This window comes from Kineobactrum sediminis (genome assembly GCF_002868715.1).
GTDB classification, from domain to species: domain Bacteria; phylum Pseudomonadota; class Gammaproteobacteria; order Pseudomonadales; family Halieaceae; genus Kineobactrum; species Kineobactrum sediminis.
Window position 1 is genome coordinate 1 of record NZ_PKLZ01000011.1, and the last position, 57,671, is coordinate 57,671.

51 protein-coding genes and 1 pseudogene (1 of these 52 running past the window's edge) are annotated in these 57,671 nt (G+C 57.9%); 10 read left to right on the plus strand and 42 right to left on the minus strand.

Annotation, left to right across the window (positions count from 1 at the left end; translation table 11 throughout):
* Nucleotides 1–207: 207 nt before the first annotated feature.
* A complete protein-coding gene (gene pssA / locus CWI75_RS14110; RefSeq protein ID WP_101522169.1) occupies nt 208–1,062 on the minus strand; it encodes a CDP-diacylglycerol--serine O-phosphatidyltransferase in 855 nt (284 codons plus the stop codon).
* 34 nt (nt 1,063–1,096) lie between these two features.
* Entirely contained in the window at nt 1,097–2,020 is a 924-nt protein-coding gene (gene ilvY, locus CWI75_RS14115; protein WP_241521245.1) for an HTH-type transcriptional activator IlvY, read from the minus strand.
* A 93-nt stretch (nt 2,021–2,113) separates the two neighbouring features.
* Here ilvY and ilvC point away from each other — a divergent pair, with 93 nt between their 5' ends.
* Nucleotides 2,114–3,586, plus strand: a complete 1,473-nt coding sequence (gene ilvC / locus CWI75_RS14120) for a ketol-acid reductoisomerase (RefSeq protein WP_101522171.1) — start codon at nt 2,114–2,116, stop codon at nt 3,584–3,586.
* A gap of 109 nt (nt 3,587–3,695) precedes the next feature.
* Here ilvC and ilvN read toward each other — a convergent pair whose 3' ends face one another.
* Both ilvN and CWI75_RS14130 read right to left on the minus strand, forming a co-directional pair.
* Nucleotides 3,696–4,187, minus strand: a complete 492-nt coding sequence (ilvN, locus tag CWI75_RS14125) for an acetolactate synthase small subunit (protein ID WP_101522281.1) — start codon at nt 4,185–4,187, stop codon at nt 3,696–3,698.
* 2 nt (nt 4,188–4,189) lie between these two features.
* Entirely contained in the window at nt 4,190–5,935 is a 1,746-nt protein-coding gene (locus tag CWI75_RS14130) for an acetolactate synthase 3 large subunit (protein ID WP_101522172.1), read from the minus strand.
* A 507-nt stretch (nt 5,936–6,442) separates the two neighbouring features.
* Here CWI75_RS14130 and CWI75_RS14135 point away from each other — a divergent pair.
* Nucleotides 6,443–6,913, plus strand: coding sequence for a DUF4124 domain-containing protein (locus CWI75_RS14135; RefSeq protein ID WP_241521234.1), 471 nt, complete (start codon nt 6,443–6,445; stop codon nt 6,911–6,913).
* A 102-nt stretch (nt 6,914–7,015) separates the two neighbouring features.
* Here the strand turns inward: CWI75_RS14135 and CWI75_RS14140 are convergent, their stop codons facing one another.
* The 11 genes and pseudogenes from CWI75_RS14140 to CWI75_RS19020 form a co-directional block, all read right to left on the minus strand.
* Entirely contained in the window at nt 7,016–10,528 is a 3,513-nt protein-coding gene (locus CWI75_RS14140; RefSeq protein ID WP_101522173.1) for a pilus assembly protein, read from the minus strand.
* Nucleotides 10,529–10,547: 19 nt separating this feature from the next.
* Nucleotides 10,548–11,096 carry a pilus assembly PilX family protein gene (locus tag CWI75_RS14145; protein WP_146003602.1) on the minus strand — a complete coding sequence of 183 codons (549 nt, stop codon included), beginning with the start codon at nt 11,094–11,096 and terminating at the stop codon, nt 10,548–10,550.
* The gene (locus tag CWI75_RS14150) at nt 11,093–12,064 is read right to left on the minus strand and encodes a PilW family protein (protein ID WP_101522175.1); all 972 of its coding nucleotides are present in this window, start codon (nt 12,062–12,064) and stop codon (nt 11,093–11,095) included. Before CWI75_RS14150 ends, CWI75_RS14145 begins: the two co-directional genes overlap by 4 nt.
* Nucleotides 12,065–12,066: 2 nt before the next feature.
* Nucleotides 12,067–12,636 carry a type IV pilus modification protein PilV gene (gene pilV / locus CWI75_RS14155; protein ID WP_101522176.1) on the minus strand — a complete coding sequence of 190 codons (570 nt, stop codon included), beginning with the start codon at nt 12,634–12,636 and terminating at the stop codon, nt 12,067–12,069.
* Complete coding sequence (locus CWI75_RS18445) at nt 12,633–12,938, minus strand: GspH/FimT family protein (RefSeq protein WP_162300094.1); 306 nt, start codon at nt 12,936–12,938, stop codon at nt 12,633–12,635. The genes pilV (CWI75_RS14155) and CWI75_RS18445 overlap by 4 nt, the downstream gene beginning before the upstream one ends.
* Nucleotides 12,939–13,016: 78 nt before the next feature.
* Nucleotides 13,017–13,112, minus strand: a pseudogene (locus CWI75_RS18935) (type IV pilin protein); the annotation flags it as partial.
* The gene (locus CWI75_RS14165) at nt 13,106–13,510 is read right to left on the minus strand and encodes a type IV pilin protein (RefSeq protein WP_277621771.1); all 405 of its coding nucleotides are present in this window, start codon (nt 13,508–13,510) and stop codon (nt 13,106–13,108) included. The pseudogene CWI75_RS18935 and the gene CWI75_RS14165, both read right to left, overlap by 7 nt.
* Nucleotides 13,511–13,634: 124 nt before the next feature.
* On the minus strand, nt 13,635–16,214 hold the full coding sequence (clpB, locus tag CWI75_RS14170) for an ATP-dependent chaperone ClpB (protein ID WP_101522179.1): 2,580 nt from the start codon (nt 16,212–16,214) through the stop codon (nt 13,635–13,637).
* Between the two features lie 92 nt (nt 16,215–16,306).
* Complete coding sequence (gene pgeF / locus CWI75_RS14175; RefSeq protein WP_101522180.1) at nt 16,307–17,065, minus strand: peptidoglycan editing factor PgeF; 759 nt, start codon at nt 17,063–17,065, stop codon at nt 16,307–16,309.
* On the minus strand, nt 17,049–17,594 hold the full coding sequence (locus CWI75_RS19015; protein ID WP_479459233.1) for a pseudouridine synthase: 546 nt from the start codon (nt 17,592–17,594) through the stop codon (nt 17,049–17,051). The genes pgeF and CWI75_RS19015 overlap by 17 nt, the downstream gene beginning before the upstream one ends.
* Complete coding sequence (locus CWI75_RS19020) at nt 17,594–18,025, minus strand: S4 domain-containing protein (RefSeq protein WP_479459234.1); 432 nt, start codon at nt 18,023–18,025, stop codon at nt 17,594–17,596. Before CWI75_RS19020 ends, CWI75_RS19015 begins: the two co-directional genes overlap by 1 nt.
* Before the next feature lie 85 nt (nt 18,026–18,110).
* Here CWI75_RS19020 and CWI75_RS14185 point away from each other — a divergent pair, with 85 nt between their 5' ends.
* On the plus strand, nt 18,111–19,004 hold the full coding sequence (locus CWI75_RS14185) for an outer membrane protein assembly factor BamD (protein WP_241521247.1): 894 nt from the start codon (nt 18,111–18,113) through the stop codon (nt 19,002–19,004).
* A gap of 2 nt (nt 19,005–19,006) precedes the next feature.
* Here the strand turns inward: CWI75_RS14185 and CWI75_RS14190 are convergent, their stop codons facing one another.
* The gene (locus CWI75_RS14190; RefSeq protein WP_101522182.1) at nt 19,007–20,638 is read right to left on the minus strand and encodes an NAD+ synthase; all 1,632 of its coding nucleotides are present in this window, start codon (nt 20,636–20,638) and stop codon (nt 19,007–19,009) included.
* A gap of 160 nt (nt 20,639–20,798) precedes the next feature.
* Here CWI75_RS14190 and CWI75_RS14195 point away from each other — a divergent pair, with 160 nt between their 5' ends.
* Complete coding sequence (locus CWI75_RS14195; protein ID WP_241521235.1) at nt 20,799–22,424, plus strand: sensor histidine kinase; 1,626 nt, start codon at nt 20,799–20,801, stop codon at nt 22,422–22,424.
* Nucleotides 22,425–22,432: 8 nt separating this feature from the next.
* Nucleotides 22,433–23,821: a sigma-54-dependent transcriptional regulator gene (locus CWI75_RS14200; protein ID WP_101522183.1), complete on the plus strand. Its 1,389-nt coding sequence runs from the start codon at nt 22,433–22,435 to the stop codon at nt 23,819–23,821.
* A gap of 12 nt (nt 23,822–23,833) precedes the next feature.
* On the opposite strand, the gene CWI75_RS14205 is transcribed toward CWI75_RS14200, so the two are convergent.
* The 21 genes from CWI75_RS14205 to CWI75_RS14305 all read right to left on the minus strand — a co-directional run bounded on the left by CWI75_RS14205 (nt 23,834) and on the right by CWI75_RS14305 (nt 47,026).
* Nucleotides 23,834–24,301, minus strand: coding sequence for a type IV pilin protein (locus CWI75_RS14205; protein WP_101522184.1), 468 nt, complete (start codon nt 24,299–24,301; stop codon nt 23,834–23,836).
* Entirely contained in the window at nt 24,298–27,501 is a 3,204-nt protein-coding gene (locus CWI75_RS14210) for a pilus assembly protein (RefSeq protein ID WP_101522185.1), read from the minus strand. The genes CWI75_RS14205 and CWI75_RS14210 overlap by 4 nt, the downstream gene beginning before the upstream one ends.
* 38 nt (nt 27,502–27,539) lie before the next feature.
* A complete protein-coding gene (locus CWI75_RS14215) occupies nt 27,540–28,022 on the minus strand; it encodes a PilX N-terminal domain-containing pilus assembly protein (protein ID WP_101522186.1) in 483 nt (160 codons plus the stop codon).
* Between the two features lie 67 nt (nt 28,023–28,089).
* Complete coding sequence (locus tag CWI75_RS14220) at nt 28,090–29,031, minus strand: PilW family protein (RefSeq protein WP_101522187.1); 942 nt, start codon at nt 29,029–29,031, stop codon at nt 28,090–28,092.
* 56 nt (nt 29,032–29,087) lie between these two features.
* Nucleotides 29,088–29,696 carry a type IV pilus modification protein PilV gene (pilV, locus tag CWI75_RS14225; RefSeq protein ID WP_101522188.1) on the minus strand — a complete coding sequence of 203 codons (609 nt, stop codon included), beginning with the start codon at nt 29,694–29,696 and terminating at the stop codon, nt 29,088–29,090.
* Complete coding sequence (locus CWI75_RS14230; RefSeq protein ID WP_101522189.1) at nt 29,696–30,256, minus strand: GspH/FimT family pseudopilin; 561 nt, start codon at nt 30,254–30,256, stop codon at nt 29,696–29,698. Before CWI75_RS14230 ends, pilV (CWI75_RS14225) begins: the two co-directional genes overlap by 1 nt.
* Nucleotides 30,257–30,397: 141 nt before the next feature.
* Nucleotides 30,398–31,348, minus strand: coding sequence for a 4-hydroxy-3-methylbut-2-enyl diphosphate reductase (ispH, locus tag CWI75_RS14235; protein WP_101522190.1), 951 nt, complete (start codon nt 31,346–31,348; stop codon nt 30,398–30,400).
* Nucleotides 31,348–31,803 carry an FKBP-type peptidyl-prolyl cis-trans isomerase gene (locus CWI75_RS14240; protein WP_101522191.1) on the minus strand — a complete coding sequence of 152 codons (456 nt, stop codon included), beginning with the start codon at nt 31,801–31,803 and terminating at the stop codon, nt 31,348–31,350. Before CWI75_RS14240 ends, ispH begins: the two co-directional genes overlap by 1 nt.
* A gap of 20 nt (nt 31,804–31,823) precedes the next feature.
* The gene (gene lspA, locus CWI75_RS14245) at nt 31,824–32,312 is read right to left on the minus strand and encodes a signal peptidase II (RefSeq protein WP_101522192.1); all 489 of its coding nucleotides are present in this window, start codon (nt 32,310–32,312) and stop codon (nt 31,824–31,826) included.
* Between the two features lie 4 nt (nt 32,313–32,316).
* Entirely contained in the window at nt 32,317–35,121 is a 2,805-nt protein-coding gene (gene ileS, locus CWI75_RS14250) for an isoleucine--tRNA ligase (protein WP_101522193.1), read from the minus strand.
* 27 nt (nt 35,122–35,148) lie between these two features.
* Nucleotides 35,149–36,096: a bifunctional riboflavin kinase/FAD synthetase gene (ribF, locus tag CWI75_RS14255; protein ID WP_101522194.1), complete on the minus strand. Its 948-nt coding sequence runs from the start codon at nt 36,094–36,096 to the stop codon at nt 35,149–35,151.
* A 105-nt stretch (nt 36,097–36,201) separates the two neighbouring features.
* Complete coding sequence (gene murJ, locus CWI75_RS14260) at nt 36,202–37,797, minus strand: murein biosynthesis integral membrane protein MurJ (RefSeq protein ID WP_277621772.1); 1,596 nt, start codon at nt 37,795–37,797, stop codon at nt 36,202–36,204.
* A gap of 16 nt (nt 37,798–37,813) precedes the next feature.
* Nucleotides 37,814–38,437 (minus strand): NUDIX domain-containing protein, encoded by a 624-nt coding sequence (locus CWI75_RS14265; RefSeq protein ID WP_101522195.1) that lies wholly within the window; start codon nt 38,435–38,437, stop codon nt 37,814–37,816.
* Nucleotides 38,434–39,450, minus strand: a complete 1,017-nt coding sequence (locus tag CWI75_RS14270) for an aspartate carbamoyltransferase (protein WP_101522196.1) — start codon at nt 39,448–39,450, stop codon at nt 38,434–38,436. Before CWI75_RS14270 ends, CWI75_RS14265 begins: the two co-directional genes overlap by 4 nt.
* 113 nt (nt 39,451–39,563) lie before the next feature.
* Nucleotides 39,564–41,042: an exodeoxyribonuclease I gene (sbcB, locus tag CWI75_RS14275; RefSeq protein ID WP_101522197.1), complete on the minus strand. Its 1,479-nt coding sequence runs from the start codon at nt 41,040–41,042 to the stop codon at nt 39,564–39,566.
* An 18-nt stretch (nt 41,043–41,060) separates the two neighbouring features.
* Nucleotides 41,061–42,584, minus strand: a complete 1,524-nt coding sequence (locus tag CWI75_RS14280; RefSeq protein ID WP_101522198.1) for a fumarate hydratase — start codon at nt 42,582–42,584, stop codon at nt 41,061–41,063.
* 41 nt (nt 42,585–42,625) lie between these two features.
* Nucleotides 42,626–43,393, minus strand: coding sequence for a hypothetical protein (locus CWI75_RS14285; RefSeq protein ID WP_241521236.1), 768 nt, complete (start codon nt 43,391–43,393; stop codon nt 42,626–42,628).
* A gap of 203 nt (nt 43,394–43,596) precedes the next feature.
* A complete protein-coding gene (locus tag CWI75_RS14290; RefSeq protein WP_101522199.1) occupies nt 43,597–44,217 on the minus strand; it encodes a urate hydroxylase PuuD in 621 nt (206 codons plus the stop codon).
* A 152-nt stretch (nt 44,218–44,369) separates the two neighbouring features.
* Nucleotides 44,370–46,034, minus strand: coding sequence for a chaperonin GroEL (gene groL / locus CWI75_RS14295; RefSeq protein WP_101522200.1), 1,665 nt, complete (start codon nt 46,032–46,034; stop codon nt 44,370–44,372).
* Nucleotides 46,035–46,081: 47 nt separating this feature from the next.
* Nucleotides 46,082–46,372 carry a co-chaperone GroES gene (locus CWI75_RS14300; protein ID WP_101522201.1) on the minus strand — a complete coding sequence of 97 codons (291 nt, stop codon included), beginning with the start codon at nt 46,370–46,372 and terminating at the stop codon, nt 46,082–46,084.
* A 225-nt stretch (nt 46,373–46,597) separates the two neighbouring features.
* Nucleotides 46,598–47,026, minus strand: a complete 429-nt coding sequence (locus tag CWI75_RS14305) for an FxsA family protein (protein ID WP_101522202.1) — start codon at nt 47,024–47,026, stop codon at nt 46,598–46,600.
* Between the two features lie 218 nt (nt 47,027–47,244).
* Between CWI75_RS14305 and CWI75_RS14310 the strand changes: the two genes are divergently transcribed.
* From CWI75_RS14310 to CWI75_RS14330, 5 genes are read left to right on the plus strand one after another with little or no spacing between them, the layout of a single operon-like run.
* A complete protein-coding gene (locus CWI75_RS14310) occupies nt 47,245–48,219 on the plus strand; it encodes a phytanoyl-CoA dioxygenase family protein (protein ID WP_162300095.1) in 975 nt (324 codons plus the stop codon).
* A gap of 9 nt (nt 48,220–48,228) precedes the next feature.
* Nucleotides 48,229–48,999, plus strand: a complete 771-nt coding sequence (locus CWI75_RS14315) for a sulfotransferase family protein (protein ID WP_101522204.1) — start codon at nt 48,229–48,231, stop codon at nt 48,997–48,999.
* Nucleotides 49,000–49,026: 27 nt separating this feature from the next.
* A complete protein-coding gene (locus tag CWI75_RS14320) occupies nt 49,027–49,839 on the plus strand; it encodes a sulfotransferase family protein (RefSeq protein ID WP_101522205.1) in 813 nt (270 codons plus the stop codon).
* A complete protein-coding gene (locus CWI75_RS14325) occupies nt 49,840–50,760 on the plus strand; it encodes a hypothetical protein (RefSeq protein ID WP_101522206.1) in 921 nt (306 codons plus the stop codon).
* A complete protein-coding gene (locus CWI75_RS14330; RefSeq protein ID WP_101522207.1) occupies nt 50,761–51,519 on the plus strand; it encodes a CmcI family methyltransferase in 759 nt (252 codons plus the stop codon).
* Between the two features lie 19 nt (nt 51,520–51,538).
* On the opposite strand, the gene CWI75_RS14335 is transcribed toward CWI75_RS14330, so the two are convergent.
* The 5 genes in view from CWI75_RS14335 to CWI75_RS14355 are tightly spaced (at most 2 nt apart) and all read right to left on the minus strand, a layout consistent with a single transcriptional unit that may run on beyond the window.
* Nucleotides 51,539–53,095 carry a glycosyltransferase family 2 protein gene (locus CWI75_RS14335; protein ID WP_101522208.1) on the minus strand — a complete coding sequence of 519 codons (1,557 nt, stop codon included), beginning with the start codon at nt 53,093–53,095 and terminating at the stop codon, nt 51,539–51,541.
* Nucleotides 53,096–53,097: 2 nt separating this feature from the next.
* Nucleotides 53,098–54,003, minus strand: coding sequence for a glycosyltransferase family 2 protein (locus tag CWI75_RS14340; RefSeq protein ID WP_101522209.1), 906 nt, complete (start codon nt 54,001–54,003; stop codon nt 53,098–53,100).
* Nucleotides 54,000–54,899: a glycosyltransferase family 2 protein gene (locus CWI75_RS14345; protein WP_101522210.1), complete on the minus strand. Its 900-nt coding sequence runs from the start codon at nt 54,897–54,899 to the stop codon at nt 54,000–54,002. Before CWI75_RS14345 ends, CWI75_RS14340 begins: the two co-directional genes overlap by 4 nt.
* Complete coding sequence (locus CWI75_RS14350; protein WP_206604742.1) at nt 54,896–55,762, minus strand: class I SAM-dependent methyltransferase; 867 nt, start codon at nt 55,760–55,762, stop codon at nt 54,896–54,898. Before CWI75_RS14350 ends, CWI75_RS14345 begins: the two co-directional genes overlap by 4 nt.
* On the minus strand, nt 55,759–57,671 hold the 3' portion of the coding sequence (locus tag CWI75_RS14355) for a sulfatase-like hydrolase/transferase (protein ID WP_101522211.1). Its footprint extends 58 nt past the window's final position; only the last 1,913 of its 1,971 coding nucleotides appear in the window; its start codon lies off the right edge, out of view; it ends in the stop codon at nt 55,759–55,761. The genes CWI75_RS14350 and CWI75_RS14355 overlap by 4 nt, the downstream gene beginning before the upstream one ends.

Below are 57,671 nucleotides of genomic sequence, written 5' to 3' on the forward strand. Positions count from 1 at the left end.
CATCTGGCCTTTCAACGCTAACTAATTGATAGTTAAGGGTATCAGACCTCTCCACCGCACCTGCTTCTGCCTCTGTGCGCTGGAGGGAGGCGAACTATACGCAGAGGGATCATGGGGCGCAAGCCCCTTGCCGTAAAAAACCTGAACTATCGTTCGCAAGGGCGCCGTGGCGCCCTTGCGACTGCCTGCCGGGACAAGTGCAACACGTCACGCCGCGGGCGTTTTTGCCTTGCGCCAGCGCTGCAACTGCATGATCGGGCCGGACACCGCATAGGCGAGAAACGCCATCAGCAGGATGGTGGGCGGATTCAGGATAACCAGGCTGATGATCAACACCACCAGAATGATAACCACAAAGGGGACCCGACTACGGAAATCGACCCCCTTGAAGCTATAGTAGGGAAAGTTCGCCATCATCAGCAGGCCCAGGACAGCGGTCATAACCGCGACCAGATAGGCGATTTCCGTTGGCAGTTGCTCGCCGACCCAGCCTATATCCCAGCAGACCCACATGGTACTGGCAATCACCGCCGCGGCCGCCGGACTGGGAAGCCCGGTGAAATAATTCTTGTCCGCCGTGTCTATCTGGGTATTGAAACGTGCCAGGCGCAAGGCGGCGCAGGCGACATAAACAAATGCCGCACTCCAGCCGAACTTGCCCAACTCCCCCAACGCCCAACTGAACATGACCAGCGCCGGCGCAACACCAAAGGACACCATGTCGGACAAGCTGTCATATTCAGCACCGAACTTGCTGGAGGTATTGGTCATGCGCGCGATGCGACCGTCGAGGCCATCGAATATCAGCGCGAAGAAAATAGCCACCGCGGCGCTTTCAAAATCGCCCCGCATGGCCGAAACCACCGCATAGAAACCCGCAAATAATGCGCCGGTCGTGAACAGATTGGGCAGGAGGTAAACCCCCTTTCGGCGCACGGTCTGGCCGCCTTCGGACACTTCCTCTTCGTGTTCGTCAACAATCAGGTCCAGGGCCGGGGTCACCGCATGTCGTTGCTGTTCCCGGGCGTCCGCTTGCGGCTCGCTGTCATCTTTATTGGTCATAGTAGTATCCATGTCCGCGTGTCATCAGAGTATATCAAAGAGCTGCGCCATAGGTCTGTTGCGCCACATCCCACAAGGACTTGACCCTGGGGTCTGCCAGCCGGCTGCTCAGGCAGCACAACCCGATATCCAGCGCCGGCAGGGGCTCCCACACTGTTACCGGACTGACCCGCCCGGTAATGCCACTGGCCTGAATTACCAGGTCGGGGGCGATACCGACACCCAGGCCCAGGCCCACCATGGCTACAATGGCCTCATGGCCCGACACCTGCGCGTAAATCCGCGGCTGGCTGCGGCGGCGCTCAAACCAACTGTCCAGCATATCCTTGGTGACTCCCCGCTCCGGCACGATAAAGGGAATGCCGGACCAGTCAAAGTCGGGGGAAGCGGGATCCCCGGAGAGCATGCTGCGCCGCACCGCACAATCACCGGCGGGAATACACACCACCATGGGGGTTTGCAGCAACGACAGAAAACCGAGCTTCGGCGGCAAATATTGCGGGCGGCTGCTCACCGCCACATCATCCTGTCCCGAAAGCACCCGCTCGATACCATCCGCCTGGTCGCCGGTATGCATCATGATCTCCACCCCCGGCTGGCGCACGCGAAAGGCTTCCAGGACAGGTGCAAGAATACTGTAGCTGGCAGTCACCGAACAAAACAGGTTCACTTCGCCCGCGAGCTGGGCGTCGCCCCGCATCTGGCTGCGCACTTCGAGCCAGGCCGCCATGCTGCGCTGGGCATACTCGCGAAAGGTTCGGCCTGCGGGTGTCAGCCGCATACTGCGCTGGTCCCGCTCCAGTAGTACCTGGCCGAGATCCTCTTCGAGGCGCTGGATGGTGCGACTGACAGCGCTGACACTGATATGCAGGCGCAGCGCAGCACGACTAAAATTAAGCGTTTCAGTCACAGCGAGAAAGATCTGCAGGCCACGGATATCCATCCGCCAATATTGCACTTTACGCAAAACAGTTTCAACTATTTAGCGTTTTACGCAACACGCGGATTACCGTACAGTCTCTCCATCCAAGATCATTACCGGAGCTTTACAATGAGCAATAACTACTTCAATACCCTGCCCCTGCGCCTGCAACTGGAACAACTTGGCAAATGCCGCCTGATGAACCAGGCCGAGTTTGCAGATGGTGTGGAAAAATTACGTGGCAAGAAACTCGTTATCGTCGGCTGCGGCGCCCAGGGCCTGAACCAGGGCCTGAACCTGCGCGATAGCGGCCTGGACGTATCCTACACGCTGCGCGAAAGTGCCATCACCGAAAAACGCCAGTCCTGGAACAACGCCAGTGACAATGGCTTCAAGGTGGGCACTTATGAACAGATGATCCCCAAGGCAGACCTGGTGCTCAACCTGACCCCGGACAAGCAGCACACCGCCGTGGTTAATGAGGTCATGCCGTTAATGAAGGAAAACGCCTGCCTGGCCTACTCCCACGGCTTTAACATCGTCGAAGAGGGCATGAAAATCCGCCCGGACATTACGGTGATCATGGTGGCCCCCAAGTGCCCCGGCACCGAGGTACGCGAGGAATACAAGCGCGGCTTCGGCGTACCGACGCTGATCGCCGTACACACCGAAAACGATCCCCATGGCGAAGGCCTGGAACTGGCCAAGGCTTATGCGGCGGGCACCGGTGGCCACCGCGCGGGAGTACTGGAATCCTCCTTCATCGCCGAGGTCAAGTCTGACCTGATGGGTGAACAGACCATCCTCTGCGGCATGTTGCAGACCGGTTCCATCCTCTGCTTTGACAAGATGGTAGAGAAAGGCATTGATTCCGGCTACGCCTCAAAGCTGGTCCAGTATGGCTGGGAAACCATAACCGAGGGCCTCAAGCACGGCGGCATCACCAACATGATGGACCGGCTGTCGAACCCCGCGAAGCTGCGCGCGTTCTACATGGCGGAAGAGCTGAAGGAGATCATGCGACCCCTGTATGAGAAGCATCAGGACGACATCATGTCCGGTGAGTTCTCCAGGACCATGATGGAAGACTGGGCCAACGATGACGCCAATCTGCTCAAATGGCGCGCCGCCACCGCGGAAACCGCGTTTGAGAAAGCGACCGGTACCGATGCCGAGATAAGCGAACAGGCATTTTATGACAACGGTATTTTGATGGTGGCCATGGTCAAGGCCGGAGTTGAACTGGCCTTTGAAACCATGGTGTCCGCCGGCATCATCGATGAATCAGCCTACTATGAGTCACTGCATGAGACGCCGCTGATCGCCAATACCATCGCGCGCAAGAAGCTGTATGAAATGAATGTGGTCATCTCTGATACTGCAGAATACGGGTGCTACCTGTTTGATCACGCCTGCCGTCCGCTGCTGGCGGATTTCATGGCGAACATCACCACCGATGTCATTGGCAAGTCCATCGGCGGCGACAACAGCGTGGATAACCAGGAGCTGATCATTGTCAATGAATCCATCCGCTCGCACCCCGTGGAAACTATTGGCAAGGAACTGCGCGGCTATATGACGGCGATGAAGCGCATCGTCTGAACCCGGCCTGCAGTTAGCCGGCAACCAGCATCAAGGGGCTCTTCGGAGCCCCTTTTTTATGGGTATTAATCAAGAAGAAACGGCAGCGCAACGGCTAACCAGGAACACACTAGAGCTTTAGGACCTTTTCCCCGCGGGAAATACCGGCGATTCCCGAACGCACCACCTCAAGAATATCCGCCTCTCCCATCGCCGCCACAAATGAATCCAGCTTCTCGCCGGTTCCAGTGAGCTGGATGGTGTAGGTGTTGGGGCCCACATCCACAATCTGGCCTCGAAAGATATCAGTAGTGCGCTTGATCTCATCGCGCTGACTACCCGAGGCGCGCACCTTGATCAACAACAGGTCCCGCTCAATGTGGGCGCCCTCGGTAAGGTCCACCAGCTTCACCACATCAACCAGCTTGTTCAGCTGCTTGGTGATCTGCTCCATGGTCTTGTCATCGCCTTCCGTGGTGAGGGTAAGGCGGGACAGCGATGGGTCCTCGGTAGGCGCCACATTCAGTGTCTCGATATTGTAGCCGCGCTGGGAGAACAGGCCGATTACGCGAGACAGGGCGCCGGGTTCGTTTTCAACCAGGATAGAAATAATACGTCGCATCATCAGGTCCTCTCGTTCTTGCTCAGCCACATGTCTTTCATGGCGCCATTGGGGGCAATGTGCATGGGGTACACGTGCTCCATGGGATCGATAAAGATATCGAGGAACACCAGCTTGTCCTTCATGGCAAAGGCTTCATCCATGCGCGCATCCAGCTCATCCAGCCTGGTGACCTGGATACCCACGTGGCCGTAGGATTCCACCAGCTTGACGAAGTCGGGCAAGGAGTCCTCGTAGGTACTCATGGCATGGCGACCTTCGTAATGCATGTCCTGCCACTGCTTGACCATGCCCAGGTAGTTATTGCGCAGGTTGATGATCTTGATCGGCGTCTTGTACTGGGTGCAGGTGGACAGCTCCTGGATATTCATCTGGATACTGCCCTCACCGGTAACACAGGCCACATTCATATCGGGGAAGGCAAGCTGTACACCCATGGCGGCGGGCAAGCCAAAGCCCATGGTCCCCAGGCCACCGGAGTTGATCCAGCGGCGCGGCTGGTCGAACTTGTAGTACTGGGCCGCAAACATCTGGTGCTGGCCGACATCCGAGGTGACATAGGCGTCGCCATTGGTGGCGCGGTACAGGCTTTCAATAACCTGCTGGGGCATGATGCGGTCGCTTTCGCCATAGCGACGACCGGTCCACAGCCCATGCTTGCCGCGCCACTCCTCAATCTGCTGCCACCAGCGCCCAAGGGCGCCGCTATCGGGCAACTCAGGTGTTTTTTCCTGCAGGCCATCGATGATCTCCAGCAGATCCTCAAGCACCGACCTCACCGGCCCGACAATCGGGATATCCGAGGACACCGTTTTGGAAATCGAGGTGGGGTCAATATCGATGTGGATGATCTTGGCGCCGGGGCAGAACTTGCCCACGGTGTTGGTCACGCGGTCATCAAAGCGCGCGCCCACCGCCAGAATCACATCACTGTGGTGCATGGCCATGTTGGCTTCATAGAAGCCGTGCATACCGAGCATACCCAGGAACTGGGGGTCGGTAGCCGGATACGCACCCAGCCCCATCAGGGTGTTGGTGACAGGGTATTTCAGCTTCCGCGCCAGCTGTGTCAGCAGGTCACTGGCTTCACCCAGGATCACGCCACCGCCACTGTAGATAATCGGTCGCTTGGCGCCCAGCAGCATCTTCGCGGCCTTGCGGATCTGGCCGGTATGGCCGCGCTGGGCGGGCGCGTATGAGCGCAACTTGACCGATTCCGGGTAGTGGTACTCGAATTTTTCATCCGGACGGGTACAGTCCTTGGGAATATCAATCACCACCGGGCCAGGGCGGCCGGTCGTGGCGATATGAAACGCCTTCTTGATGATTTCAGGAATGTCTTCCGCATGGCGCACCATGAAGCTGTGCTTCACAATAGGTCGGGAGATACCGACCATGTCGGTTTCCTGGAACGCGTCCTCGCCTATCAGGTGCGTAGCCACCTGGCCGGACAGCACCACCATGGGAATGGAATCCATATACGCCGTGGCGATTCCGGTGATGGCATTGGTGGCCCCGGGGCCGGATGTCACCAGCACCACACCGGGCTTGCCGGTGGCACGGGCGTAGCCGTCGGCGGCATGGGTTGCAGCCTGTTCGTGGCGCACCAGCACGTGGGGCACCTTGTTGGTTTTGAACAGGGCATCGTAAATATGCAGTACGGCACCACCGGGGTAGCCGAATATAAATTCCACGCCTTCGTCTTCGAGGGCACGGGCGATCATCTCACCGCCGGATAACAACTCCACAATCTTTCTCCCAGATAACAAAACGCCCGGCGCGTAACCCTCGCCGAAGCTGTTCCGATAGATGTGTGAGCGTTGCGAAGACAGTACCTGAACCGGTACCGGATTGGCGACGCCACCCCCTTGAGGCGAGATACACTGCTCGAGACCAAGCCCACCGGATATTACCCGGAAGGGCTATCCACGGAGGAAAACGATCACGAACACCCGTGTATCGGTCGCCCTGCGAGGTAGCGCAGTGTCTGGCCCTCAACCCGGCCAATGCGGCACGGGATGAATACGGGACTCAAAACAGCCGGCACGAATAATCACATCGTGCTGGTAGACCATGGGCCGAGGGTACCCGGCAGTAGTCGTTGCCATTAGTGAGACCGGAGTATTGTTGGCGGCAGCGCGCAATTTGTCAACGGCCATAGCCGTTAAAAATCCTCTTTGCGACCAGCTGCCGATTGCACACCCACTCCGGGTGGGGTAATTTACAGGGGTAATGATTCGCAGAGGCGAGGAAAAATGCATATAAAACCAGTGTTCCGCAAAGGCTTGCAAGGCGGCATGATCGTGTTATTGGCCGCAGGCAGTGTGCAGGTGGCTGCTGCGGACGCGTATTATCGCTGGCTGGATGACCGGGGCATCCCGGTGCATAGCGATCGACCGCCGGCAGCAGGGATAGATTATGAGGTCATCTCGAGCCAATCCGGACTGAAACGGGTGGTTCCCGCAGAGCAAGGGGCGGTGCCGAAAGAGGTAGAGCCACGCGTGGGGAATGAGTTCGAGACGGTAGACTCGCGTTCTGCAACCAAAGACACAATGAACGCAGAATACTGCCAGCGCGCCCGCGAGAACCTGGATACTCTGCAAATTAGTAAAGGAGGGCGTATTCGCGTTCGCAATGACCAGGGAGAATTGAGATACCTGGATGAAGAGCAGGTGGCAGGGGAAAAGCGCATCGCCGAAGAGGCCATCAAACTCTATTGTGATTAATTCCGGCTAAGCTTGCCAAACTCCCCCACTTGCTTTTCATCTCACTGAAAATAACGATCGACCCCTCGAGCTCAACTCGAAGAGCCAATAGTTGGACACAAGCTACTGGCGCTCTAAATCCTCAGTGAAGAACACTCGGCGAATCTGCGGATTGATCGCGGGATCGAGCTGTTCGAATGAAAAACCGTCCCAACCGATAATACCGGTCCGGACTTCCCCGCAGGGTGGCGTCTCACACACAGGCTCATAATTCGAGCAATCAGTGGCGGTACAACCTTCGGGTATCCTGACCGTTACCACGATCGGTGGAATCGGGATGCCACCGCCATCAATTTCCTGACCCGTTGGCACTTCTGGATTGAAGAAGTCTACCGCATAGCCCCTGCCTATACCGATCGGTGAACCACAGATGTCTCCTGGGGCACCGCCGGGCTGGAAGGTGTTGAAAAACACCCGTCCGCCACCGACAACTGCCGGGTTGGCCACCTGTTCTCCCTGATTCGGTAAATCCAGCCACCAGCCCTTGAAGTTCTGCAGATTCTCCCCGTCAGGAAAAGGGGTGCCGATCTGATGCATATCCTCGCCCTCAAGATCCACTACCGTCCTCTCCCACGACCCCGTCGTGGAATCTTCCTCCTCCTGCCAATCCAGGTATGGCTCTTCGATCAGCGCGTAGAAGCGGTTCTGGACATCGGCCGTATAGGGATAGTTGCTTTCCAGAGGCCGCTCACGATCACCCGTCCCGATTGCGACCGCGATCTGACCATTGGTCGGCAACGGCGAGGCAGTGGGTGAATTGTAGAAACGACGGGTGTTGCCGGGCATGGAGGCAATTTTCTCGATACGCCAGTCGCCTTGCTCACGGTCCACTATGACACCGTCCGGTATGGTTGTGAGACCAACCAGACTCTGGACATAGTCTGCGAAGCGTATCCTGTAGAGATTGCCCTTCACATCTGCAACATAGGCCAGCTCAATCACGCCATCAACATTTATATCCACTGTAGCAATATCAGACATCACAGGCGCGTCGGTTGGGAACCATTTAAGGCGGGCACCTGACAAAGCGTCAAGGACATACACTCCCTTGCCTTTCGCACTGTCACACTCAGTAGGATAGGCCGCCTGATCAATATCCAGGCAGGCATCATAGCCGCCGCCGAAGATGATCACGGGCGCAGGGTCCGCATCATTGCCGGGGTATTCCGCTATGAACACACCTTGCGGGGTGGACCAGGTTTGGCCTAGCGAAGCAAAGTCCGTACCGGTACAGTTTCCTGCGTCATCACAGCCCTGCTTCCACAAAAACAGCGGACTGTCCGGGATGGTGACATCAAAACCGTAAACCATCCTGCCACCCCGCCTCATGGTGGGGAAAATGTAAGCGTAATCAAGCTCTCCCACTCCCGAATCTGCCGGATCCACGGGGTCATCATACTTCACGTGCAGACCGGTGGGGCCGTCAAAAAAGTAATCCTTGGGTTCTGCATCCGGATCTTCAGCATCGACAAGCACACCCTCGAACGCAATCACCGGGTCGTCATCATAAAGTCGTTGCAGTTTCCCATAGTGCTCGGGCGCGACGAAACCCCAGCGCTCACTCCCATTGCTGGCATCCACCGCACGGAACAGGCCGTCGTTGGCACCATAAAAAATAATTACCGTGTCGTCATCGTATCGAATCGAGAGCGGCCTTGAGTGCACCACATCTCCGTGCACGCTCGGCCTCGCAAGCGTATCACCAAGATAGGCGGCTTCGTTCGCACCCTGGAGATCACCCGCCATGAAATCGAAAATGTCGGTGCCGCCAAAAGACGCCGCTTCATCAAAAAGGTCAATTATCGCGCCAGCGCTATTAACCGTGTAAAGGTTGCGCGCGGCCCCCGACGCCAGCAAGCGGATTCTCTGGCCAACACCACCCTTTTCCACAAAGGGTCCGTCCGGCAAATCGGAATACTCCCTTGAGGCCTCAATCGCTGTCCCACAGGCACTGGCCACCGGAGGATTGATCCCCAGGCTTTCCCAATAATCAATTGTATCCTCGGTCCACAGGCTCTTGGCGCAATCTCTCGGGAAGCCTGTCTGGCTGTTAATGGCCTGGGTGAAGTCGGCGTCTGCCAATTCTGCCACGCCATTGAACAACGCCAACTGATAGCGCTTCAGGTTACCGTACCAGCGCGGGGCCTTGCCCAGTTCCGGCCGGAACATGCCAATATAAACCTCGTTTTCAACCTGTGTTCTGTTGGTGGTACTCAATGGCAGGGTAACCGCCGCGAAGCTTGAGGCCTTGGCCACAATGTCTCCCAACGATATTTCCAGCGCCTTCAGGATCGCCTCTTCACTTTTCGCCTGAAAATACTGGCCGCCACCGGCGTTGGCGGCACTGAACCAGAGCCCGCTCAGGTCAGCCTGTTGTTGCTTGTTAAAGACGTCCACTGTGTAGGTGATAACCTTGACACGCTGGTTGTGGGCTTCGTAGATACCGTCGCCATCCAGATCTTCGTTAAATGTGTAGGGGACACCCACATTGAAAAGAAACTTGGACCAGTCATCCATGTTGTAGCTGATGCCACTGGAGGTATCGAACTCTCCAGAGGCCTGGATCTCGGTGACCGTCACATCTTGGCAGGTCGGCGGAATCACTTGTGCCGGAACATTAACGGTGTATTTAAGGCGATTATTTTTACAACCGGAAGATACCGCGGGACTCGAACAGGAACAATTCGAAGCACCCGCAGGGCATTCATCTACCGCACAATCACCAAGCTGGTTACTCCGATAACAGGCTGCTGAGGTAAAATCATAAGAAGCCACCGTTTGTTCGTCGCTGCAGACCTCCTCCTCCGTTTCCACGGTAATGAATTCCGGCATCGGCAGCGGCGCACCACTCTCCCCCGCCAAAGCATTTGGTGCGGTCAACCCCGCTTCAGCATAGGCCGCTTTCAAGGCATTAGTGTTAGCAGTGTCATCGCCGGCGATAGAGCCGTTGGTGTTATTGCCGATAAAGATCATGTAAGTGTCGGCACATATATCGGTGGAACTCAGGGGCGAACTGAATGTATTCCATTGGGATGTATATGCGTTGGCATCGGCGAGATTAGCCGGGGTGCCAATACCATTCTTGCTTTGATTATCCCCCTTGAGATAGTTGTAGAGATCGTACGGCAAATAACCATAAGGATTTGATGAGTCGCGCTTCTCGTCTGAAGACTCAATATTGTCTTCGATTCTCGTCAACGCGGGCGCAACCACGTTGTCAAAATAATCCTGCGTCAGCTCCTGGACATCAATACGCGTGTAGGCACCATCCTTGTCTGAACTGCTACCACCCGTGGTGCCATACATCATCAGGCCCACATTGATCTTGCCGATCATATTGGACAGTGCGGCCTTGATCGCTCGAGCCTCGGATTCACCTTGAGTGCCGTCCGGCCACTGCTGTCCAATCCGGGACCAGTTGGCCGAGTTGTCGAGCACGAACACGACATTGGGCAGAGCTGCACTTCCGGTATCACTGGTGCCGGCAAAGATATCGATATCCTCCGCAGATACCACTATCGAAAGCGCCAGACCCAACAGGGCAAGACCCACTTTTTTCATCTGGAGATAGTTCACAGTGTTGCTCCTTGCCCGATCAAACCGGACACGCGGTATCAATGTTGTTTAACGTGGTTAAAATAGAAACACCCTGGCGAACGGTAACCTCTGCGCCAGATACCACATCAGTCGCTACAGCCTCAAATTCCCAAACCGAGGCCGCGCACATGGAATAAACACCCGGCGGCAGAAAACAGGTTGCCTGGTCGGGAAAATTGTACACGTCCAGCTCTATGTTCTTGCGAGGGATCACGGAAATACAGGCCGGAGTGGAAACCACGACGGTAACGTCCGTCTCGCCGTCCGCGTTGAAGTCGTAACACTTCTGATTGTCTTCATCACAAGATACCGCGAAAATGGAATCCGGATTGTCGGCAAACCTGGAAGAGCTGAGCGCCTCTTCTATTGCGGCTCTGGCGGCAATCCTTGCCTGTTCACGGCTCTCCATATTGCCCACCACTTTCAAGTTGGTTTGCGCGATGTTGGATGCCGTTACCACGATCACGGTCACCGCCAGCAACATGATCAGCGAGATAAGCAGCACTATGCCCTGCTGCTTCCCCTGATGCCCCACTGCCTTCATCACGGCACCTCTCTTCTTCCCGCGATGTTGCGGGTAAACATGGTACGGGTATACAGCTGGCGGCGATGACTCGTAAACGTCGCCGGGGTATAACTCTGCCCTCCAACTGTGTAGGTCCTGGTGTCAGTGAATCCCGGGCTCGGCTGGTGGCTTCTCACTATCATGCTCAGCCTGACCATGACCACCTGAGGCCAGATCAGGTCGTTGGGACTGGCAATATTGGAGGCATAACCGTCCACCTGTCCATCGCCATCGGTATCCAGACCGTATTCAAATCTCAGCAGTTCGACATTCTCAATCATCTCCTGCTCGACGTAACTGCTGCCCTCCAGTTCCGCTCGCATCAGCTTGTCATCGGCATTCACGTAGTAGATCCGATTCAAAAACCGGTATCGGGGGGCTATGTTTACGCCATCACACTCGCGCTTCTCCAGATCAAGGGCTGCTACATCATTGTCTATCAAAAAATGATCGCCGGGCTTATTCAAGCTATCCTGCTCAAAACACGCCAGCACCTGAAGATGGAAATTGGACCCCGCGACTGGGCACCCGGGGCTTCCCAGGGCACAACTGCTGACGCGGCGGATGGCAACGTAGTCGGTGTTCGCCTTCGGCTGCAGATTGGCCGGAGTGCAGGCAATGGCTCCCTGGCCACCCTGAATCGGATAACCCATGGCCTCCTCAAGTTCGACAGCGGAATCAACGCACACGGGCGGAATCGTACCGCCTGGCGTTACCTCACCTTTCTCGCCCCAGAACGCGGCACTCACAACGTCTCTTTCAATTGTGCCCATGGCGAAAATGGCCGATTCCATCTGGCGCCCGAATCGTTCAATTTCATTGCGGGTTGCGCTGTTCTGGGTCGCAATCTCCGTGACGCCCAACATGATGATTGCGCCGAGGCCCAGAGCAATCATTATTTCGATCAGGCCCAACCCAAGATTCCTGCGCCTGTAACGTAAAGTAGTCATCGTCAGTTCACCAGGTCCGCAAGTACAGCCTCTATGGCGACAACCCTTCGAAATGCATCGTTGTCACCATACGCATTGAAACCGCAATCAAGGTCCGGGGATGCCGTTGCAACCGCACCTTGCCAGGCCACAGTCACCAGAATTCGAGTCTCGCCGTCAATCGAGCCCACAACATTTTCGATACATCCCCGCGCGGCATTGACACTTCCGGCATTGACTCCCCCTGCCAATACGTCTTGCCCCGCCAGGATATTATTCCAGTCGCAAAGATCGTACTCGGCCGTCGTCTGGGTAGCGGGGTCACAGACGGCAGGTGTGAGCAATCCATATTCAACGCCCGGCGTATACGCTCCGGCCCTGGCCGCGGGAGCATTGACCCGGATTCTGTTCACCATTTCTTCAGCCAGCATGACGGCTTGCGCCCTTTGATAGGCTTCGAGCTGACTTTGCAGCGAGAACACCTGTAGTCCCGCCAAACCCAACAGGCCAATCGCGATAATCACCAGGGTAATAAGTACTTCAATCAGCGTAAAACCTGGTGAGCCATGACTTTTTATTGGCAGCGTGTTCATGCGCAATTATCATCCATATAGCCGCCTGGCTTGAGTTTGAGGCAACGGGTAAGACTTTCTGTTCCAGAGCCCACGATAACCGTGAAAGTAACAGGCTCTGCGGCTCTCCCCGATGGTGAAAAACCGACAGAACTACCGGTGACCGTAATCGCAATATCGGCACTTCCCGATTGTGCATGCTCCAGAATATCCGGCTCACTGGCATCGGGATTAACGATTTTCCAGCCCTCTTGCCAGCCCCCGGCTGCTGGAGTAACCAGGACTTTTCTGTTGCGTTTTATGGCCTCTGACCGAGCGGTCATAAGAGCTATCCTGAGATCAACCAGTGTCGCCCTGGACCTTTGCTCAATAATAAAGCCACGAAAAGAGGGCATAGCTACGATTGTCAGCACAGCCAATATCACCAGGACTATCATGAGTTCTATGAGAGTAAACCCACGCTCCGTCCGTATTGGCGGTTGAGGCCAATTTACCATGCCTCGGTTCCCCGCAACTTGTTACCCGTATTGTCGATAGTGAGAGAGCCATCCCGCACCTGGCTCGTGCCCGTCAGCGGCACCGCAGTGATGAGGTAGGTCGGCGGCGGACCCGCGTCAACGCTAAAGTTAACCGAATAACTGGAGGCGACACGCTCCGGTGTAGACAGGTTTAATTCAACAGCAGTACTTGCATAAGTACGTGTGTCATTGAAGTAGAGCTGTTGCCTTTGGGCTATATCCAATAAAAAAGACTGTGCGGCACCACGATTGGCTTTGATCACATAGCCTTGATATGCAGGAAGTGCCACGGTCACCAAAATCGCCACAATAGCAATGACGATCATCAATTCAATGAGGGTGAAACCCCTCTGGGGAGCTTGTCTGGACATCATCATTATTATCAGGCTCTACCTTTCACGCACGCGTAATTCGACTTCTCCAGCATAACGTGCGCCGCCCGAAAGCCCAGTGAGGACAGACGAGCGGCTGTTTTAGGTGGATAAGCGGTCGTGTGGCCTGTTAGCGCTTCCCAAACACCGCCCCCTGCTCCCCCGCAACATCCACCACAATCGTATCCCCAGCACCGAATTCCCCTGAAAGGATGCGCTGTGCTAGCGGGTTCTCCAGTTCCTGCTGGATGGCGCGTTTCAAGGGTCGCGCGCCATAGACGGGGTCGTAACCGGTGGCGGCCAGGCGATCCATAAAGGCATCGGAGATCTCGATCATCAGGTCGCGTTCGGCCAGGCGCTTGCGCAGCGATTGCAGCTGGATATCGGCAATGCCGCGAATCTGGTCGGCGGCCAGCGGGTGAAATACCACGGTTTCGTCAATACGGTTGATGAATTCGGGACGGAAGTGGCGACCGACAATGGCCATTACCGCCGCTTTCATCGCCTCGTAGTTGTCCTCGCCCGCCGTCTCCTGGATAACATCGGAGCCCAGGTTGGAGGTCATCACAATGACCGTGTTGCGGAAGTTGACGGTGCGGCCCTGGCCATCGGTCAGGCGGCCATCTTCCAATACCTGCAGGAGGATATTGAATACGTCCGGATGGGCTTTTTCCACCTCATCCAGCAGCAGCAGTGAGTAGGGCCTGCGACGCACGGCCTCGGTCAGGTAACCGCCCTCTTCATAGCCCACGTAGCCCGGGGGCGCACCAATCATGCGCGCCACTGAATGCTTTTCCATGAACTCGGACATGTCCACCCGCACCATGGCCTGTTCGCTGTCGAACAGGAATTCCGCCAGCGCCTTGCACAATTCGGTCTTGCCCACGCCCGTGGGGCCCAGGAACAGGAAGGAGCCGCTGGGCCGGTTGGGGTCGGAGATGCCGGCGCGCGAGCGGCGCACCGCATTGGCAACGGCTTTCACTGCCTCGTCCTGGCCCACCACCCGCTGGTGCAGGGAGTCTTCCATGCGCAGCAATTTCTCGCGGTCGCCCTCAAGCATCTTGGATACCGGAATACCGGTCCAGCGGGATACCACTTCCGCCACTTCCTCGTCCGTCACCTTGTTGCGCAACAGCGTATGTTCGGTGGTCTCGGCCGCCTGGGCCGCTTCCAGCTGTTTTTCCAGCTCGGGCATTTTGCCGTACTGCAGTTCAGACATGCGGGTGAGGTCACCGGCGCGACGCGCGGCCTCCATGTCCAGCTTCATCTGCTCCAGCTCGCTCTTGATCTGGGCAGCGCCCTGCAAGGAGGCTTTCTCCGCTTTCCAGATTTCTTCCAGGTCGGAAAATTCGCGCTCTACTTTGCCAATTTCGGCATCCAGCAGCTCCACCTGTTTTTGTGCCGCCGGGTCCTTGTCTTTTTTCACCGCCTCGCGCTCGATCTTGAGTTGGATCATGCGCCGCTCCAGGCGGTCCATGGATTCCGGCTTGGAGTCGATCTCCATGCGAATACGGCTGGCCGCTTCGTCCACCAGGTCGATCGCCTTGTCCGGCAGCTGCCGATCGGTGATGTAGCGCTGGGACAGCTTGGCCGCGGCGATAATCGCACTGTCGGTGATATCCACCCCATGATGTACCTCATAGCGCTCTTTCAGGCCCCGGAGGATGGCGATGGTGTCCTCTTCATTGGGTTCGTCCACCAGCACTTTCTGGAATCGACGCTCAAGGGCTGCGTCTTTCTCAATATGCTTGCGGTACTCATCCAGGGTGGTGGCGCCCACGCAGTGCAATTCGCCACGGGCCAGCGCCGGCTTGAGCATGTTGCCGGCATCCATTGAGCCCTCGGTCTTGCCGGCGCCGACCATGGTATGGAGCTCGTCGATAAACAGGATAATGCCACCCTCCTGCTTGGAGAGCTCATTGAGTACAGCCTTCAGGCGCTCCTCAAAATCGCCGCGATACTTGGCACCGGCCAGCAGCGCACCCAGGTCCAGCGACAGGATGCGCTTGCTTTTCAGGCTCTCGGGTACCTCGCCGTTGACCACGCGCTGGGCCAGGCCTTCAATAATCGCAGTTTTACCCACGCCGGGCTCGCCGATCAAGACCGGGTTATTCTTGGTGCGGCGTTGCAGTACCTGGATGGTGCGGCGAATCTCGTCGTCGCGGCCAATCACCGGGTCCAGCTTGCCCTGCTCGGCGCGTTCGGTGAGATCAATGGTGTATTTGTCAAGCGCCTGGCGGGACTCTTCGGCCTCGGGGTTGGTCACGTTTTCTCCTCCTCGCACCTGCTCAATGGCAGCCTGCAGGGCCAGTGCGGTGGCGCCGTGGTTCTTGAGCAGCTCCCCGGCGGTGGTTTTGCTTTCCAGCATTGCCAGCAAAACCAGCTCACTGGAAATGTAGGTATCGCCGCCCTTTTGCGCCAGTTTGTCGCTGACATTGAGGATGCGCCCCAGATCGTTGGACATGTGGACATCGCCGCCACCCCCACTCACGGTAGGCAATGCCTCTACCGCAGTAGTCACCGCCGTATCGAGGGCGGCAATATTAGCGCCGGTTTTTTGCAGCAGTGGCCGCACCGACCCGCCTTTTTGCTGCAGCAACGCCGCCAGCAAATGCACTGGCTCAATAAAATTGTGATCCTTGCCCAGCGCGATCGACTGGGCATCCGCAAGCGCCAGCTGCAGCTGGTTGGTCAGTTTATCCATTCTCATGCATCAATCTCCTTCAATGCCCGCGCCTGCATCGGCGCATATTGTTTCATGGAGACTGAAATGGGGGGGAAAGCGGCTAATTCAAGTAAGGTTCAGCGGCTAACCGGCGTGGCCTTGAGCTGGATCAAGGTCGCCATGCGACCGGTCTGGCCATCACGGCGATAAGAATAGAAACGGGCGGCATCCCCAAAGGTACACAGGCCGCCGCCGTAAACGGCGGTCACTCCTGCTTGTCGCAGACGCAGGCGAGCCAGCGCATACAAGTCCGCCAGGTAATGCCCGGCAAGGGGCGAGGGGCGAAAACAGGCTGCAATCTCAGCTCGGGCCGACCCGGCAACATCACAAAAGGCTGCGCGCACTTCGGCGCCCACTTCGAATGCATCGGGCCCGATCGCCGGGCCAAGCCAGGCCAGCAACTCGCCGGGGACTACCGGCAGGGCTTTCACCGTGGCTTCAAGAATACCCGCCTGCAGCCCGCGCCAGCCCGCATGGGCGGCAGCCACCACGGAGCCGGCCCGGTCGCACAGTAATACCGGCAGGCAATCGGCGGTCATGATGGCGCAGGCGATTCCGGGCCGGGCAGTCCAGCTGGCATCTGCAGTGGGGACGGGACCTTGTCCGCAGGCTTCTACCACCTCTATCCCATGACACTGCTGTAACCAGGAAAGGCGGGTACCCGCAGGCAACAGTGCCTGCAGTGCCGCGCGATTGGCCTGCACCGCGGCGGGCGCGTCCCCCACATGATCGCCCAGGTTAAATCCCTGACAGGCACCTGTACTGATGCCTCCTTGCCGGGTGCTGGTAAATGCCAGAACCTCTGGCGGCGCCGGCCAGTCAGCTGTAATCAGCACGGTTTGCCACCGGATCTTCCTCCGCAAGCACCAGCAGCAGGGCTTCCAGATCAGCGGGTAGCGGACATTCGAACTGCATATGTTCTCCGGTTACCGGATGAATAAGTCCCAGCGCCTCGGCATGCAGTGCCTGTCGACGGAAACCCCGCAGGGCGTCTATCAACCTCTCGGACGCCCCCTTGGGGATCCGGGGGCGACCGCCATAGAGCGGATCACCGATCAACGGGTAGTGCCTGTGTGCCATGTGCACCCGGATCTGGTGGGTGCGGCCGGTTTCCAGGTTAACGGCGATCCGGGTGTGATGAGCGAAGCGTTTGGTGACCCGGTAGTGCGTGATTGCCGTTTTGCCGCCGGTGACCCTGACCGCCATTTTCTTGCGCTGCCGCGCATGCCGCCCGATAGGCTCGTCAACGGTACCCCCGCCGGTCATGGCGCCGATACAAACCGCGACGTACTGGCGCTTGACCGTGCGCGCCTGCAGCTGCTCCACCAGGTTATGATGGGCCCGCACGCTTTTGGCTGCCACCATCACCCGGAGGTTTCCATGTCCAGCCGATGAACGATGCCGCCCCGGGGGAGTAGCGCCATGCCGGGTGCGTGACCGAGCAAGGCGTTAACCAGGGTACCATCGGCATGGCCCGCCGCGGGGTGCACCACCAGCCCGGCCGGCTTGTTCAACACCAGGATCGCTTCATCCTCATACAGAATGTCGAGGTCAATGGCCTCCGGTTGCCAGTTGACCTCGTCTTCCAGCAGGGCATCCAGCGTCAGCGAGGTACCACTGTGCACCTTATCCCGAGGCCGGCACTGCTGCCCGTTCGCCAGTAGTTCACCCTGCCTGATCCAGGTTTGCAGTCGGGACCGGGAATATTCGGGGAACAGTTGGGCAGCGGCCTGGTCTAACCGCTCGCCGTCAAGTTCTGGTCCCACTTCGGCCCGGGCACGGATTTTCTCTGTCATTGGAATTCCTGTTTATGCCCCCGCACCTATGTGTTTAAATAGGAGGCCTTGCCAAAACGTCAATTCTAACACGCCAACGGTTGCCATCTTGCTGAGATCATTGAAAATCACTACCGCCCTGCTGCTCGCAGTCCTGCTTTTCGGCTGCGCCAGCCAGGATGACGAGGAACTGTCCGCCGATTCCGGTGAACAGCAGATGTACGAGAATGCCCAGCGTTACCTGCGCAACAAGAGTTTTGACCTCGGCGTACGCAGCCTGCAGTTGCTGGAATCGCGTTATCCATTCGGCAAATACGCGGAACAGGCCCAGCTGGAGCTGATCTACGCCCACTACAGTGCTTTCCAGCACGAAGCTGCCGTGGAAGCGGCCGACAGGTTCATCCGTCTTCACCCGCAGCATCCCAGTGTCGACTACGCCTATTACATGAAGGGCCTGGCTGCCTACTCGGCCAAGTCAGACGTTTTCGCGCGCTTCCTGCCCACTGACGTAAGCAGTCGCGATACCAGTCATGCCAGGGAGGCTTTTGCGGAATTTTCGCAGCTGGTGTCGCGTTTTCCCGCCAGCCCCTATGCAGCCGACGCCAAGGCTCGAATGGTGCACTTGCGCAACCTGCTGGCCCGGCATGAAATTATCGTCGCCAATTACTACTTTCGCCGCGGCGCCTATCTGGCGGCCGCCAACCGTGGTCGCTATGTGGTGGAAAATTTCCAGCGCACACCCGCTGTTCCCGACGGCCTCGCAGTCATGGCCCAGGGCTATATATTGCTGGGCATGAGCGATCTTGCCGAGGACGCGATTGAAGTACTGGCGCTGAATTACCCGGATTATCCGGCGCTGGACAAGGACGGCAACTTCAAGAGCCGCTATTCGCTGGAAGGCATGCAGCGTTCCTGGATCAACAAGGCCACCCTGGGTCTGTTTGATCCAACACCGCCCCCTCAGTTCGACAGCCGCGAACTGTACGAAAACGTTCGCTGATATCAGTCCCCCAGCGTCCAGCCGGACGTAATCGGATAACGACGGTCGCGGCCAAAGCCGCGGCGCGTGGTGCGGACACCGATCGGCGCCTGTCGCCGCTTGTATTCATTGATATCCACCAGCCGTAACACCCGGTGCACCTGCTCCGCGTCCATACCGGTCGCTATAATCGCCGACGCGCTGAAATCCTGCTCTACATACAGTTCCAGAATACGATCCAGTACCGGGTACGGGGGCAGGCTGTCCTCATCTTTCTGGTCGGGCGCCAGCTCTGCCGAGGGCGGGCGGTCAATCACTCGCTGTGGGATGCAGGGCCCAAACGTGTTGCGGTAGCGCGACAGCTCGAATACCAGGGTCTTGGGTATGTCCTTGAGCACGTCAAAGCCGCCGGCCATATCACCGTACAATGTGGAATAGCCCACTGCCAGCTCACTCTTGTTGCCGGTGGTCAGCACCAGCAGGCCTTTTTTGTTGGAGATGGACATCAATATCACGCCCCGACAACGGGCCTGCAGATTTTCCTCCGTGGTATCGGGCTGGGTACCGGCAAATTCTTCCTGCAAGCTGGCCATAAAGGCCTCGTACATGGGTTCAATGGAAATGACCTTGTGCTTGACCCCCAGCAGATGGGCCTGCTCCGCCGCATCCTCAACACTCATTTGCAGGGTATAACGAAACGGCATCATCACCGCCTCCACCCGCGCGGGCCCCAGCGCTTCCACCGCCACCGCCAGAGTAAGTGCGGAGTCAATCCCCCCGGAAAGCCCCAGTACAACGCCGCGGAAGCGATTCTTGTTGACGTAGTCGCGCATCCCCAACACCAGTGCCTGCCAGGTCGCTTCCAGTTCATCCATTGCCGGCTCAACCTCGAGACCGCCAAAGCTGATGCCCGCATCCGACTTGTGCGCGGTAAGCCAGTAATCGCCTTCAACAAAATGCGGTACCGAGGCACACACTTTACCTTCGGCATCTACGGCGAACGAGCCGCCGTCAAATACCAGCTCGTCCTGTCCGCCTACCTGGTTTACATAAACGATAGGGCAGTTGTTGGTGCTGGCACGCTCACCCACAAGACTCCAGCGTTCGACCCGCTTGCCACGATGATAGGGCGATGAATTCAGGTTCAGCAGCAGTTCCGCGCCTGCCTGTACAGAATCGCGCACGGGCGCCGTTTCCCAGATATCCTCGCATATGGTCAAGCCAACCCTGACACCGGCAATGGTCACTACGCAGGGTGCGTCGCCGGCCTGAAAATAACGCTTCTCGTCAAATACTTCGTAGTTGGGCAGGCATTGCTTGCGGTATTCCGCCACCAGCTTGCCCCGATGGATGACCCCGGCCACATTATAAAGCGCGATACCTTCCCGGCGCGGATACCCCAGCACTACCCAGGCATTACCGGTCATCGCGGCGCAAATTGTCTCCAGCGACTGATTGACCCGCAGTTCCACGCTGGGCCGCAACAGCAGGTCCTCGGGGGGATAACCGATCAGGGTGAGCTCGGGGAACACCACTACCGGTTCTGCACACTGTTGCTCGGCACTCTTCACCGTGGCGATGACCTTCGCGGTATTACCCTCGAAGTCGCCTACGAGCGTGTTCATTTGGGCCATCAAGATGTTGAGGGTGGTCATAGGGGGGGTCCGGTATCGCGTTCAGCCAAAACACCATTTTCCGGTAAACCCGCGGCCGCTGCCAGCCCTCGCGACAAATTAGGATGGACGTTTAACGCATTCCCCAACCCAACAGGCCTGTTACACTAGCGTTTCACTATTGACCAGGGCTCTTCCAGGCGTGAACCGACCCGCAATCCTTACCCGGCCCAGTCCCCACAGCGTTTCCCAGCAAAACGCCGTACTGTTCCGCATCTACGTAGGCTACAGGTCGCTGCTGTCGATCGCATTGCTGATCATGCTGGTGAGCCCCAACACACGGCAATTGGTGGGCAGCCTCAACCCGACCCTGTACGTCACTGTTGCATTGCTTTATCTCGGGACCAGCGCCCTGCTATTGGGGTCGCTGGCCAGTGACTGGCGCTACAACCAGCGCATGCTGTTCCTTGTCTTCCTGGTTGATATTGTCGCTATAGTGCTGATGACCGATGCCAGCGGTGGCATGACCAGCGGGCTACCCGTTTTGCTGGTTATTACGGTAGCCGCCAGTGCAGTGATGATTCCCAATCGCACCCTGGCCACGCTGATCGCCGCCCTAAGTGTGCTTGCCACCCTCGCTGATACCGTATGGCTGATACTGCGCAACGAGATTGGCATCAATGAACTGTTCCGTGTCGGCCTGCTGGGGTTGCTGATCTTTGGTGTCTCGGTGATGGTACAGTTTGTCGCCTGGCGCCTGACCCGGGCCGAGGAACTGGCGCGCGACCGGGCCAGTGACCTGTACAACCTCCAGCGCCTGAATGAGCAGATCGTGCAACATATGCAAACCGGTATCCTGCTTGTTACTGAAGAGGGCGCGGTGCGGGTCCTGAACAAGGCTGCCAGCCCGCTACTCTCCCCGGATCGGGCCATCACCATGGAACAGGGAAGGAAACTGGCAGACTACAGCCCCGAGCTGGCGGCCCAGTATCAATATTGGCGCGAAACCGACCAGCATCGGATGCAGCCTTTCCGGGTTTCTGAAGAAGCACCCCAGGTCATGGCCCACTTCCAGGCACTGCAGCCCGGCACCGAGCGCGAGACCCTGGTATTTCTTGAGGACTATACGCCGGTGACACAGCAGGCACAGTCGCTGAAGCTCAGTTCCCTGGGGCGGCTGACTGCGAGTATTGCCCATGAAATCCGCAACCCCCTGGGCGCCATCAGCCACGCTGCACAACTGCTCCAGGAATCCACTACCCTGGCGCCAGCGGACCAGCGCCTGGCCGATATTATCCAGCAACACAGCAAACGCGTGAACCAGACGGTAGAGAGCGTCATGCAGATATCCCGCCGGGAGCTGCCAAAGCCCGAGTATTTGCTGCTGGCGGAGTGGTTGCCCGACTTCATTGGCCGACACCTCGACACTATCAGGGACGAAGCTGAAATTACCGTTGATTGCAGTTATCCCGATTTACTGGTGGAGTTTGACCAGGAAAACCTGCAGCGGGTGCTGGGCAACCTGCTGGACAATGCGCTGCGTCACAGTAAGATGGCGACAGGACGGGAAACGGCGAGAGTTGAGGTTACCCTGGAGTTCAGTCGGCACCAGTGCCTGATTGATGTCGTCGACCAGGGCACCGGTGTGCCGCCAAAGGAACGCTCAAAGCTGTTTGAACCGTTTTATACGACGGTTGAGGAAGGCAGCGGCATGGGTCTGTTCCTGTGTAAAGAACTGTGTGAAATCAATAACGCCGGTCTCCATTACAGAACCACCAGCAGTGGCGAAAGCTGTTTTCGGCTGTCCCTGAACCAACGCGCATTTTAAGGACCCTTATGAGCACACAAACCGTGCTGATCGTCGATGACGAACCCGACATCCGCGAATTGCTGGGTATTACCCTCAGCCGCATGGGCCTGCAGTCATCCAGCGCCGCCACCTTGCAGGAGGCCCGCGAAAAAATTCAGGCGTTACAGCCGGATTTGTGCCTGACCGACATGCGCCTGCCGGATGGCAATGGCATCAGCCTGGTTGAGTATATCCAGGGCGATTTCCCACATATTCCAGTGGCCATGATCACCGCTCACGGCAGTGTGGAGATTGCAATTTCGGCACTCAAGGCCGGTGCCTTCGACTTTATCAGCAAGCCCATTGAGCTGGAGCGGCTGCGTAACCTGGTTAGCTCGGCGCTGCGCCTGAACGACCAGCCTCAACCGGCTGCGATAGCGGAGCACAGTACCAGCGGTCTGGTCGGTAACGCGCCCGGTATCATCGCCCTGCGAGAGCAGATCTCAAAGCTTGCGCGGAGCCAGGCGCCGGTCCATATCCACGGCGAGTCCGGGGTGGGCAAGGAAGTTGTGGCCAGGCTGATCCACAGCAGTGGCCCCAGGGCGGAGCGACCCTTCATCGCGGTAAACTGTGGCGCGATTCCTCCAGAACTCATGGAGAGCGAATTTTTTGGCCACCTGAAAGGAAGCTTCAGTGGCGCCAATCGCGACAAACTGGGTCTGTTCCAGGCAGCCCAGGGCGGCACCCTGTTCCTGGATGAAGTGGCAGACCTGCCATTGGCAATGCAGGTAAAGTTACTGCGTGCGATACAGGAAAAGGCCGTGCGCCCGGTCGGCGCGAGCGAGGAATATCCCACCGATGTACGCCTGCTCAGTGCAACCCACAAGAATCTGGCCGCCGAAGTACAGACAGGGTATTTCCGCAATGACCTGTATTATCGTATCAATGTCATTGATGTCCATGTCCCCAGCCTGAGAGAGAGGCTGGAAGACCTGCCTGGCCTGGCGCAGGTACTGTTACTGCGTATCGCGGAAGCGAGCGGCGCCAGCCCCCCCACTCTCGCATCGTCTGCCATGGCTGCGCTGGCGCACTATCACTTTCCGGGCAACGTGCGGGAGCTGGAGAATATCCTGGAACGCGCGTTTGCTCTCGCCGAGGGCGATACCATTAGCGCACGCGACCTGCAGCTGTCGGACCGGCCGCCTGTGGAGACCCGGAAAGGTAATGGCAGTACCGGTAACGGAAGCAGCGATACATCAACAGACGTTGAAGCCGCCTACGGTAACCTGGAGGCCTATCTCGAGGATATTGAACGGCAGATACTCAGCGCGGCACTGGAACAATGCCGCTGGAACAAAACCGCAACCGCAAAGCTCCTGGGTATCAGTTTCCGTAGTTTGCGTTACCGCCTGCAAAAGCTGAAGCTGGAAGATTGAACACCGGGCTAATTACCAGCACTGCGTCGCCTGGCCCGGGCCAGTGGCCGACTTTATGCCGGTCGACGTCACCTGCAGAGTGCCGCACACCGTATCCAGCGCCTGCGAACCCACCGGGGTGGCAGAGAGACTGAAACCCCGGCCGCTGACTTCCATTAACAACGTAATGAGATAAATACCGCCGGTTGCTACCTGCGCCCCGCCATCATCTATTCGGTAGGCAGTATCTGCTGTCATGCCAAGATCATTAAACGCTGCGGCATACTGGCGGTTATTAACGAAAAACTCTTCCTGGCGGGCAAGCAGCCTAAATAATTCGGCCTGCGCGACCGTACGGCCGGCCTTGCGCACCTGACCCTGGTAGGCCGGTAACATCAGCACCAGCAGCAACCCGACAATCAGCACCACAACCATCAGCTCAATCAGGGTGACCCCGTTCTGGTGATGCCGCTGGTCCCTTGCCTTCGTCGCGGAACTCACAACCTGTCGATGCCGGGTTCTCGCCAGTAAAGCTGGAACAGGCGTGGCGCAAGGCTCTCGATTAACGGTCCGGACAGGTGCAGGCTATCATCCGTCGTTCCTTCACCGGTTATGCCGCCCCCCGGAATCAGTATGCCCTCAGCGAGCAGGACAGGATCAGCAGGAATGCCCTCACCCAGGCTAAACACCCGACTGGAGGCGTTCACCGCCGCACCGTCGGCGAGCTGCACTACGTACAAGCGGCCTTCACCGACAGCGGAAATACAGCCTTCCTCCCCCGGGGTAAAGGTGGTCAGGAATACCCGCCCCGCATCCACGAGGGGGCTGGATAAGCCCTTTTCGCCAGAGCCGGCCAATTCAATCTTCCAGCCATTGTGGAGTGCCGTGTCGCAACCAGGCTCACTACCAGACAGGCAATTTGTGCGAGTCGGCAGATCGTCGGGCGTGAGAGGTGCCCGACTTTTTACTCCAGGGTCACCACTGGTGGTGTGATAGTCCTTGAGGTAAAAGTGGAAGTTGGTCACCGCTGTCTCGTTGGGGTGTGCACGGTCACCGCTTGAGATAATAACGCCATCGAAAGATGCCCTGGTATCATCGAGCACCTCCACGACTTGTGGGGCATGGAAAAAACGCCGGTCATCACTGGCCGGATCTGCGCCGCCCAATGACGCCAGCTTACTGATGAACCAGTTGTTGGCACGATGATCGGTATCTGTGCTGTTGCCCACAGGCAGATCGACACGCCAGACCGTGCCGCCGGTGTCACCTACATAGAGCCGGTGAATGTGACCGCCGGCATCCGTCAGTGCGCTAACCGTGGAGGGAATACTGTCCACCAGGCCAGTGTGAACATAATGCCGGTTGCTCTGAACCGCGGTGAGCCCGCCGATGGCTTTCCACACCAGTTCGCCACTGCGAGCATCGACAATGTAAATCGCGTTGCCAATGTCGTCCGCTGCGGCGCTGAGGTCCTTGCCGATACGGTGCTCCAGATCAGCGTCCCAGCCACCGTTGTAACCGCCACCAAAAACCAGTACGTCACGGCTGCTGCCTCCGTACCTGACCTTGCCGACAACCGGTGTTGAAAAACTGAGCGCTAGCTCGTCGAAGTCACCGCCGGTGGTGCGGCTGATCTTCCATAGCAGTGAGGGCGGTGCAGTGGCGTCGCTGATATCCAGCGCATAGTAACTGGCGCCTCCACGGCGCAAACCAAAGTAGACATACGCTTCGTCGCCGTCCTCCGCCTTGAGGGCGCCATCCTGGTCGCGGTCCCTGGTAAACAGCACAGGCGCACCGTCAATCCCGTACAGCATTTTGCCACTGGGCCTGGTGCCTGCCCGGCGGGTACGAATATTGGACAATAATTCACGGGGTAAAAAGCCCACCACCTCCCTCCCGCTCTCATTACCCGCACGATCGGTATTCTCGAGTATGTGGAATATCCCGTCACCGCTACCGAACAGTATGCGCACAGCCGGGTTGGCAGCGTCGTAGCCGCCACCAATGGCGCCGTAGTCAAGTATTGCAGGGCGCGAATGCAGGTTTTCACCGAGCAGCCAGGCCCCGGCGTAGGGTGACCGGCCGTCGTCACGCAGGCCCCTGGCCCAGCGAATCAACGCCAGGGCCTCGGTGCTACTCTGCGCACCCAGTCGTGTCTGCAGATCAGCGGCTGTAGCCTCATCGGCATTGAAGGCAAGCAGCCTGTTACCGTTCGCTGCGCCATTGAGTACCAGTGCCGGCTCGACATAAAGCTGGCGGGTGTTGGCGCCATTAACACTACCGACTTCCTGGCCGTCGCTTGCGATAAACCCGGGAATCTTTTGTCCGGCACCGCCACGGGTGACGATCCTGCCATCGGCCGCCCCGGGGATCATCGGGTTACCCAACGTCGAAGGCAATGCATCGACATCGGTCCAGAAGGTCAGGGCATCAAAGGCAATTCGCCCTTTATCCTTTCCCGCCAGCGTGAGGCCGGGATTACCCCTGCTATCCACTATCGGGCTGTCCGTTACCGAGCGGTCCACAGGTGTCTCACTGTTGGCAGGTACCACCCGAGCAGGTTTTACCAGACGAAGTTTTTTGAGATTACCGGGCCAGCCCACTGTGGGCTGGGCCGCAAACAGGGTGATGAACAACTCGCCGTTCTTGCCGACCTGGCCGAACGCGCTGACCGGCACCGATGCTGCAACCGCTGTACTCGCATCGGCAATCATGTCGCCCAGCGCAGTGGTTAGATCGCGCTCCAGTGCATGAAGATCACGTAAACCGGAAATCAGCGTGCCACCTCCCGCCGCTGCTTGAGCGTCTGCCTGTTCCAGACGGTCCGTCGCGCTGATGATCCATGTTTTCTGCAACTGAACCAGAGCCCGATGGAGAGGCGCAAGATCAGTACCCGGCTGATGAAAGTGGCGCAACAACTCGTCAAATCCAGGCCCACCCGGGTACAGGCCAGCACGATAAATATCATCGAGGTCGGCATCGTCACTTACCTCACCTGTTGCCAGCACCATGGAATACAGACGTGGACAGGTATCGGATGAAGCAAACGGGGAGATATAGCGGGGCCCGGCCATGATGCCCGGATCGTGATCCGGCAGCGGGCGGTCCAGCCCGAAGTTGCCGCGGGTATTTCTACCCGATAAAACATTCCTGCCGTTCAGATACCGGTACCACTCCAGGTAGGCGGCCACCGGTTGCAACGACTGGGGGTCGGCGGCGGGTAGTTCCGGCAGGGACTTTATGCTCGCCTGAATGTCTACACGCGCGTCACCCAGGCGCCGGTAACCCTGCAGCAGGGTACCACCACCGACAATGGGCTCGCCCTCTATTAACAGCGTATTACCTCTATTATTGGAAACCGCCAACGCCAGCTCAACATCATTGAACAGCGGATTGTCCAGCACGGCGGCAAGCACAGCTTTTACACCGCCCGCCATCGTGACATTGTCGGCATCCGCATGGAACCCGGCAAGGTGGGCATGGGCCGCTGCCGACATTTTCGGTGCGCAATCCTTATTGTAAATACACACTGGTTCTGCGTCGGCTGTTGCACGCACATCCAGCAACATGAACAGGTAAGGCGTGACCGGCAACGTACCGCCTACGTATACGTCAATATCGTCGGCAAATCCGCTCTTGCATAACAACAAACCAATCACCAACAATGCTGCGGCATTCGTCCATTTCTGCCTTGCTCTCATCGTCTTCACTCAACTGTCTATGAACTGATTCCCACCCGTTAACCGGCCCCAGAGGCAATGCGTATCGCCACGCCCTGCACCACGCGGGCACTGCCGAGACCGACGTCCACACCATCTACTTCTACAATGATTTCAAACAGCGCAACGGCAAAATTTCCGGTGGCTGAGGCTTCATTCTCCACCTGCCGGAACGGATGATGACTCGACAGCAGTGGAGCCTGTCGAACAATCCGGTACTCCACGTTCACGCCGGGTTCAACGGCTTCCGCGGTAGCGGAAACAGCGAGCGTGGGTGAATCACATACTGCATCACGCTCACACAGGGTATAGCCGACGCCGCCAGTGACCGGGAAATGGCTGATGTGTGCCACAAGGGCATTGGCGATACCACGAGCTTTCTGGAAAGCCTGCTCACGAAACTGGTCATTACCCGCCATGCGGAATTCCAGGATACTGGTATTGATGACGGTGTTCGCGATCAGGCCCAGCAACAACAGGAAAAGCATGGCAAGCAGTAACACCTGCCCCCTTTCAGCCCCGCCATGGGCTGGCTCGAAACCTGCACCTGTGGTCGGCGTGAACAACCTCTCAACCCGCTACTGCTGCGATATTACGCAGTGCGATGGTGGTGCTGAAAACCCGTCGGAGATACCGGTCATTGAATGCTGTAAGAACTGTTTGCCCCAGCTGGTAACGCTTGCTATTGCGGTAACCGGCCACAGGCGACAGGCTCCTTACCAACAGGTGTAGCCGGGCCACTACGGCGGCCTCTAACTGGTCGGCATTGGGACGCCCTGAATACAGCTCCGCAACGCCATCGCCGTTATGGTCAATACCAATCTCCAGCTGCAGGTGTTCGATTCCCTCCACGAGGCACTGGGTGTTCATACCGGAGGTCGAGAGTCGCTCGGCACACAGTGTGGGAATGCCGTCAGCGGCGCTAATTGAATAGCGCCTGACATAGAAAATCCTGGAGTGAAGTCGCCAGTAATCCACTCCCGTCCCGTTACCCAGCTGTTCGGCAGGAACCGTACCGGCCTGCCACCATCCAGCCACTGTCTCGGGTGCCAGGGTGCGCAAATACCAGTGACCAGTGGCGACTGATGAGGTGTTCGCCTGATAGACACCATTTTTGATCGTGGCCTCGCCGGCCACGCGCCCTATCAACAGCAGATCGCTCCCGGGCTGCAAATTGCCGGCGGCTATGCAGTCAAGAACGGCGCCACCGACTGACACCGGCTGTGTGCCACTGGCATCATCGAGCAGGTCCAGGCCGGGCGTCTTTACCGCGGCACCCCCCGCTGTAAGGCTGCAGCCTGCAGCGGGTGCCGGTGGCAATTCACCCTCCCGCGCCACCTGGCTGCCGAAAAAGCCTGCCAGCATGAGTTCGCGCCGGAGAAGGTTCAGCGCAAAGCGGCCATTTTCATGCAGCCGCGCCATCTCATCAGTAACCAGATACTGCTGCCTGTTCTCGAGGTAGATCGCAACAATGGCCGAGGACAACAGGAGGCCGAGCAGCATTGAAATCATCAGCTCCGGCAGTGACAGACCATACTGGTACCGTGTGACAGGATGCCAGTGACCAGTCACAGGGCAGTCCCACTGAAACCGGCAACCTGTGTAGTGAGTACCAACAGTCTGCGCAGCTCATCTTCGGGTCCATAAATACCAGCGCCCGCACCACAATCCGACTCGGCACTGCTGGTCATTGGGTTCACCCCGCGCCATGCGAGTACTATTTTGACATCGCGCCCACTACTGCGGATACAGGCGCGAGGGTCAACCAACCCTCCTGCGCTGACTACCGCCGCATTGATTACCACGGTTTCCGCGGCCCCAAACAGCAGGGCCCGCCAGTCTGCCAGGTCATATGCCGCAAGCTCAGCCGGGGTGCAAAGCGCCGCAGTCTCGGTAGAGCCGGGGGCACTGGCACAGTCTTTAGCGCCGGCTATGGGAGCCGTTATGTCTTCCAGCAGATACTGGCTGAGTTGGCCGGGGTTACTGTGGATGCGCTCGACGATATCGCGCGCCAGGCTGGTCGCGATGGACCGTTGCAGGGCCTCATGGCTGTTCTTTTTTGCCGCCAGCTGGAGCCCTGCCATACCCAGCAAGCCCACGGCAAAGACCAGCGTGGCGATCAGCACTTCCACCAGACCGACGCCGGACTGATATTTTCGCGGCCACAGACAGGCCATCAGACTGCACCATCCTGTGGGCAGCGGCCCCAGCCACGGACCAATCGCGACCTGCCGACCACATTCATCACCAGGCTCCAGGAGGAGAGATCAGGACGCTGCCGGGAGCAGATCATGAGTGTGCGGTTACGTCCTGCTGAACCATCCGGCATAAAGGTTATCAGTTCTTCGGACCGGGTCGTTCCCGCGCGATTGGTCAATAGCAGATTACGGTGCATCGGCTCATAGGCCTGGAGCATTACGTCGTGCTGGTCTATAACCCGGTTCCGGGCACGATTACTGAAGACAATCCAGCCATCGGAGTAATCACCCGCACAGACTTGTTCGCCGGTGTCCGCATAGGCAGAGGGACACAAGCTCACCGGGATACCCTGCCTCACTGCTTCGCTGCGGGCCAGGTTAAGGGCAACCAGTAAACGACTTGCCTCGGCCCGCAGCTGCAACCGCTGTTGTACACCCTGAAAACCCGGCACCGCGACGGCGGCCATGATACCCACCATGGCGACGACGATCATGAGTTCCACCAGGGTAAGCCCCCTGGCAGGCCTGTGCGCTGACATTCTGCTCACAACTCATCTCCCTGTTTGTTATCTCCAGCTTAATCAGCAATGGAGTGAACACCAGAGAACGGCGGGATATGACTAAAGGAGGACGGTATGGATCAGCTCCGGCGCCAGCCAGGCGCGCCGGGATGTAAAAAGCTAGAGATTTTCAGCGGGAATGCGCAACTCTCGCGGCAGGGAAAATGTGACATTCTCAGGGCGACCGACCAGTTCAACCGGCGCCTGTGCACCGAGCGCCTGCAAGCCTGCCACGACTTCGGCAACCAGCACCTCGGGCGCAGAAGCCCCCGCGGTCACGCCGATGTGACTCTTACCCTGCAGCCATGCCGGATCGATATCGGCCACGTTGTCTATCAGGTAGGCGACACTACCCATACGTTCCGCCAGTTCCCGCAGCCGATTCGAGTTGGAGCTGTTGGGCGATCCTACTACCAATACCAGGTCACACCGCCCGGCCAGTTCTTTAACCGCATCCTGGCGGTTCTGGGTGGCGTAGCAAATGTCATCCTTGCGCGGCCCCTGGATATTCGGGAACCGCCGTCGCAGGGCATCAATCACCTTTGCGGTATCGTCAACAGACAGCGTGGTCTGGGTAACATAGAACAGGTTATCCGGGTTGCGCACCACCAGGCTTTCCACCTGGCGCTCATCTTCCACCAGATAGATATCGCCACCGGCGGCACGATCGTACTGGCCCATGGTGCCCTCAACCTCGGGATGGCCGCGGTGCCCGATCAGCACACACTCGCTGCCGTCCTGGCTGTAGCGCGCCACCTCGATATGAACCTTGGTGACCAACGGGCAGGTGGCATCGAATACTTTCAGGCCGCGGCGCCCGGCTTCCACGCGCACCGCCTGGGAAACGCCGTGGGCACTGAAAATCACAATGCAGTCATCGGGCACTTCTTCCAGCTCGTCGACGAAAATCGCGCCCCGGGAACGCAGGTCATCTACCACAAATTTGTTGTGTACGACTTCGTGGCGAACATAAATCGGCGCACCGAAAATATCCAGCGCCCGGTTGACGATATCGATCGCGCGGTCCACCCCCGCACAAAAACCGCGTGGGTTCGCCAGCTGGATATCCATTAATGCAACTCCGCCGGTTCTACCCGGTGTATCAGTACGTCAAACAGGATATTACGGCCGGCCAGGGGGTGATTGAAATCGACGGTAACCTCGGCGTCATCAAAGGCCACAACCAGTCCCGGCAATTCGCCACCGGCGGCATCGGCAAACGCAAACATCACGCCAATTTCCAGTCCGGCGTCGTCATCAAAGTGCTGCCGCGACATCACCTGCACATTGTTGTCATTGGGCTGCCCGAATGCATCCTCCGGTGGCACTTTAAACAACTGCCGTTCGCCGGGCGCCATGCCTATCAGGCGCTGCTCAAAACCCGGCAAAAGACTACCGTCGCCCACCACAAAATCCACCGGCTCGGCGCCAAAATTGGTATCCACCTCAGATCCGTCTTCCAGGCTCACTGAAAAATTGAGAAACACCCGGGTACCTTCACCCACGGCTACAGCCAAAGTGTTCATATCACAATACTCATACGCGCTTAATCACCATTTTTTACGGCCGCTATGTCGCGAGCCAGAAAACTGTCAACAATCATGCATAGTGCGCCCACGGTAATCGCTGAATCCGCAATATTAAAGGCCGGGAAGTAATACCCGCCATAATGCACCGAAATGAAGTCGACGACATGACCCAGCATCACCCGGTCCCACAGGTTGCCGATTGCGCCGCCGAGAATCAAGGCCAGCGCCAGCGCCAGCAGCCACTGCCGGCGGCTCAGGCGAGACAGCCAGACCACCAGCACAATGCTCATCACCACGGCCACGGTGCTAAAAAAATACCGCTGCCAACCACCGGCCTCACTGAGAAAACTGAAGGCCGCCCCGGTATTATACTGCAATGTGAGATTGAACCAGGCAGTCAGCACCAGCGGTTGCCCATATTGCAGATAACTCTCAGCCAGGGTCTTGGTCACCTGGTCCAGGCCGATAACGACCAGCGCCAGCAGGTACCACTGGCCGTGCCACATCAACTTACGCAAAGTGCCGCTGCTCCCCTGCCCCGTCGATATTCTCTATGCAACGGCCGCACAGTGTCGGGTGTACGCTGTGTGTCCCCACATCCGGGCGACGGTGCCAGCAGCGCTCGCACTTGGCGTCGGTAGATACCAGCACCTGCAGGCGCAACCCGTCCAGCTCGGTGGCGGCGGCCTTTTCCGGCGCGGCGGCCAGGGGCTCAAGTTCAGCTCCCGAGCTGATCAGTACAAACCGCAGCTCGTCACCCAGGGCTTCCAGCAGCGCCCGCAATGGTTCGGAAACATACAGGGTCACCACCGTATCCAGGGATCCGCGAACCGCACCCGCGGCACGCTGGACCTCGATTTCCCGGTTCACCGCCGCGCGTATCGCCATGACCTGCTGCCAGTAGTCGCGCCCCATGGGCTCATCGCCGCGGAGAGTATGCAATTCGCCATACCATTGGCATAAAAGCACGGACTCGGGGCGCTCACCGGGCAGGTTTTCCCAGATTTCATCCGCGGTAAAGCTCAGGATCGGCGCCACCCAGCGCACCAGTGCCTCCGCGATATGATACAGCGCGGTCTGCGCCGATCGACGGGCGGTGCTATCGGCCCGGGTTGTGTACTGACGATCCTTGATCACATCGAGATAAAAGCCCCCCAGGTCGTTACTGCAAAAGTTGTGCAGCTTCTGGTAGATCAAGTGAAACTGGTAGTCGTCATAAGCGGCAGAGAGTTCCTCCTGCAGGCACGCGGCGCGGTCAATTGCCCAGCGATCCAGCGACAACAGCTCCGAAAAAGCCAGCGCATCCGTGGCTGGATTGAAACCGGTCAGGTTGGACAACAAAAAGCGTGCGGTATTGCGTATCCGACGGTAGGAGTCCGCCGTGCGCTTGAACACTTCATCGGAGACGGTGAGCTCGCCACGATAATCGGTAGCAGCGACCCACAGGCGCAGAATATCCGCACCGAGGTCATTCATCACACTGTGCGGGGCAATCACGTTACCCAGCGATTTGGACATCTTGCGACCCTGGGCGTCAACCGTGAACCCGTGTGTAAGCACCTGGCGATAAGGGGCTTCACCGTAGGCGCCGATACCCGTTAGCAGCGAGGACTGGAACCAGCCACGGTGTTGGTCGGAACCCTCCAGGTATAAATCCGCGGGTGACCGCAAGCCCTCGCGCCGGCGCAGGACGCAGGCGTGGGTAACACCGGAATCAAACCACACATCCAGGGTGTCGGTCACTTTCTCGTAGGCCACGGCCTCGTCGCCCAGCAGTTCCTCCACACCGAGATCAAACCAGGCGTCGATACCACGACTCTCAATTCGTTGGGCTATGGCTTCAATCAGTTCGCCGGTCTGCGGATGCAATTCACCGGTTTCCCGGTGAATGAAGAGGGTGATTGGCGTACCCCAGGTACGCTGGCGGGAAATACACCAGTCCGGGCGCTGCGCCAACATGGATTCGATACGCGACTTGCCCCACTCCGGCACCCACTCCACCTGCTCTGCCGCCGCCAGTGCCTGTTGCAGCAAGCCCTGCTGCTGCATGCTGATAAACCACTGTGGCGTGGCGCGAAAGATAATCGGCGTTTTATGCCGCCAGCAGTGCGGATAGGAGTGATCGTAACCCTCGGTGTGCAGCAGTGTTCCACGCTCTCGCAGTAATTCCAGCATGCCGGCATCAATCTTGTGTACATGCTGGCCTGCAAAGAGCTCGGTGTCCGGCAAATAGACACCATTGCCGCCCACCGGGTTATATACCTCGAGGCCGTACTCCTGCCCAACAATGTAGTCATCCTGGCCGTGGGCCGGAGCAGTGTGTACCGCGCCCGTTCCGGCCTCAGTGGTCACATGTTCGCCCAGCACCACCGGCACCTGCCGCTGCAGGTAGCAATGCTGCAGCAGCTGGCCCTCCAGAGCACGCCCCTTGCAGCGGCCCAGGATCTCCAGCGCCGGCAGGCCGTATCGTGTCACCACCGAGGCCGCCAGCTCCTCAGCCACGACCAGGGCGCGCCCTTCCCCGGCCAGCAACACATACTCCAGCTCGGGATGCAGGGACACCGCCATGTTGGCAGGCAGGGTCCAGGGTGTTGTGGTCCAGATGGCCACTGCAATTTCACCGGCATAGTCACTGCCGCAGGCCGCGTTAACCGCAGCCGGGTCCAGCACCGGAAAGGCGACATCAATGGCGGTAGACCGTTTGTCCTGATACTCCACCTCGGCCTCGGCCAGGGCGGAGCCACAGTCCAGACACCAGTGCACGGGCTTGAAGCCCTTGTGCAGGTGGCCATTGTCGATGATACGGCCGAGGGTGCGCACGATATCGGCTTCAAACTGGAAATCCATGGTCAGGTAGGGATTGTGCCAGTCACCCAGGACACCCATGCGGATAAAATCCTCACGTTGCCGATCAACCTGGGTAGCGGCGTAATCACGGCACTTTTGCCGAAAATCCGCTGCCGATACCTTGACGCCGGGTTTACCGACTTTCTTCTCCACGTTGAGCTCAATCGGCAGGCCATGGCAATCCCAACCGGGCACGTAGGGCGCGTCAAACCCGGCAAGGGTTTTTGACTTGACGATAATATCCTTGAGGATCTTGTTAACGGCATGGCCCAGGTGCAGATCACCATTGGCGTAGGGCGGACCATCGTGCAGGATAAACAGTGGCCGTCCGGCACTGGCGGCGCGGATTTTCCGGTACAACCCCGCCTCCTGCCACTGCAGTAAACGCTGGGGCTCCCGCTGGGCCAGGCTGGCCTTCATCGGAAAAGCCGTTTGCGGCAGGTTCAGTGTGCTCTTGTAATCACTCATGCAGTTGTCAATCCAGTTCCTGTTCGTTCAGCGGCCGGCGAAGTCGTGCTCGGCAAACCATTGGCGGGCGTGGTCTGTATCCCGGGCAATCTGTTGCCGCAAGATATCAATGGATGGAAATTTCTCTTCTTCCCGCAGCTTGTGCAGGAAAGTCACTTCGATATGTTTGCCGTATAACTGCGGTTCACCGTCAAGCACATGTACTTCAAGGTTGGCACGAATACTGTCGTTAACCGTTGGCCGGGTACCGACGTTGGCAACCGCCGGCGCACCATCCAGGCCCGCGCCCCGTACCCGCACCGCATACACCCCCGACAGCGGCGAACGCAGTCGGTGCAGCTCCAGGTTGGCGGTTGGGAACCCCAGCTTGGCCCCAAGCTGGCGCCCGTAGACCACTTTGCCACTCATACTGTAAGGACGACTCAACAGCCGTTCTGCCAGGGGGAAATCGGCCTCTGCCAGGGCCTTGCGGATCCGGGTGCTGCTGACACGTTCCTGACCAAGTTCCAGGGTGTCGGTGGCCCCCGCTTCATAGCCATAGCGCTTGCCCTGCTGCTGGATAAACTCCACATCGCCCTGGCGATCATTGCCGAAGCGGAAATCGTCACCCAGAACAACGTAGCGCACTCCCAGGGCATCGACAAAGATCTCGTCGATGAACGCCTGTGCACTCATGCTGCGCAGGCGTTCGTTGAAGGTCACGCGTAGCACACGGTCGACACCCAGCTGCTGCAGCGCCAGGGCTTTCTCCCTGAAACTCATGATCCGTGCCGGCGCGGTGAGTGGCGTCAGGTATTCCCGCGGCAGCGGCTCAAATACAATCACCATGGACGGCAGGGCCAGCTCCGCGGCCTTTTCCTGCAGCTGGCGGATGACCGCCTGATGGCCAAGATGCACCCCATCAAAAGCGCCAATCGTAACCACGCAATTACGGTGTCTTGGCCGCAGATTGTGCAGGCCTCGAATCAGCTCCATGGAGTCGGGATCACCCTCTCAGATCAAACACAGGAGTATATCGAAAACCCACCCCCGAGCCTATGCCGTGTGGGCAATTGCTGCGATCGGGTCCGTGCATGGGTTTTACCGCAGGGGGGCGCGAAGGTGGTGCAAACGGGTTCCCAGCAGGGCGTGCAGGCCGAGGTAGGTGCCCGCACCCGCGGTGCAGGTCAGTGCCAGCTGCCACACCCGCTGTGGCAGGCTCCAGGCCAGCCAGACCTCGGTGCCGGGGCTAAACCAGTACACGGTGATCGCCATACCCGTGGCGGCCACCAACAATCGCACACTGTAACGGGACCAGCCGGGCTGGAACACAAACACCTGTTCCCGCATCAGCCCCCGTAGCAACAAGCCGGCATTGAGATAGGCCGCAACACTGGTAGCCAGCGCCAGGCCGACATGCCCGAGCTCAAAAAAATACATCAGCGGCAGTACGAATACCAAATTCAGCACCATGTTCGCGACCATGGCGATAATACCGATCTTCACCGGGGTCGCCGTATCCTGGCGGGCATAAAAACCCGGCGCGAGCACCTTGATCAGCATGAAGCCGCCAAGCCCGAGACTGTAGGCCTGCAAGCTGATTGCCGCCATGCCCACATCCCGGGGCATAAATTCACCGTACTGGAACAGGGTAACCAGAATAGGCTCCGCGAGCAGCAGCAGCGCCAGTGCGGCCGGTACGGCGATTAACAGGATTGAGCGCACTGACCAGTCCAGGGTCAGGCTGAACTGGTCCATACGCGCCCCGGCGCGATTGGCAGACAAACTGGGCAGGATCACTGTGGCGATCGCCACGCCAAATACGCCCAGGGGCAATTCCATCAGCCGGTCGGAATAATACAACCAGGAGACACTGCCGGTGGGGAGGAATGACGCCAGCACGGTGTCCAGCAGCAGGTTGATCTGGCTGACCGATACCCCAAACAGTGCCGGTACCATCAATTTGAGAATACGTCGTACGCCGGGATCTCGAGTATCCCAGCGCGGCCGGGGCACGAGTTCCAGGCGGTACAGAAAGGGAATCTGGAACAACAGCTGGACTACACCCGCCAGTGCCACCCCCCACGCCAGGGCAAATACCGGCTCTTCAAACCAGGGTGAGGCCACCAGGGCTGCGCCAATAAGGGACAGGTTGAGGAATACCGGCGTCAGCGCCGGTACTGCGAAGCGTCCATAACTGTTGAGGATTGCCCCACACAAGCCGGTCATGGAAATCAGCAGCAGATAGGGAAACGTAATGCGGATCATCTGTACGGTAAGTTCGTACTTGTAGGGGTCACCGACAAACCCCGGCGCGAACAGCGCAGTCACCAGTGGTGCGGCAAGGATGGTCAGGGATGTCACCAGTAGCAGGGTACCGCCCAGCACTCCCGCCACCCGGTCTATGAGCGCGCGCACTGCAGCCACACTACCCTCTTCCTTGTAATCTGCCAGTACCGGCACAAACGCCTGGGCAAAAGCGCCTTCGGCAAACAACCGGCGCAGGAAATTGGGGATTTTGAAAGCCACGAAAAAGGCATCGGCATTGGCGGTAGCGCCCACCACCGCGGCTATGACCACATCCCGGAGCAAACCCAGCACCCGTGACAGCATGGTCATGGTGCCCACCAGCAGGCTGGACCGAAGCAGGCCCGGCGCCGCTGGTGCCGGTGTATCAGGAAGCGACGTATTGGTCACGCCGACGGGTGACCGATCATGTCGCGCACCAGCGCTGGCGCAGGTTGTCGCCGTGGATTTGCAGCCATTGCAGGGCGATCAGGGTGTGTGCATTGGGGATCCGGTTCTCCGCCAGCAATGCCAGTGCCTCGGTGCGTGGAATACGATGTACCAGGATATCCTCATGCTCTGCCTCGGCACCGTGCACACCACCCACACCCGCTGTCTTTACCCGGCCACAAAACAGGCGTACATGTTCGGAACAGGCGCCGGCGCTGGGGTAATAGCTGGCAATGGGCAGCAGCTCGGTCAATTCACAGGCCGCTTCCTCTGCGGCTTCCCGGTGCGCTACCGTCTCATCGCTCTCCCCGATCTCAACCACACCAGCGATCAGTTCCAGCATCCAGGGACTGCCGGCGGCGCGCAGGGCACCGGGGCGAAACTGCTCAATCAGGATCAGGCTGTCGGTTTCGGGTTCGTAGGGCAAAACGCCAACCGCATCGCCACGCTCAAACACCTCGCGAACCACGGGTATGCTCCAGCCGCCGGCGAACAGGCGATGCTGCACGGTAAGCCGCCGCACGCTGAAATGCCCTTCAAAGGCGGCCTCATCGGCCAGTACGCGCACATCATCGGTGCTGAATTTGAGCTCGAAAGTCATCCCCGACGCCCGGCGGTATACCAGTTGACGTCGCGGGCATGGCTGTCCACCTGCCCGACAACATCCAGTACCAGCGCAAACAGGGCCATGCGCACCAGCAGGCCGTTATCCGTCTGGCGAAAAATGGCCAGGTTGGGATTGTCATTGAGGTCATCATCCAGCTCGCGAGCGCTCACCCGGGAGTCCCTGGGTAGCGGATGCATGATCACCGTGTTCGGCTCACAGTGCTCGGTATAAATGCTCTGGTTGAGACGAAACCGTCCCCGATAGAGATCCGCTTCCTGCTGTGAGCTGAACCGCTCTTCCTGGATGCGGGTGGAATAAACAATATCCACGTGCTTGATGCTGGACTCGAGCGCCTCTGACTCCAGCACCTGGTGGCCGGCATCACGCAGTTGTTCGACAATGGCGGCGGGCATGCGTAATTCCTCGGGCGACACCAGTACTACCTGGATAGACTCGAACAGGCACAACAGCTTACACAGGGAATGTACCGTACGCCCGAAGCGCAAGTCTCCCACCATGGCGATACGCAGCTTATCAATGCCACGGCCGCGCCCTGCCAGCTCTTTCTTGATGGTGTACAGGTCCAGCAGGGCCTGGGTAGGATGCTCGTTAGTGCCATCGCCGCCATTGATTACCGGCACCCGGCTGGCGGCGGCGAACTCCGCCACCGAACCCTCCTGGGGATGACGCATAACGATGATGTCCGAATAGCCACTGAGTACCCGCGCGGTATCGTACAGTGACTCACCCTTGGCAATGGCTGACTGCTCGAAGCCGGTGGTCTCGCGGACTTCGCCGCCGAGGAGGTTAAAAGCACTGCCAAAACTGACCCGGGTTCGAGTACTGGGCTCGAAAAACATGGCACCGAGAATGGCGCCATCAAGTACCCGGGTCACACGACGACGCTGGGCATAAGGCTCCATGCGATCCGCGATCGTAAACAGGTATTCAACGTCGGGCCGCTCGAAGGGGCCGATTGAGAGAATATGGCTACCGGCAAACTGCACGCAAAAGCTCTCCACGCTGGTGTCGTGCCCCACTTGTCTGCGGAGCTGGGGCTATTATACGGGTCGACTGCGGACCTGCCCATGACTCATGCCGGGAATATAACCACGCCGTCTCAGGCCAGCAGGCTATCGCCATAATCAAGCAGGTCCTGCAGCAGCTGTTGCTGCGCCGGGGGCCGGCTCTCTGACTGGAGGCGCTCGATCAGCGCCTGGTACTCATCCATACAGATACTGGCTCCGGCCTCGGCTTCGGTAAGTCGCTGGAAGCGAAACTCATCCCACTGGGCCTGTTCTTCTGCCGACAGGGAATCGGGGAAATTCCGGGCGCGATAGCGAAACAACATCTCCGGAAGCCGCGCGTCCTCGAAAACAAAGGTCTGACTGGCCAGCGCCTCCGGAGCCGCCTCGCGTACCCCTTGCAGTGCCTGCCGATCGCGGTCAGAGAAGAAACCGCCGCTGTAGAGCATGCGATCCGGGTCAGTTATCGGTGTGAAACTGCGGCCCTGGTAGACTGCCTGGATCTTGTTGAGAAAGGCGACCGGATCGCGCTCACGCCACTGCCGCAACAGGGCGAGATGCTCGCGGCAGCGCTGTCCGTTCAGGCCGATGCGAGCCGCTGTGGCCGGGTCGGCCATTTTGGCCGGAACCAGCACCGGACAACGGTTGCTGTGCACGGTTTTAAGGCCGGGCCTAGCCTGGCCGGACCTAGCCTGGTCCGGCCCTCCCTGGCCGGGTTCCGGGACATCGCGGCGTGCGAACAGGGCCTGCTGGATTTCGGCTACCGACATGTCCTGCAACATCTGTGGATCGCTCTCCAGGTCAAAACAGATCACCTCGTTGCGGTTGTCCGGATGCGGCGCGAGCGGCACTATCAGTCCGGTATTGTAACGCGCACCACCAAACATGCCCGACACATGCAGCACCGGCTTCATACTTGCCACGTCAAGCTGCGATTGCACACTGCGTTTGTCACGCTGGCCGAGGATATAGTCATATAAGCGCGGCTGGCGTTCGCGCACCAGCCGCGCCATCGCAATGGTGGCCTCAACATCCGACAGTGCATCGTGCGCCGCCGCATGGCTGATACCGTTGGCGGCTGTCAGTTCTTCCAGCCGAAAGCTGGCCAGGCCATCTTCGCGTAGCGGCCACTCGATACCGTCAGGACGCAGGGCCCAGGCGGTTCGCAGCATATCGATGATGTCCCAGCGGGAATTACCCTGTTGCCATTCACGCGCGTAGGGATCATAGAAGTTGCGATACAGGGTGAAGCGGGTCACCTCGTCATCAAAGCGCAGGGAATTGTAGCCCACGCCGCAAGTACCCGGCTGCGACAGTTCGGCGTGAATCCGGCGGATGAACTCACATTCCGGCAGACCCTTCTCAAGCGCCAGCTGGGGGCTGATCCCGGTGACCAGACACGCCTCCGGATGGGGCAGAACGTCGGTGGCCGGGCGCGCATAGATCACCAGCGGTTCGCCGATCACATTCAGCTCGGCATCCGTGCGCACACCGGCAAACTGCACAGGCCGGTCCCGAGATGGATCCACCCCGAAAGTTTCGTAGTCGTGCCAGTAAAAGGTCTGCGCCGCCATCAGCTGGGCCCCGCCTGCTCAGATGAGTTTAATGGCCTGTTCCTCGATCTTCGCCCGCCAGATTTTGGGGCCGATATCATGTACCGACGTGCCGCGGGCATCCACCGCCACACTGACCGGCATATCCTTCACTTCAAACTCGTAAATGGCCTCCATGCCCAGCTCCGGGAATGCAACTACCCGCGCCGAGGTGATGGCCCTGGAGACCAGGTAAGCAGCGCCACCTACGGCCATGAGGTATACGGCCTTGTGCTTCTTTATAGCCTCGATACCTACCGGGCCGCGCTCGGCCTTGCCAATCATGCCCAGCAGGCCCGTGTGCTCAAGGATAAAGTCGGTGAACTTGTCCATACGCGTTGCCGTGGTGGGGCCGGCAGGGCCCATTACCTCGTCGCGCACCGGGTCAACCGGGCCCACGTAGTAGATAAACCGACCCTTGAGATCAACCTCGGGGGGCAAGCCCTCGCCACTTTCAATCAGTTCCTTCATTTTCTTGTGCGCGGCATCGCGGCCAGTCAGCATTTTGCCGGACAACAAGACGGTATCCCCTGGTTGCCATTGCTGCGCTTCCTCGGCGGTCACCGTATCGAGGTCAACCCGGCGCACATCCGCGCCCACTTCCCAGGTAATGTCGGGCCAGTCGTCCAGGTCCGGGGCGGTTTGCAGCGCGGGGCCGGAGCCGTCCAGCACAAAATGAGCATGCCGGGTAGCGGCGCAGTTGGGAATCATCGCCACCGGCAGCGACGCGGCGTGGGTAGGATAGTCCTTGATCTTGACATCCAGGACAGTGGTCAGGCCGCCCAGACCCTGGGCACCAATGCCCAGTCGGTTAACGGCATCCATGATTTCCAGACGCAGCTCTTCAGCGCGACTGGATGGGCCACGGGCGCGCAGCTCATGGATATCGATGGGCTCCATCAGGGCCTCCTTGGCCATTACCGCGGCTTTTTCCGCCGTGCCGCCGATGCCAATCCCCAGCATGCCCGGCGGACACCATCCCGCACCCATGGTCGGCACCGTCTTGACCACCCAATCCACGATACTGTCCGAGGGGTTAAGCATGGCCAGCTTGGACTTGTTCTCGGAACCACCACCCTTGGCAGCCACCTGCACATCCAGGGTATCACCCGGGACGACCTCCATATGAATGACTGCCGGCGTATTGTCTTTGGTATTGCGGCGCGCACCGGCGGGGTCCTCGAGAATAGAGGCACGCAGGACGTTATCCGGGTGCAGGTAGGCGCGACGTACGCCTTCATTGACCATGTCCGCCACCGACAGAGAGCCTTCCCATTGCACGTTCATACCAATTTTGAGGAATACCGTCACAATGCCCGTGTCCTGGCAGATTGGGCGATGTCCCTGGGCACACATGCGTGAATTGATCAGAATCTGGGCCATGGCGTCTTTCGCAGCGGGGTTCTGCTCCAGCGCCCAGGCCTCATGAACGGCTTTCACGAAGTCCAGCGGGTGGTAATAGGAAATGAATTGCAGCGCATCGGCCACACTATCAATAAGATCATCCTGACGGATTATGGTCATGGCAGGTGCCTTGTATCAGAGGTTGGAGAATGTGCGGGCGCTCAGGGCGCCCCTTGCAAAGTGTTTACCGATGACTGCAGATCGGACAGGGTGCGATTGACCTGGCCGCGGAAAGCGTTGATGGAGTTCACCCAATCCTCATTGTCCTGCACCCGCTTGCTCAGCTTGGCGAGGTCAACGTTAATCCGGTTGAGGTTGTCCGCCACCTTCTCAACCTGGGCCTGGTTACTTTTGGCGCTGGCCATCAGTCGCTCGAGGTCGGCGGCAACATTCTTGAGCTTGGCAATATCGTTGGTCGCCGCTGCCAGCGTGGTTTTCGTGCCGGCAAGGCTCTTTTCGACAGCGGCCACTTTTCTGGCCTCGCTGGCACTGGTCTTTTGCAGCTCTTCGATCGCGGCCTTGTTGCGCCGCCAGGCGGAGGCCCACAGCTTGTCGACCTCGGAGTACAGCTCCTTGATCTTGACCGCCATGGCCGCGGTGTTCTGGCTCAAACCCTCGTCGGTGTCGGACAGGCGGTCCTCCAGGTCGGCGATCCGACTGGCGTACCGCTCCATCTGGGTATCGGCCAACTCCAGGCGCTCCTGCAGCTGGAAAGCCCAGGCGCAGGCCACCCCGGCCACAACAAGCGCCAGGGCGATGAACAGGCGCGACCAGAGCCCGCCGCCACCATTGCTGCCGCCCTTCGGCGGCCCTGCACTGCGACGGGGCTTGTCCGGCTTGCCGCCCCGGGGCTTACCGGCAGAAAAATCCTGCCCGGATTCGCGCTCGGGGATAATGGAGGGAATGTCATCGATATCGTCTTGGGACATAACACCGCGCTGCCTGTAGAAACCGGGGGCTCATTATACATGGCCGGGCACCGCGGTGGCAGACCGACATCAACAAGATACTGACCAGCACTTACCCGACACGCAAGGAATTTGGGGTGGAAGAATGCAAATCACCCGCAGAGCGGGTGATTCTGGTGTGGCAACAGGAGCCTACGCTGGCTGAACGGACTCCTGCAACGGCGTTACAGAACGATCAGTAGCCCCCACACAGCAGCGGCCAGGGCGATGCTGAGGTGCACGACTCCCTTGACGCTGGCCATGGGACCCATTTTGCCGAACAGGGCGTTGGCTTCAAGCAGCAGGATCAGGGCACAGCAAACAATAAGACCCGTGGCGGTCACATCGGCAATGTACAAGTGCTTGGAACCCAGCATACCAAACAGCATTACGCCGGAAAGCAGGGTGTTGGTCCGCGAGGCAAGGCCCGCCTTGGCTGCAGCCGCCGGGCCATCGCCCTCTTTCATGCCCAGCACAATCTGTTGCTTTGGCCAGATAATCAGCCACACGTTGAGGAACATCAGGGTACCGGCCAGTGAACCGATCCAGATCAGCGAACTGCCCACGAAATTTTTCATCGCACCGGTTGCCATCAGTAACACCAGGCCGGTGAGGAAGGTAAACATTGCGCCCCAGCGGAACCACCACAGGGCCCGGGGTGCGAGCTTCTTCATGGCATCTGTTTTGGCGCCCGCCTCGGCTTCCTTGAAGTATTCCGTTTGGACAAAATTGAAATAATAGAGCATACCTATCCAGGTAATACCGAATAATACGTGGGCCCAACGGAAAATAAATTCAACAATCATAGCGCGCTCCTTGCCTTGGTTATTAGACTTCGATCAAGTGTACACCCTTTTCACGCCGCTGCGTAAGCAGTCAAAACGTCTCCGGACAAACATTCAGCCGAAAAAAAACCCCGCAAAGTGCGGGGTTTTCAAGGGTTTCAGGTGGAGATGGCTTACATCATGCCGCCCATGCCACCCATACCGCCCATACCACCCATGCCGCCCATGTCAGGCATACCGCCGCCACCTGAAGATTTCTCTTCCGGTGCGTCGGCAACCATTACCTGGGTAGTGATCATCAGTGATGCCACTGAACCGGCGGCCTGCAGGGCTGTACGGGTTACTTTCGCAGGGTCAAGAATACCCATTTCGATCATATCGCCGTACTCGCCTGTAGCGGCGTTGTAGCCGTAATTACCAGTGCCCTGGCGCACTTTATCCAGGACCACGGAAGCTTCGCCACCCGCGTTGTAAACAATCTGGCGCAACGGATTTTCCATGGCGCGCAACGCTGCGGCAATACCATGATTCTGGTCTTCGTTATCACCCTTGAGGCCGCGAATGGCATCAACAGCACGAATCAGTGCCACACCACCACCTGCAACCACGCCTTCTTCCACAGCTGCACGGGTTGCGTGCAGAGCGTCTTCAACGCGGGCTTTCTTCTCTTTCATTTCCATTTCCGTGGCTGCACCAACCTTGATCACGGCAACACCGCCGGCCAACTTCGCCACACGTTCCTGCAACTTCTCGCGATCGTAGTCGGAGCTGGTATTTTCGATCTGTACGCGCACTTCCTTAACCCGCGCCTCGATCGCACTCGAATCACCAGCGCCATCAATGATGACCGTGTTGTCCTTGTCCATGGTGACGCGCTTGGCGCTGCCCAGGTGCTCAAGGGTGGTTGACTCAAGGTCCATACCCACTTCTTCGGAGATGACAGTAGCGCCAGTCAGTACCGCGATGTCCTGCAGCATGGCCTTGCGACGGTCACCGAAGCCGGGTGCCTTACAGGCGGCGACTTTAACGATGCCGCGCATGTTGTTGACTACCAGGGTAGCCAGCGCTTCGCCTTCAACGTCTTCAGCCACAATGACTAGCGGACGCGAGGACTTGGCAACCTGCTCCAGCAGAGGCAGCATTTCACGTATGTTGGAGATCTTCTTGTCAACCAGCAGGATGAACGGCGACTCGATATCGGCGCTCATGTTTTCCTGGTTGTTGATGAAGTAGGGAGAAAGGTAGCCGCGATCAAACTGCATACCTTCAACCACTTCCAGCTCATTTTCCAGGCTGGAACCTTCTTCAACCGTGATGACGCCTTCCTTGCCGACCTTGTCCATCGCTTCGGCGATAATCTTGCCAACCTGCTCATCACTGTTGGCAGAGATGGTGCCGACCTGGGCTATCGCCCGGGTGTCTTCACAGGGAGTCGCAGCTTCCTGAACCTTGAGAACCGCGGCGGCAATGGCTTTGTCGATGCCGCGTTTGATATCCATCGGGTTCATGCCAGCGGCGACGGCCTTGAGGCCTTCGTTCACGATGGCCTGTGCCAGTACGGTGGCGGTGGTGGTGCCGTCACCAGCCTGGTCGGAAGCTTGTGAAGCCACTTCCTTGACCATTTGCGCACCCATGTTTTCGAACTTGTCGGCCAGCTCGATTTCCTTGGCCACGGACACACCGTCCTTGGTTACGGTCGGCGCGCCGAACGACTTGTCGATAATCGCGTTGCGACCCTTGGGGCCCAGGGTTACCTTAACGGCATCCGCCAGCACGTTAATGCCTTTGAGCATGCGATGACGTGCGTCATCACCGAAAATTACGTCTTTTGCTGCCATGATCCAATTCCTTCGTATTCAGTCATTGATGTGGTTGTCAGAGAGTCTTACTCGACGATCGCAAAAATCTCGCTCTCACCCATGATGATCAGCTTCTCGCCATCGATTTCGATGGTGTTACTGCCGGCATACTGGCCAAACACGATCTTGTCCCCTACTTTCACAGCCAGGGGGCGCAGGTCGCCATTTTCCAGTACCTTGCCTTCGCCAACCGCAATCACTTCTCCCTGATTGGGCTTTTCTTTGGCGGAACCGGGCAGCAGAATGCCTCCAGCTGTGGTTTCTTCCTCTTCCTTGCGACGAACGACAACGCGGTCGTACAGCGGACGGATTTTCATTAGTCTGATTCTCCTGGTTACAATGTTATACAGGCCCGATCGGGCACACCCCTTTGGGGCTTGGTGCGGATATTGGGGCGCGGGGATGATTTTCAAGGGTATTTTTAGCACTCAGCGTAAAAGAGTGCCAAAAATAAGCCGGGGACCGGCCAAAGATCGGGGAGCACCCGTATTTACACCTGAAAATATTGAATATTCTTCTTAAAAATCAATGGTATAAATGCGTCAATCGTCCAGGCGACGATAATCACCCTCAATTGTGGTCGACCCGGGCTTATCGGGCCCGGAGCTGTCGCGCTCCGGCGCGTAAGGCTCGGGCTGCGGCCCACCGAAACGACGGGCCAGCTTGCGCCGCAGGGGCCCGATCAGCAAAATCACTGCCCCCACATCAGAGATCATCCCCGGGAATATCAGCAAAATACCCGCCAGGCCCAACGCCATGTCATCCAGCAACAGTTGCGGCCCCAGCACAGCGCCCTGTTGCGCTTCGCGCAGGCGCTGGAACATCCCCCTGCCCTGCCGGCGCAGTAGCATCACGCCCAGTACCAGGGTTAACAATACATAAGCCAGGGCCGTGAGGGCACTGGTCTCTACCCCCAACTTGATCAGGGTATAGAGTTCCAGCCAGGGAAGTAGCAGGATAATCAACCGCATAAAATGTTCTCCATAGTCCTTACTATGAGGATGGAATAACGAATTGCAAGAACAGCCGCCGGATTTGGCCCTGGAAACGGACACTTGTTCTTGCCTGCGATGGCGAAAATACCGATTATGGGTGCCTCATGTCGTCCAGGGGACCCAAAAAAGGGCAACAACAAGGTGGTTGGAGGAATTAACCGATGAGCTTTTTCTACCCTGACAATATCCAGCCAATGCGTGAAGCCAATGCACTACGTGACGATGTCACCGCACTGCGAGCGCAAATGGATGAGGACGGCTATCTGCTTTTCCGCAATGCTATAGACCCACACAAGCTGACTGTGCTGCGCGAACAGATCACCACTATCCTGGCCGGGATTGGCTGGATTCTTGGTGATGAACAGCAACTCGACGCCAGGGCTGCGGGGCTGCCGCAACGCGAGGGAGAAGAGGGTTATTTTGAGGCGCATGACAAGATTGTAAAACTCGAAGCATTTCATGCATTGGCTCACGATGAAAAGCTGATGCATATTATACGGCAATCCCTGGGCGAAGACGTGTTTGCACACCCCCTGAGTATTGTGCGCCTGGTATTCCCCAATAACCCTGAGATCACCACCCCTCCGCATCAGGACTACCCTAACAATCAGGGCAGCGAAAAACTTACCGCGGCCTGGATACCGCTGCATGATTGCCCGATTGAAATGGGAGCATTGGCCATACTGAAAGGCTCACACAAAAATGGCTTATTACCATTGCAATTCCATATGGGGCCCGGAAATCGTTGCGCGGTAATTCCGCAAACTATGCATGAACTCGAGTGGGTAAGCACTGATTTTCAGGTGGGCGACGTCCTGCTGTTCCCGGCATTGACAGTCCACAGCGCGCTCGAGAACAAGGACCCTGAACGTATGCGTTTATCTGTGGATTACCGTTACCAGCTGGAAGGTGAGGCGCTGACAGAGAACTCATTGAAACCGCATTTTTCCCGCCTGAGCTGGGAAGAAATCTACCGGGACTGGCAGTCAACGGATTTACAATATTATTGGTACAAAAAGCGATTCGACGTTATCCCCTGGCAGAACCTGCATGAGCTTCCCGATGACCATGTCAAAGACGCCATGAAACAATGTATCCGCTATGAAAATAAACGCCAGCAACGTTATGCAGAAAACCGTCTGCATCACCACGAAGATAAAGCAGTCTAGGCTGCCGTTATGTCCAGCCCACTCAAGGCAATTATCTGCGGATACGAAAAATCAGGTACGACCTTGCTCAATGAAATCCTGCGCCGCCATCCAGATATGGATTCGGGCTTCGAGTGCGGATTCCTCCTGGGTGATTCGCCACAAGATTTTCCGGGGATTCAACCGTATTACGGAAATTTTCGTAAAACGTGGCAACTCACTCGCCAGGATATGCATTACATCTGTAACACTGATGACTGGCAGGAGTGTTATGCACGTGCCAGGGAACGCTGTCCCTTTATTGCAGATAAGACAACCGGTCTTTTCGACAAGACGCCTATTTACATGCTCCACTTGAACGCCGTCCTGAATAAAATGCCCCAGCTGCCGTGTGTCGTGAATGTTCGTGACCCGCGCGCTCTGTTTCTATCCTGGGCCAGGTGGTCATGGCAAGAGAATCCAGAACAGTGGATAAACGATAATTTTGAAGTAAACTGCCGCCGGTTTATCAGCTATGCCGAGGGATACCGCCAGGCACTGGCATCCCACGGTGACAGAATTATTGTCAACCAGTTCGAAGTCTTCTGCCTTAACGCCGAAAAACAACTGGAAAAAATATTCAATCACCTTGGATTATTGTTTGACCCCGACTATCTGTATTTTTCTTCCAGGCATTTTGTCTACGGAAACACCATCTCCGATGAATACGTGTTTCCCTATCGCGAAGCGTTTTCCAACGAACTTTGCGAACGTATTCTCACTGCCACAGAAAAATACTCAGAGTGGCACTATCATGCCTGAGCTTCCATCGATCGGCATGGGGCGCCGGTGTTAACCCCCTACCGCGACTTGCTGGACAGTCATGGCAGCCCATACTATGAATGCGCAGCCCACGTTCCCGACCCGGTTGCAGTTGGGGGTGTCGGCGGCAGCGGCACGCGTGTTATCAATCAGCTTCTTGCGGAACTCGGCTTTTGCATGGCCACACCCATGAATGATGCCGGCGATGCCCTCGAATGGCCACCCCTGGATAAGCTGTTGGCACCGTGTGCGCATGGTATGGAAGCCCGGGATCCTGACTTCTTCAGGGCCCTCAACGTCCTGGACGGATTGCTGGCCCTCAGGCGACATAACCTCGGGGCCACTCTGCGTTCGGGCTGGAAAGTCCCCAGCACCTTCCTCTGGCTTACCGGCCTGGCAGAGTTCTTTCCGCAGATGCAATATATACACCTGATAAGAAATGGCCTGGACATGGCGTACTCCGGCAACCAGAGGCAAGTTCGAAGGTGGTCGGCCAAGTTCGGTATTAACGGGGATCACGGAGCCGGAGATAGAATGCCACCGGCACTCATGCTCGAATACTGGCTGCGAGCCAACAAGTTCGTACTCGATACTGGCCCTGAACTCCTGGGCAACCGATTCCTTCTTGTCAGGTACGAGGCCCTGTGCCTTAATCCCGAGAAAGAAATCCGTCGTCTCTGCGCATTTCTGGAAACCGACATTGAATCGACCAGGCTGCAGCTGCTCGCCAGCAGGATTACTCCGCCGGCCTCTCTGCACCGTTACCGAAAGGCCCGGTGGCAGGAAGATTTCAGTACACAACAACTGCAAAGGGTCCAGGCACTGGGCTACACTCCCTGAATGTCGACATCCACGGAATCACACAAGCCGCCCCTGATTCATATCGGGATGCCAAAAGCCGCGTCCACCTGGCTACAACAGCGATTTTTCAGGCCGGAACACGGGTACAAATTATGCTATGGCCCCCTGGCCGCCCACCTGGCATTCATTTCGCCACGGCCGTTCTGCTGGACGCCCCCCACCAACACGGGCGTTGAAAAGGCCGGCAGCCTGACGCCGGTCATATCCTGTGAAGCACTTTCGGGGGACCCGCTATCGGGTGGTGCCGATGGCGAAATGATTCTGGCGAGGCTGCATCAGGCGCTTCCGGATGCCAGAATCCTGATTGTTATCAGGGAGCAGATCGACATGCTGCGGTCGCTTTATCAGCTTCTGGTGAATTGGGGTTACCCTTACAAACTCGATCTGCTGGCAAATAACACGCTCTCCGCCAAGGCCCCCCGATTCGAACCGGCCTTCCTGTGCTACGATCGCATCATCAAAGCCTATCAGGATGCCTTCGGACATCACAAAGTCCTCGTTCTCAGTTTCGAGGAATTCCGCTCACAACCCCTGATTTTCCTCAATAAACTGAATCTTTTCTGCGGGGTTGAATCGCCGCCTCATGCCCCGCAGCCAGCAGTACATGAACGCATCAACAGCAAGCGGGATCTTTTCAGTCTCGAGTTGAAACGGCTGTACAACCGCCATATCGCCAGAACGGTATTTGATATGGGCGGCTTCTACTCCCCCGCCAGGATACAGGCGGCAGGCAACGTCTCCCTGCCGGCACCCAGGATACTGACCGATATATACGAGCGCAGATTCAGTCAACGCGCACGGTCCCTTATTGGGCCGTTGTACGAAGAGAGTAACCTCAACACGGAACAACTGACCGGGCTACCCCTGGGTGCTCTCGGCTACATAAAAGGTTCAAGATAGATGATCACATGGACAGGGAAAAAACATTTCGAATTGGGTGACACCAGCTTCCGCCTGGTCAATTTTCAAGAGTCGCACGTGAAGGCTGGTGATGACGCCCAGATCATCTTCAAGGAACGCTGGATGATCGAGCGCTACACACACCTCTTCACCAGGATAAAGCCACAGAATATTGTTGAACTGGGAATCCACCAGGGTGGCAGCGCAGTATTTTTTCATAAACTGGCAGAAAGCCCCAAACTGGTCGCCATAGAGTTGAACGAAAACAGGATCGAAAGCCTGGATTCCTATATCCGGGACCACGGCCTTGAGACCTCCCTGATTCCGGTTCACGGGGTAAACCAGGCAGATAATCATCGCGTCAGCCGGATTCTCGACGAAGAGTTTGGCGACCGGATGATTGACCTGGTCATTGACGACGCTTCCCACTTCCTCGACGAAACCCGCGCTTCCTTCAATACGATTTTTCCCCGCCTGCGCCCAGGTGCCGCCTATATCATCGAGGACTGGTCCTGGGCACACGCGGACGCGGGAGCCCCCGATGACTCCCCTGGCTTTTATCCGGAGCGCGAACCACTCACCAAACTCCTGTTTGAGATTGTTCTGGCCTGTGGGTCGACACGCAACCTGATCAATCGCGTGGAAATCGACAATAACTCAGCAATAATCTGGCGTGGCACAGCCTCTCTGGCCGCGGGTGAGTTTGATATCGCAAGCAGCTGCCTGGCCCGGGGGCGTAACCTGGTCAGTATCGGCTAAAGGGCCAAGCCTGCCGGGATCAGGATGAGCGTCCCCTGACGTTGCCACTTATATCGCCGGCATCATCACGCCAGGTCTGTACGTCACCCGGCTGACTAAGGACGCCGAGATCGACTCTTGAGGAGGTGCTCATACAGTGTGCGCGCGGCGTCCAGAGCAACACCGGCGGCGAGGTTGCGGAAGGTTGAACACCGGCAAGGAACTGCGTGGACGTGGTCAGGTAGCCAGAGTCAAAACACATTGGCGAGGGACTGCCATGACGAGTATCCAGCAATATACAGGCAGTAGAAAGGGCGCATACCTCCAAATCGAAAGACAACACGAACGCGCTGATGCTCGATTCATAATCAGAGTCTGTTCCGACCTCAACTGCGGGCGCAATCACGCCACCAGCAAGCTGCAAGGCCGGTCCTACTGCTACCGCATGAGTGCCTTTTAGCCTGGAAACCATCGCCAGCACCGCGCCGGGAGAAGCCACCGTGATGCCCGCCATTACCAGTAATACCGGTCCGGCGGGTCGTGAGGAAATCCAACAACAAATTGCCCCGGACAGACTCGCCGGGCGCTCATGTAGCGTTTCCAGCCGCAAACGGAGACCGTCGGGCGTATCCTCTACGACAGATTTGCAAGTCAGGCGAATATCGGCTTCATCACTACCATAGACCAGGCACGACAGCTCACCGCCCGGCTTGTCGAAAGCCAGAGTGTTGTAGATCACCTGGTCCGGATGGGGCTCGGGCCGGGCACTGCTGCCCAGGCGCAACAGATGGTCCCGAAGCACAGCACGGCCTCTCTTTACGGCCAGGCCAAGGTTGCCAAGGGAAACTGAACCCTCCACAACGCGCCAGTGATACAACAGCTCCGGAATATGCAGAATTTCACTGCGCCCGAGCGACTCGACCGCCCTCAGGACATAATCATAGTCCTGGCTGCCATCGCACTCTGGCGCCATACCACCCAGGCGGGCGACGAGATTCGCGCTGTATACGCTCAGGTGATTGAGGTAGTTATGTGACAGGAGCAGAGCATGATTCCAGGCTGGCTTGAAGTAGGGATCCGCCCTGGCGCCAGTAGCGGTAATCCGGTCCGAGTTGGTGTAGATCAACCCAGCTTCCGGGTTGCTCCGAACCGCCAGACAAATATAGAGCAGTGCATGCCTCGCGAGTCGATCATCATGGTCCAGGAGAGCAACAAAGTCGCCCGCAGCGTCAGACAGCCCCACATTAGTTGCCCCTGCAATGCCATGGTTCTCGGGCAGAAACCTGACTCTGACTCGTGGATCAGCCGCCGACATCTGCATCAGCAGTTCACCAACGCCAGAATCGGGTGACGAGCCATCATCAATCAGGCATAGCTCCCAACGTGGGTAACTCTGCTGCACTACAGACGCAATACACTCCCGCAACCATGCCAGCGGCGTGTTGCAGACAGGCACCACCACGGATAGCAGCGGATCCGTATCGGCGAGCAGAAAGTCCCGAAAAACATCCTCATGGCGGAGTTTTTCAGCCTCCAGGTACCGAAGGAAAGTGTCGCACTTGTCCGGTGCGTCTCCGGAGTTTATGGAAGCAGTCATGCTCAGCCAGTCTTCATTAACAATCTGGTAGCCTGGTTGGGCATGGTGCCGTAATAAACAATATCCTTCTGGCAAACCGCAAAGGGCTTGCCGCGAATTTTCTCATACTGAACCAGGTACTCGGACCAGCTCTGGCGCTGCATTTCCGGGGTGGCATTGGTAGTCACTCCGCCGTGCAACTGGTGAAATGTAGCCTCGCCCAGCAATTGAACAACATCAGCTTGCGCAGACTCCGACAATCTCAGGCACAGATCCGGCAGCAGTGCACCTCCCCCGGGAAGGTCAAAGCATTCATCACAGCCGCCAACGGCGGTGAACAGGTTTTTTCTGAAGAACAGGCAGTTACTTTCGAACATCCTGACGAACCAGTACAGTTTGGGTCGTGTCGCGGGGTCTTCGTACAGGCGGTAGGGTACACCGATCTCAAACAACCGATAACCGTCGCGCCGCCAGTCCGCCCGGCTCAACAGGTCTTCCTCCACAGCCGGAGTGTAGCCTTCCTGCAGGGTCCGTGGCTGGGGGCCGGGCCCCAGATAGAACTGCGCGGTAAACACCACCGGTTGCGCCCGTGCGCGAAACATGTCCAGGGCAGATGCCAGAACTCCCGGGGTCAGGATATGTGCGCCATCGACCATAAGGCCTATGACTTCACCCCTCGCCTGGCTGATGGCCTGGTTAATGGCCAGCGCCGGTGACGGCGGCGGCGTGGTCAGCCTGATATAGCGGACATTGGGAGCGACACCGATAACATCCGCCTCCTCAAGGGGAGCATCAGAGCCATTGTCGACCACAATGATTTCGTAATCATCGACATCAATCCGCGACTGATAATCGGCGGTCAACGAATACAGTGAGTTCATCGCCACCCGATTCATGTTGTAGAAAACGATTACTACCGACAGCTTCATTTTATGGGCCTGCTGCGCCGGTGAATCTTGGCATGCTCCGTGGGAACATGTCCCAGATAATGGATGTTCTTGTCGGTTACCGTGGAGTCCGCACCCCGGATTACGCGATACTGATCGTGATAACGCTCTACCTTGGCGTCGCGATCTTCAGGCGTCACATTGGTCGTAATGCCGCCATGCAACTGGTGGAAGCTGCCCTCACCCACCAACTGCACCGGGGTTATCCCCTCAATTTTTGCGGCTTCCGCGTAAAGATCAATATTCAAAAAGCCACCGCCCGGAAAGTCGAAACGTTCATCGGCTCTTCCCATCGTGTTAAAATCCTCTTTGGCGAGAAACAGGCAGTTGGTCTCGAACATCTTGCTGAGCCAGGTAATTTTCGGTTGCCTGCCCTGTAACGCCGCACCGATTTCAAACAAGCGATAACCGTCCCGGGGCCAGTCAATTGAGGCGAGCAACCGGTCCTCTTCCCGCTTGCTGTAGCCTTCCAGGATGGTCTCATTCTGGGAGCCCGGACCAAGGTAAAAATAGCGTGTAAGTACCACACATTGCCCGAATGCCCTGAATGCTGACATGGCAAGACTGAGTACTCCGGGGGTCAGGATGTGCGCACCATCAATCATGAAGCAGAGAATATCGCCCCGTGCCTGGACGCTGGCAAAGTTCAGCGCAAACGCTGGCGAGGGTTTACCCTCTTCCAGGTAGAAGTAGCGAAAATTTGGCCCGAATGACTCCACCATTTCCCGGTCCACCGGGTCAGGCGATTTATTGTCAATTACCAGCACCTCATAATCTTCCTCCGCGATGCCTTGCTGATAGTTGGCAGTCAGGCTTTGCAATGTACGGGGAATCTCGCGTTGCATATTGTACGCGATGACAATCACGGACAGTTTCATGCCAGCCCCCCCTCAACCACAGACCCTGCCGCCTGTTCCGCTTCCAACAGACGAATGTGGTCTTCAGCCTGATTGAGGCGCCGGTTAATGGCCTGCATCATAATCCCATCTACGCACCGCAGATGTTCGGCCTGTTGCAGCAAGCCCAGAGTATGCGCAGGAAGATCAAATTTGCCCAACTCGGCGAACAGGGCTGCATTGGCAGCTACCGTTGAACTCGGCGCAAGCACGCCAATACCGTAATAGGTGGGCAAGTGCCTGAATACCCATGCCTCACGGGAGTCGGCTATATAATCCTCCACCGCGGTCATCACGCCGTTGCGCGGGCCGCCCTCTTGCACTGCGTTGCACAGATCCGCATTCATGCCACCGGCCTCGACCAGCTCGTTCCGGTTTGGCAGGATTCCGCGCCTTGCAAACGGCTGCCGAAATGCAGCAGGTATCACGTCGGGATTATAGTAAAGATCCCGGCGGCCGTAGGGCCAGCCCAGGTCGTGGATAAAGATGAGCGGCTGGTCGGCGCCATGTTGCCTGTGTAGTTCCTCCAGTTGTTGCAGCTCATGGTAGACCGTATACCAATTGTGGTCCCCATCCAGCAGCACTACGTCAACCGGCGTCAAACCCGGCAAAACATTGAGGCTCAGGTCCCCGTGGAAGGAAAATCGGGAGCCATATTGTGACGACAACACCGCTGGATCGAACTCCGGACTGGGATCTATACAGTGGAGATGACCGTTGCGTTTATCCACGTACTTGGCCAGCGTTGTAGTGCTGCTGCCATATTCTGCACCAATTTCCAGTAACTTTGTCGCTCCAACAGCCTCGCAGATCGGCATGAGCAAGTGTTTCCAGAGTTTTATCATTTGTTTTTCGTTCCTTCAGCAAAGTGACAACTACCCGCGAGCAAGTGCTCAATGGTACGGCCTGGTGGCGAATTGTCAGGGGCCTCGTGATAAATCATTTCATTGTACAAAAGCGGCCGTGACAGGCGACCCCGAAAACGGCGTTCGCCCTTGTGATCCTGGCCGAGATAAGTAGGCTCAAGATAGTCGTCCGGCTCGAGGACGGAATCATCCGACAGCTTATGGTCTGCCGTCTGCCCATCGATAAAAAGAGTGGCAGTGTTGAAATTATTGCCGGGGAAACGCGTCGATTGCTTGAAGAATGCCGTCACCGCCACGTTAACGCAGTCTTTTCCCGCAGGCAGTTCACCGCGAAGGCTGAGCCCTCCCATTTCTATGGCCACGGTATTTTCATCAAGGCTGGCAGACCAGGCCCCCTTTTGCAGGGCAAGGACCTGCTCCCCCCTCTCACCGGCTTCCATCGAGGCCGACGTTTGTGTATTTGCCTCCGGATATAAATCGATGGCGAAGGTAAACCCGCCGGATCCGGGTGTACGCTGGAGACTGTGTCCTTGCAGGGTCGCTTTTCCGCGATCATCCAACGGGTGGTAGCTGACTGGCAATTCGCGCGAGGACTGCCGCCATATCACGTACTGCCGGGTCAGCTCTGCCACTATTGCGGGGTATCGGGATGCTACATCTGTATCCCCCGCCGGGTGTATCGCGAGGTCATACAACAGGGGGTGCCCTGTATAGTTCTGGTAAAGTCGCCAGCGTCCATCCGCTGACAGCGCTCCCCAGCTGATATATTTCGGCGTAACGGTTTCCCAGAATAGCGGCCCCACTTCACGCTCCTGTCCTGCCAATAGTAACCGCAAATCCCGACCGTCCAGACCGGCTGGCCTCTCTACCCTTGCGGCAGCCATAATGGTGGGGAAGTAGTCCAGATTAGTGACGGTTCCATGATACACTTGGCCTGCATTCAGCACTCCCGGCCAACGCAGCAGCAAAGGTGTTCGCAGCCCCCCCTCCGTATAGGTCCCTTTGTTTCCGCTGAAGGGTGCGTTGCTTTGCTCCTGTTGCCGTCCCGTGCCACCGTTGTCACTCGCGACAATGAGCAACGTATTGCGGTCCAGGCCAGACTCCCGCAGAGCTTGCATGACGGCTCCGACAGCCATATCGGCGACTTCCACCATAGCCCTGTACTTGCCCTCGGGCGTATCCGGGTAGCGCGCAGCCACGTCGGCAGGTGGCTGCAGAGGGCTATGGGGAGCAAAGGGCCAGTAGTTGAGAAAAAAGGGTTTCGATTCACCCCGGCTGGCACGGATCAGTGCAACCGCCCGGGACTTCAGAATGTCACTCAGATGCCCTTCGTGGCGACTGAAATATTCTTGCTGGTCATACAACCAGGGATTGAAGTAAGTTGGCCGGCGCGGAGTCAGCTCACCTTTCCCGTCCAGACCCTGTAAAAACCACTGGTGCGAGAACCCGAAGAACGAGTCGAAGCCCTGAACCGCAGGCATGGCCAGCGGAGTGGTGTGGCCGAGGTGCCACTTGCCGACATGGTGGGTACTGTAGCCGTTGCCCTGCAATACCTTGGCCAGGGTGGGGACCTCCGGTGAAAGACCGCGATGGTCAGGGCGAAATCCGTGACTGGCAGGCGCGGTACCGGTAAGACTCCCCGCGCGGGACGCGGCACAGGTACTATCGGCGTAGTGGCGGGAAAAATAGACTCCTTCATTGGCCAGTACCGCCAGATTAGGCACGGCGAGCTCCGCTGCACCCGGCAGATTAATGTCACCGTAACCCAGGTCATCCAGCAGGATGAGCACAATGTTGGGTCGCGAGGTCAAATTTTCCGCTGATTCGACGTTTCCCGGATCCCGGCAGGCGGCCAGCACCAAGAGCAGGCATAGAAGCAGGATGCCGG

Coding starts and splice junctions, on each gene's coding strand:
- clpB (WP_101522179.1), bottom strand. CDS start 16,214: ATGAGAATGGATAAACTGACCAACCAGCTGCAGCTGGCGCTTGCGGAT.
- CWI75_RS14200 (WP_101522183.1), top strand. CDS start 22,433: ATGAGCACACAAACCGTGCTGATCGTCGATGACGAACCCGACATCCGC.
- CWI75_RS19015 (WP_479459233.1), bottom strand. CDS start 17,594: ATGGTGGCAGCCAAAAGCGTGCGGGCCCATCATAACCTGGTGGAGCAG.
- CWI75_RS14280 (WP_101522198.1), bottom strand. CDS start 42,584: ATGACCATAATCCGTCAGGATGATCTTATTGATAGTGTGGCCGATGCG.
- CWI75_RS14290 (WP_101522199.1), bottom strand. CDS start 44,217: ATGATTGTTGAATTTATTTTCCGTTGGGCCCACGTATTATTCGGTATT.
- CWI75_RS14330 (WP_101522207.1), top strand. CDS start 50,761: ATGATCACATGGACAGGGAAAAAACATTTCGAATTGGGTGACACCAGC.
- CWI75_RS14305 (WP_101522202.1), bottom strand. CDS start 47,026: ATGCGGTTGATTATCCTGCTACTTCCCTGGCTGGAACTCTATACCCTG.
- ilvC (WP_101522171.1), top strand. CDS start 2,114: ATGAGCAATAACTACTTCAATACCCTGCCCCTGCGCCTGCAACTGGAA.
- ileS (WP_101522193.1), bottom strand. CDS start 35,121: ATGAGTGATTACAAGAGCACACTGAACCTGCCGCAAACGGCTTTTCCG.
- ispH (WP_101522190.1), bottom strand. CDS start 31,348: ATGGATATCCAGCTGGCGAACCCACGCGGTTTTTGTGCGGGGGTGGAC.
- CWI75_RS18445 (WP_162300094.1), bottom strand. CDS start 12,938: ATGACCGCTCGGTCAGAGGCCATAAAACGCAACAGAAAAGTCCTGGTT.
- CWI75_RS14325 (WP_101522206.1), top strand. CDS start 49,840: ATGTCGACATCCACGGAATCACACAAGCCGCCCCTGATTCATATCGGG.
- CWI75_RS14210 (WP_101522185.1), bottom strand. CDS start 27,501: ATGAGAGCAAGGCAGAAATGGACGAATGCCGCAGCATTGTTGGTGATT.
- CWI75_RS14265 (WP_101522195.1), bottom strand. CDS start 38,437: ATGACTTTCGAGCTCAAATTCAGCACCGATGATGTGCGCGTACTGGCC.
- pssA (WP_101522169.1), bottom strand. CDS start 1,062: ATGACCAATAAAGATGACAGCGAGCCGCAAGCGGACGCCCGGGAACAG.
- pilV (WP_101522176.1), bottom strand. CDS start 12,636: ATGAACACGCTGCCAATAAAAAGTCATGGCTCACCAGGTTTTACGCTG.
- CWI75_RS14165 (WP_277621771.1), bottom strand. CDS start 13,510: ATGATGATGTCCAGACAAGCTCCCCAGAGGGGTTTCACCCTCATTGAA.
- CWI75_RS14135 (WP_241521234.1), top strand. CDS start 6,443: ATGCATATAAAACCAGTGTTCCGCAAAGGCTTGCAAGGCGGCATGATC.
- ribF (WP_101522194.1), bottom strand. CDS start 36,096: ATGGAGCTGATTCGAGGCCTGCACAATCTGCGGCCAAGACACCGTAAT.
- CWI75_RS14230 (WP_101522189.1), bottom strand. CDS start 30,256: ATGTCAGCGCACAGGCCTGCCAGGGGGCTTACCCTGGTGGAACTCATG.
- groL (WP_101522200.1), bottom strand. CDS start 46,034: ATGGCAGCAAAAGACGTAATTTTCGGTGATGACGCACGTCATCGCATG.
- CWI75_RS14240 (WP_101522191.1), bottom strand. CDS start 31,803: ATGAACACTTTGGCTGTAGCCGTGGGTGAAGGTACCCGGGTGTTTCTC.
- pilV (WP_101522188.1), bottom strand. CDS start 29,696: ATGGCCTGTCTGTGGCCGCGAAAATATCAGTCCGGCGTCGGTCTGGTG.
- CWI75_RS14350 (WP_206604742.1), bottom strand. CDS start 55,762: ATGATAAAACTCTGGAAACACTTGCTCATGCCGATCTGCGAGGCTGTT.
- CWI75_RS14335 (WP_101522208.1), bottom strand. CDS start 53,095: ATGACTGCTTCCATAAACTCCGGAGACGCACCGGACAAGTGCGACACT.
- CWI75_RS14190 (WP_101522182.1), bottom strand. CDS start 20,638: ATGACCACCCTCAACATCTTGATGGCCCAAATGAACACGCTCGTAGGC.
- sbcB (WP_101522197.1), bottom strand. CDS start 41,042: ATGGCGGCGCAGACCTTTTACTGGCACGACTACGAAACTTTCGGGGTG.
- CWI75_RS14315 (WP_101522204.1), top strand. CDS start 48,229: ATGTCCAGCCCACTCAAGGCAATTATCTGCGGATACGAAAAATCAGGT.
- CWI75_RS14345 (WP_101522210.1), bottom strand. CDS start 54,899: ATGAAACTGTCCGTGATTGTCATCGCGTACAATATGCAACGCGAGATT.
- CWI75_RS14150 (WP_101522175.1), bottom strand. CDS start 12,064: ATGACTACTTTACGTTACAGGCGCAGGAATCTTGGGTTGGGCCTGATC.
- ilvN (WP_101522281.1), bottom strand. CDS start 4,187: ATGCGACGTATTATTTCTATCCTGGTTGAAAACGAACCCGGCGCCCTG.
- CWI75_RS19020 (WP_479459234.1), bottom strand. CDS start 18,025: ATGACAGAGAAAATCCGTGCCCGGGCCGAAGTGGGACCAGAACTTGAC.
- CWI75_RS14310 (WP_162300095.1), top strand. CDS start 47,245: ATGCGTGAAGCCAATGCACTACGTGACGATGTCACCGCACTGCGAGCG.
- lspA (WP_101522192.1), bottom strand. CDS start 32,312: ATGTGGCACGGCCAGTGGTACCTGCTGGCGCTGGTCGTTATCGGCCTG.
- CWI75_RS14220 (WP_101522187.1), bottom strand. CDS start 29,031: ATGATTTCAATGCTGCTCGGCCTCCTGTTGTCCTCGGCCATTGTTGCG.
- CWI75_RS14300 (WP_101522201.1), bottom strand. CDS start 46,372: ATGAAAATCCGTCCGCTGTACGACCGCGTTGTCGTTCGTCGCAAGGAA.
- CWI75_RS14285 (WP_241521236.1), bottom strand. CDS start 43,393: ATGTCCCAAGACGATATCGATGACATTCCCTCCATTATCCCCGAGCGC.
- CWI75_RS14340 (WP_101522209.1), bottom strand. CDS start 54,003: ATGAAGCTGTCGGTAGTAATCGTTTTCTACAACATGAATCGGGTGGCG.